General features: G+C 62.1%; 48 protein-coding genes (2 of these 48 only partly in view). 26 read left to right on the plus strand and 22 right to left on the minus strand.

From position 1 onward, the window contains the following. The 10 genes from NP503_RS23720 to NP503_RS23765 form a co-directional block, all read left to right on the plus strand. Positions 1-823: the 3' portion of a MurR/RpiR family transcriptional regulator gene (locus NP503_RS23720; protein ID WP_256754998.1), read on the plus strand. Its footprint begins 122 nt before the window's first position; 823 of the gene's 945 nt are visible here — the last part of the coding sequence; the start codon falls outside the window, past its left edge; its stop codon occupies positions 821-823. Positions 824-1,077: 254 nt separating this feature from the next. Next, positions 1,078-2,382, plus strand: coding sequence for an ABC transporter substrate-binding protein (locus tag NP503_RS23725; protein ID WP_127267309.1), 1,305 nt, complete (start codon positions 1,078-1,080; stop codon positions 2,380-2,382). Between the two features lie 3 nt (positions 2,383-2,385). Next, entirely contained in the window at positions 2,386-4,389 is a 2,004-nt protein-coding gene (locus NP503_RS23730; protein ID WP_236383059.1) for an ABC transporter permease subunit, read from the plus strand. A gap of 14 nt (positions 4,390-4,403) precedes the next feature. Beyond that, positions 4,404-5,453: an ABC transporter ATP-binding protein gene (locus NP503_RS23735; protein WP_127267308.1), complete on the plus strand. Its 1,050-nt coding sequence runs from the start codon at positions 4,404-4,406 to the stop codon at positions 5,451-5,453. Further along, positions 5,443-6,600, plus strand: a complete 1,158-nt coding sequence (locus NP503_RS23740; protein WP_127267307.1) for an amidohydrolase/deacetylase family metallohydrolase — start codon at positions 5,443-5,445, stop codon at positions 6,598-6,600. Before NP503_RS23735 ends, NP503_RS23740 begins: the two co-directional genes overlap by 11 nt. Before the next feature lie 12 nt (positions 6,601-6,612). Then, positions 6,613-8,085, plus strand: a complete 1,473-nt coding sequence (locus NP503_RS23745) for an aldehyde dehydrogenase (protein ID WP_127270350.1) — start codon at positions 6,613-6,615, stop codon at positions 8,083-8,085. A gap of 65 nt (positions 8,086-8,150) precedes the next feature. Then, complete coding sequence (locus tag NP503_RS23750; RefSeq protein ID WP_127270351.1) at positions 8,151-8,639, plus strand: hypothetical protein; 489 nt, start codon at positions 8,151-8,153, stop codon at positions 8,637-8,639. Next, positions 8,636-10,264: a GMC family oxidoreductase gene (locus NP503_RS23755; RefSeq protein WP_127270352.1), complete on the plus strand. Its 1,629-nt coding sequence runs from the start codon at positions 8,636-8,638 to the stop codon at positions 10,262-10,264. Before NP503_RS23750 ends, NP503_RS23755 begins: the two co-directional genes overlap by 4 nt. A gap of 134 nt (positions 10,265-10,398) precedes the next feature. Next, positions 10,399-11,478, plus strand: coding sequence for a DSD1 family PLP-dependent enzyme (locus NP503_RS23760; RefSeq protein ID WP_236383057.1), 1,080 nt, complete (start codon positions 10,399-10,401; stop codon positions 11,476-11,478). Further along, a complete protein-coding gene (locus NP503_RS23765) occupies positions 11,475-12,611 on the plus strand; it encodes a pyridoxal-phosphate dependent enzyme (RefSeq protein ID WP_127270354.1) in 1,137 nt (378 codons plus the stop codon). The genes NP503_RS23760 and NP503_RS23765 overlap by 4 nt, the downstream gene beginning before the upstream one ends. 1,199 nt (positions 12,612-13,810) lie before the next feature. Here NP503_RS23765 and NP503_RS23770 read toward each other — a convergent pair. Next, positions 13,811-15,793, minus strand: coding sequence for a BTAD domain-containing putative transcriptional regulator (locus NP503_RS23770; protein WP_127270355.1), 1,983 nt, complete (start codon positions 15,791-15,793; stop codon positions 13,811-13,813). A 151-nt stretch (positions 15,794-15,944) separates the two neighbouring features. On the opposite strand from NP503_RS23770, the gene NP503_RS23775 reads away from it, so the two are divergent. The 3 genes from NP503_RS23775 to NP503_RS23785 all read left to right on the plus strand — a co-directional run bounded on the left by NP503_RS23775 (position 15,945) and on the right by NP503_RS23785 (position 18,603). Continuing rightward, on the plus strand, positions 15,945-16,943 hold the full coding sequence (locus NP503_RS23775) for a DMT family transporter (RefSeq protein ID WP_127267725.1): 999 nt from the start codon (positions 15,945-15,947) through the stop codon (positions 16,941-16,943). Further along, positions 16,927-17,757 carry a hypothetical protein gene (locus NP503_RS23780; protein ID WP_236383056.1) on the plus strand — a complete coding sequence of 277 codons (831 nt, stop codon included), beginning with the start codon at positions 16,927-16,929 and terminating at the stop codon, positions 17,755-17,757. Before NP503_RS23775 ends, NP503_RS23780 begins: the two co-directional genes overlap by 17 nt. A 171-nt stretch (positions 17,758-17,928) precedes the next feature. Further along, the gene (locus NP503_RS23785; RefSeq protein ID WP_372958891.1) at positions 17,929-18,603 is read left to right on the plus strand and encodes a DUF1194 domain-containing protein; all 675 of its coding nucleotides are present in this window, start codon (positions 17,929-17,931) and stop codon (positions 18,601-18,603) included. Between the two features lie 107 nt (positions 18,604-18,710). On the opposite strand, the gene NP503_RS23790 is transcribed toward NP503_RS23785, so the two are convergent. The 8 genes from NP503_RS23790 to NP503_RS23825 form a co-directional block, all read right to left on the minus strand. Continuing rightward, positions 18,711-19,013, minus strand: coding sequence for a DUF982 domain-containing protein (locus NP503_RS23790; protein ID WP_127267728.1), 303 nt, complete (start codon positions 19,011-19,013; stop codon positions 18,711-18,713). 139 nt (positions 19,014-19,152) lie between these two features. After that, complete coding sequence (locus NP503_RS23795; protein WP_127267732.1) at positions 19,153-20,139, minus strand: ABC transporter ATP-binding protein; 987 nt, start codon at positions 20,137-20,139, stop codon at positions 19,153-19,155. Between the two features lie 8 nt (positions 20,140-20,147). Then, positions 20,148-21,107: an ABC transporter ATP-binding protein gene (locus tag NP503_RS23800; RefSeq protein WP_127267729.1), complete on the minus strand. Its 960-nt coding sequence runs from the start codon at positions 21,105-21,107 to the stop codon at positions 20,148-20,150. Continuing rightward, complete coding sequence (locus tag NP503_RS23805; RefSeq protein WP_127267730.1) at positions 21,104-22,075, minus strand: ABC transporter permease; 972 nt, start codon at positions 22,073-22,075, stop codon at positions 21,104-21,106. Before NP503_RS23805 ends, NP503_RS23800 begins: the two co-directional genes overlap by 4 nt. Continuing rightward, complete coding sequence (locus NP503_RS23810) at positions 22,075-23,091, minus strand: ABC transporter permease (RefSeq protein WP_127267731.1); 1,017 nt, start codon at positions 23,089-23,091, stop codon at positions 22,075-22,077. Before NP503_RS23810 ends, NP503_RS23805 begins: the two co-directional genes overlap by 1 nt. A gap of 39 nt (positions 23,092-23,130) precedes the next feature. After that, positions 23,131-24,792 carry an ABC transporter substrate-binding protein gene (locus NP503_RS23815; RefSeq protein WP_127270356.1) on the minus strand — a complete coding sequence of 554 codons (1,662 nt, stop codon included), beginning with the start codon at positions 24,790-24,792 and terminating at the stop codon, positions 23,131-23,133. A 19-nt stretch (positions 24,793-24,811) separates the two neighbouring features. Continuing rightward, entirely contained in the window at positions 24,812-25,717 is a 906-nt protein-coding gene (locus NP503_RS23820; RefSeq protein ID WP_127268711.1) for a proline iminopeptidase-family hydrolase, read from the minus strand. A 55-nt stretch (positions 25,718-25,772) separates the two neighbouring features. After that, a complete protein-coding gene (locus NP503_RS23825; RefSeq protein WP_256754999.1) occupies positions 25,773-27,287 on the minus strand; it encodes a leucyl aminopeptidase in 1,515 nt (504 codons plus the stop codon). Positions 27,288-27,523: 236 nt separating this feature from the next. On the opposite strand from NP503_RS23825, the gene NP503_RS23830 reads away from it, so the two are divergent. Then, positions 27,524-28,426, plus strand: a complete 903-nt coding sequence (locus tag NP503_RS23830) for a LysR family transcriptional regulator (protein ID WP_127268713.1) — start codon at positions 27,524-27,526, stop codon at positions 28,424-28,426. A gap of 242 nt (positions 28,427-28,668) precedes the next feature. Continuing rightward, positions 28,669-30,126 (plus strand): NCS1 family nucleobase:cation symporter-1, encoded by a 1,458-nt coding sequence (locus NP503_RS23835; RefSeq protein WP_127268714.1) that lies wholly within the window; start codon positions 28,669-28,671, stop codon positions 30,124-30,126. Between the two features lie 35 nt (positions 30,127-30,161). Here the strand turns inward: NP503_RS23835 and NP503_RS23840 are convergent, their stop codons facing one another. The 5 genes from NP503_RS23840 to tpiA all read right to left on the minus strand — a co-directional run bounded on the left by NP503_RS23840 (position 30,162) and on the right by tpiA (position 35,239). Continuing rightward, entirely contained in the window at positions 30,162-30,698 is a 537-nt protein-coding gene (locus NP503_RS23840; protein ID WP_127268715.1) for a DUF1697 domain-containing protein, read from the minus strand. Between the two features lie 18 nt (positions 30,699-30,716). Next, positions 30,717-32,345: a CTP synthase gene (locus NP503_RS23845; RefSeq protein WP_164748819.1), complete on the minus strand. Its 1,629-nt coding sequence runs from the start codon at positions 32,343-32,345 to the stop codon at positions 30,717-30,719. Positions 32,346-32,491: 146 nt separating this feature from the next. Next, entirely contained in the window at positions 32,492-33,619 is a 1,128-nt protein-coding gene (locus NP503_RS23850) for a L,D-transpeptidase (protein WP_127268767.1), read from the minus strand. Between the two features lie 211 nt (positions 33,620-33,830). Beyond that, a complete protein-coding gene (secG, locus tag NP503_RS23855; protein ID WP_127268768.1) occupies positions 33,831-34,301 on the minus strand; it encodes a preprotein translocase subunit SecG in 471 nt (156 codons plus the stop codon). Positions 34,302-34,471: 170 nt separating this feature from the next. Continuing rightward, positions 34,472-35,239: a triose-phosphate isomerase gene (gene tpiA / locus NP503_RS23860; protein WP_127268769.1), complete on the minus strand. Its 768-nt coding sequence runs from the start codon at positions 35,237-35,239 to the stop codon at positions 34,472-34,474. A 145-nt stretch (positions 35,240-35,384) separates the two neighbouring features. On the opposite strand from tpiA, the gene NP503_RS23865 reads away from it, so the two are divergent. Genes NP503_RS23865 through glp form a run of 5 tightly spaced genes read left to right on the plus strand, consistent with a single transcriptional unit; the run spans position 35,385 to position 40,797 of the window. Further along, on the plus strand, positions 35,385-37,277 hold the full coding sequence (locus tag NP503_RS23865) for a SurA N-terminal domain-containing protein (RefSeq protein ID WP_127268770.1): 1,893 nt from the start codon (positions 35,385-35,387) through the stop codon (positions 37,275-37,277). After that, complete coding sequence (gene trpD, locus NP503_RS23870; protein WP_127272191.1) at positions 37,274-38,284, plus strand: anthranilate phosphoribosyltransferase; 1,011 nt, start codon at positions 37,274-37,276, stop codon at positions 38,282-38,284. Before NP503_RS23865 ends, trpD begins: the two co-directional genes overlap by 4 nt. A gap of 10 nt (positions 38,285-38,294) precedes the next feature. Beyond that, positions 38,295-39,107 carry an indole-3-glycerol phosphate synthase TrpC gene (gene trpC / locus NP503_RS23875; RefSeq protein WP_127271355.1) on the plus strand — a complete coding sequence of 271 codons (813 nt, stop codon included), beginning with the start codon at positions 38,295-38,297 and terminating at the stop codon, positions 39,105-39,107. Between the two features lie 2 nt (positions 39,108-39,109). Then, the gene (gene moaC, locus NP503_RS23880; RefSeq protein WP_127271357.1) at positions 39,110-39,592 is read left to right on the plus strand and encodes a cyclic pyranopterin monophosphate synthase MoaC; all 483 of its coding nucleotides are present in this window, start codon (positions 39,110-39,112) and stop codon (positions 39,590-39,592) included. Beyond that, positions 39,592-40,797, plus strand: coding sequence for a gephyrin-like molybdotransferase Glp (gene glp / locus NP503_RS23885; protein ID WP_127272192.1), 1,206 nt, complete (start codon positions 39,592-39,594; stop codon positions 40,795-40,797). Before moaC ends, glp begins: the two co-directional genes overlap by 1 nt. Positions 40,798-40,845: 48 nt before the next feature. Here the strand turns inward: glp and NP503_RS23890 are convergent, their stop codons facing one another. Beyond that, positions 40,846-41,676 (minus strand): alpha/beta hydrolase, encoded by an 831-nt coding sequence (locus tag NP503_RS23890; protein ID WP_127272193.1) that lies wholly within the window; start codon positions 41,674-41,676, stop codon positions 40,846-40,848. 310 nt (positions 41,677-41,986) lie between these two features. Here NP503_RS23890 and NP503_RS23895 point away from each other — a divergent pair, with 310 nt between their 5' ends. The 4 genes from NP503_RS23895 to lexA all read left to right on the plus strand — a co-directional run bounded on the left by NP503_RS23895 (position 41,987) and on the right by lexA (position 46,913). After that, positions 41,987-43,612, plus strand: a complete 1,626-nt coding sequence (locus NP503_RS23895) for an AMP-binding protein (RefSeq protein WP_127270202.1) — start codon at positions 41,987-41,989, stop codon at positions 43,610-43,612. Continuing rightward, positions 43,609-44,445 (plus strand): tryptophan 2,3-dioxygenase, encoded by an 837-nt coding sequence (gene kynA, locus NP503_RS23900; RefSeq protein ID WP_127270200.1) that lies wholly within the window; start codon positions 43,609-43,611, stop codon positions 44,443-44,445. Before NP503_RS23895 ends, kynA begins: the two co-directional genes overlap by 4 nt. 71 nt (positions 44,446-44,516) lie before the next feature. Continuing rightward, complete coding sequence (gene kynU / locus NP503_RS23905) at positions 44,517-45,764, plus strand: kynureninase (RefSeq protein WP_127272194.1); 1,248 nt, start codon at positions 44,517-44,519, stop codon at positions 45,762-45,764. Between the two features lie 408 nt (positions 45,765-46,172). After that, entirely contained in the window at positions 46,173-46,913 is a 741-nt protein-coding gene (gene lexA, locus NP503_RS23910) for a transcriptional repressor LexA (RefSeq protein WP_127272195.1), read from the plus strand. On the opposite strand, the gene NP503_RS23915 is transcribed toward lexA, so the two are convergent. Beyond that, entirely contained in the window at positions 46,907-49,369 is a 2,463-nt protein-coding gene (locus NP503_RS23915) for a ComEC/Rec2 family competence protein (protein ID WP_127272196.1), read from the minus strand. The two genes, lexA and NP503_RS23915, sit on opposite strands and share 7 nt — an antisense overlap. Before the next feature lie 102 nt (positions 49,370-49,471). Here NP503_RS23915 and gltX point away from each other — a divergent pair, with 102 nt between their 5' ends. Both gltX and gltA read left to right on the plus strand, forming a co-directional pair. Continuing rightward, the gene (gene gltX, locus NP503_RS23920) at positions 49,472-50,896 is read left to right on the plus strand and encodes a glutamate--tRNA ligase (RefSeq protein WP_127270289.1); all 1,425 of its coding nucleotides are present in this window, start codon (positions 49,472-49,474) and stop codon (positions 50,894-50,896) included. Between the two features lie 185 nt (positions 50,897-51,081). After that, positions 51,082-52,410 (plus strand): citrate synthase, encoded by a 1,329-nt coding sequence (gene gltA / locus NP503_RS23925; protein WP_127270290.1) that lies wholly within the window; start codon positions 51,082-51,084, stop codon positions 52,408-52,410. A gap of 47 nt (positions 52,411-52,457) precedes the next feature. Here the strand turns inward: gltA and lpxB are convergent, their stop codons facing one another. The 6 genes from lpxB to bamA all read right to left on the minus strand — a co-directional run. Then, the gene (gene lpxB, locus NP503_RS23930) at positions 52,458-53,636 is read right to left on the minus strand and encodes a lipid-A-disaccharide synthase (protein WP_127272197.1); all 1,179 of its coding nucleotides are present in this window, start codon (positions 53,634-53,636) and stop codon (positions 52,458-52,460) included. Beyond that, positions 53,629-54,546, minus strand: a complete 918-nt coding sequence (locus NP503_RS23935; protein WP_127268625.1) for an LpxI family protein — start codon at positions 54,544-54,546, stop codon at positions 53,629-53,631. Before NP503_RS23935 ends, lpxB begins: the two co-directional genes overlap by 8 nt. Beyond that, the gene (lpxA, locus tag NP503_RS23940) at positions 54,518-55,351 is read right to left on the minus strand and encodes an acyl-ACP--UDP-N-acetylglucosamine O-acyltransferase (RefSeq protein WP_127268626.1); all 834 of its coding nucleotides are present in this window, start codon (positions 55,349-55,351) and stop codon (positions 54,518-54,520) included. Before lpxA ends, NP503_RS23935 begins: the two co-directional genes overlap by 29 nt. Positions 55,352-55,364: 13 nt before the next feature. Next, a complete protein-coding gene (gene fabZ, locus NP503_RS23945; protein ID WP_127268627.1) occupies positions 55,365-55,832 on the minus strand; it encodes a 3-hydroxyacyl-ACP dehydratase FabZ in 468 nt (155 codons plus the stop codon). Beyond that, on the minus strand, positions 55,825-56,883 hold the full coding sequence (gene lpxD, locus NP503_RS23950; protein WP_027036658.1) for a UDP-3-O-(3-hydroxymyristoyl)glucosamine N-acyltransferase: 1,059 nt from the start codon (positions 56,881-56,883) through the stop codon (positions 55,825-55,827). The genes fabZ and lpxD overlap by 8 nt, the downstream gene beginning before the upstream one ends. A gap of 75 nt (positions 56,884-56,958) precedes the next feature. Then, positions 56,959-57,671: the end of an outer membrane protein assembly factor BamA gene (bamA, locus tag NP503_RS23955; protein ID WP_127268628.1), read on the minus strand. 1,657 nt of this gene lie beyond the right edge of the window; the window shows 713 of its 2,370 coding nt (coding positions 1,658-2,370); its start codon lies off the right edge, out of view — the gene reads right to left on this strand; it ends in the stop codon at positions 56,959-56,961.

A 57,671-nucleotide genomic window follows, 5' to 3' on the forward strand; every position in this document is an offset into this window, starting at 1 on the left:
CTCCAAAACAAACCGCCGGATTGCGCACGCGATTTTGAGCGAGCCGCATAGCTTTGCCGAAAAGCCTATCGAGGAACTCACCACTTGGCTCAATGTATCGGCGCCAACCATCACACGGTTTTCGCGCATGCTGGGATGTGACGGTCTAAAGGATCTCAAGCTCAAGATCATGGGGTCGGTGCGCGTCGGCATCCGTTATCTCGAACCCCAGACGCCGCCCGGATCCATCGCCGAAGTTGCGGAGCGCGTCAGCAAACGGGCGCAGAAAACCATTGCGGACATGCATCACAACGTCGACCTCGAACGCGCCCAGGCGGTCGTCGACAAGATCAGCGTCTGCCACACGCTCTACGCATTCGGAAGTGGCGGTGTCTCCTCATGGCTTATCGAGGAGATCCAGAACCGCTTTTTCCGGTTGGGTATACGCGTAATCCCCTGTAACGATCACCAGATGCAGTTCATGCTTGCAACAGCTGTTGAACGCACGGACGTCGTGATCTGCTGTTCGCTCACGGGCGCCAATGTCGAGCTCGAGAAGGCTGTAACCGTCGCTCGCGAGTACGGAGCGACAACCATCGCCCTGACACCGAGCGGACCCCCCCTGGCTTTCGCTGTGGACGAACTCCTGCCGATCGACTGCCTCCCGGACGAAGACATTCTGACGCCGGCGTCAATCCGCTACGCCTACATGATCGCAATCGACATCATATCCTACGGCGTCGCCATCGCACGCAAGGACGCGGGCCGGGAAAAGCTTCGCCGCCTCAAGCAGCAACTGGCGATCGCACGCGATGCGGCCCAGACACAACCCTTGTGCGACTGAGCCGGAAGATGTCAACTTTTTTGCTTTTTTGATCAAAAAATAGATCAAAAACTGACAAAATGCTCCGGACCAACGAAAAATGACACGGAAATGAAAATTTTGTTGGACAGCTAAAAATTTTTGCGCATAGTTACCCCACAGCAAGAGCTTAACCGGCCTTACAGTTTGTCTTCTAGGCCGGAGATACTGAAAGTCATCTGCCGGCACAGCCGGTCGGCCGAAATCAAAAAAAGCTATCATAATGGGGAACTAGCATGATTTCTTCGCTGGAACGACACCTGCTGTCCAGAAGACAGATACTACAAGGCGCTGCGGGACTATCCGCTGCCGCGATGATTGGGTCTCGCGCCTTCGCGGCACCCTCCACGCCGATCAGCTTCGTCGGCTGGCAATACCAGCCGCAGATCGTCGAAGAGAACGTCAAGACGTTCATGAAACTCTATGATGAGAACGTGAATTACGAGCTCGTATCGGGCGATTACCACCCTGTGGCGGAAACGAAGCTCACCGGCGGTCAGCATATCGACATGCTGTATTCCGAAGAGAACTACATCGCCCGCTGGCACGCGGCCAACTGGATCCGTGACATCGAGAGCCTTCCGGGCGTTGCCGATATCAAGGCCGGCATGTTCCCGGTCAGTGTCGAGTCGCTTTCGCTGCCCAACGGCGGGGCCCTGTGCGGGCTCCCCTACTACGCCGGCTACAACACCTTCCTCTACAACGAGGAGCATCTCAAAAAGGCCGGGGTTCAGGTACCGGAAACCTGGGATGCCGTTCTTGATGTCTGCCGCAAACTCAAGAAGGACGGCATATCCGACGCGCCCTTTCACGCAATGTGGCAGCAACAATGGCCAAACATGTCCTGGTATATGTTCGCGGCTTGGTATTCCGAGGGCGCCAAGGTCTTCGATGCCGACGGAAACTTCGTCGATGAGCCGGCCTTGCGCAAGATCCTCGAAATCAACCAGACCTTCTACAAGGAGAAGCTGGTCGTCGAAGACATCATGACCTTGCCCGGCGAAGGTGTGCCCAGCTATGCCTCCGGCCGTCACACGTTCATGGTCGTCCATGACTACAACCACAAGGTCGCCAACGATCCCGCCGTTTCCAAGATCGCGGGAAAGGTGCGCAACGCGATCATGCCGGGCGCGACCCGCTCGACCATGGCCTGGACGGCGGCCTATCTGATGGGCGCCCAGCCCGTCGATGAGGAGCGCGTGTGGAACCTGCTCCAGTTCTTCGGCGGCAAAGCCAAGGATGGCCAGTATCATGTGATCAAGCGCTGGGCTCTCGAGTTCGGTCTCGGCTCGGGCTACAAGGCGGTCATGCAGGATCCGGAGATCGTCGCCAGTTTCTCGAAATGGCGCGACCTTGACATTTCGGCCAAGCAGCTCGGCATGGCGACGTCACGCGCGATCGGCAAGGCGATCTGGTTCCCGGAATGGGATATGTTCATGATGCAGCAGGTCCAGGAATATATCCGCTCAGGCAGCTCGACCGACGAGTTGGTGACAGCGCTTGCGGCCAAGGCTTCCGAGCTCAAGGCCCAATATCAGTAAGACATGACGCAACAGCCGGTCATCGGGGCCGGCTGTTGCGTCCGCACCAACCTCCAACACATCGCCAGACGCGGCATTGTCGGCGATCTGGCCCAGATGATGCGCGAGGACGCCATGACGATGACATTGCCGTCGCAAGGAGCCGAGCCGCTGGCGCGCGAACGCCGGCGCAGGATGAGCCTTCCGGCTTTTGCCTATCTCTCCGTCGCCCCGACGCTGATCCTGATGATCCTGATCGTCGGCCTGCCGCTCCTCTACAGTCTGTACTTGTCCTTCAACATCACCAATCCGATCACCAAGCGATGGATTTTCGTGGGCTTCGCCAATTATGCGAAGATCTTCCAGAATCAAGGCTTCTGGTATGCGCTCGGCCGCACGCTTTACTTCTCCACGATTGCGGTCATCGGGACGACCGTACTGGGAACACTGATCGCGCTCGTCTTGAATCAGCGTTTTGCCGGCCGCGGCTTCCTGCGCAGTATCGTCCTCGTTCCCTGGGCCATGGCGCCCGTGTCTATCGGGGTGCTGTGGTCCTTCATCTATGCCGGCAATTTCGGTCTGTTGAACGGCTTTCTCAACGACATAGGCCTCGGTTCATGGGGGCGGGCATGGTTTGGAGAGGGCTTCCGCGCCCTCAACCTCGTGGCGCTGACCCAGGTCTGGAACCAGACGCCGTTGACGACGCTGATGCTCCTTTCCAGCCTGCAATCCATGCCGGGCAACCTGCATCGCGCTGCCATTCTCGACGGCGCGGGACCGGTCAAGCGCTTTTTCGCGATCACTTTGCCTTGGCTCAAGTCGACGCTGCTGTTCTCCACCATCATCTCCACGATCAATGCGTTCCTGGCCTTCGACATCATCTGGATCATGACGCGCGGCGGTCCGGGCGCGGCGACCACCACACTGTCCTGGCTCGGCTACATGCAATCCTTTCAGTTCCTGAAGTTCGGCGAAGGGGCCGCTCTTCTTTACGTGCTGACGTTTCTCAGCCTTGCATTCGCCATCGCCTATTTTGCCTTCCTCAGCCCCAGGAAAGCCAGGACGACAGTGTCGGCTTTGGCGGCCCCAGGGCTGCTAACAGCCAGTTGCCCGCGGCCCGCCATGGTCGTTCTGCCGGAATGGAAGCCGAAAAGGCTGATGGGCCCGATCGCTGCACGCAACGCTGGCAAGATCCTGTTCGCGCTCGCCGTCGTTGCCATTTTCGTCTGGTCGTTCCTGCCTGTTGCGGCGCTGGTCCTGATAAGCCTATCGCCAGCCACCGACCTGATCCGCACGCCCCCCTCCATCGTGCCCTCGACGCTCACTTTCGACAACTATCGGGCGGTGCTCATGGCGCAAGGCACGACCAGCGTGCAGGCCGCGCGCGTGCCGTTGTCCCTGCTCAACAGTTTCGGCATCGGCATCGTCGTCTCCGTCGTCAATGTCGCGCTCGGCACCTTGGCTGGCTACGGTTTTGCCCGCTATGCTGGACATCGTTTCTTTGCCGTCAGCCTCTGGGCGCTTCTTCTGACGCGTATGGTTCCCGCACTGACGCTGGTTCTGCCGTTCTTCGTCATCTTCCGGACGCTCGGGCTCATCGACACCCATCTCGGTCTGGTGATCGCATATTCGACGATCCTGATGCCGCTTGCCGCCTGGATGATGAAGACCAGTTTCGAGACCGTTCCAATCAGCCTTGAGCGCGCGGCACAGATCGACGGCTGCAGTCGCTGGACGATGTTCCGCAAGGTTCTGGTGCCCGTGGTGCGGCCGGCTATCGTCGCGGCGCTGATCTTCTGCTTCCTCGTGTCCTGGAACGAGTTTCTCTTTGCCATGATCCTGACCTCGACCCCCAAGACGCAGACAATCCCCGTCGTCATCGCAGGCTTTCTCAACCAGGCCCGTTTCTATGAATACGGACCGCTCTTTGCGGCCAGCGTGCTTGCCATCCTGCCGCCTGTGGCCGTTGCCTTCTTCTTCCAACGTTACCTCGTCCAGGGTGCGCTTTCCGGCGCGGTCAAGGGCTGAAAGGAGCTTCAAGCATGGCGTCGATCAAGATTGCCGGCCTTACCAAGCGGTTCGGGGCGATAGCTGTTTTGAAGGGTCTCGATCTTACGATCAACGATGGCGAGTTCATTTCCTTCCTCGGACCGTCGGGGTGCGGGAAATCGACTTTGCTGTTTTGCATCGCCGGCCTGGAGGATATCGACGAGGGATCCATCCGCTTCGACGACAAGGAGATTTCGGAGCTCGGTCCGCGTGAACGCAACATCGCGCTGGTCTTCCAGGATTACGCGCTCTACCCGCACATGACGGTGCGCGAAAACATCGCCTTTCCATTGCGCCAGCAGAAGCTGGACGAAGCGACCGTAGGCAAGCAGGTAGCCTGGGCAGCCGATGTTCTGGGCATCGAGGCCCTTCTCGATCGCCCGCCGGCGGCGCTTTCCGGCGGCCAGCGCCAGCGCGTTGCCGTTGGCCGCGCGATCGTCAGGAACCCTTCTGTCCTTCTCATGGATGAGCCGCTGTCAAATCTCGACGCCTCGCTGCGGGTGCGCATGCGCACCGAGATCCGACGCCTCCAGAAAGCGCTCGGCATTACCGTCATCTTCGTCACCCACGATCAGGAAGAGGCCATGGTGCTGTCGGACCGGATCGCAGTGATGAAGGACGGCGTCGTGCAGCAGTTCGGACCGCCGATGGAGGTCTATTCGGCTCCCGCCAACCAGTTCGTCGCCGGGTTTATCGGCAGCCCGCAAATGAACTTCCTGCCCGCCAATCTCTGTGGCGGGAGTTCTGACCGGATTCTTGGCGTGCGTCCCCACGACCTGAAGCCGGCGGCGCGCGGTAATGGTGGTCTCACCCTTTCGGGCGAACTCGTGCTGATCGAGCCCGCCGGGCCTTTCCAGTTCCTCGATGTCGACGTTGCCGGCCACATCGTCCGGGCAACCTGCAGCGATGCGTCGGGCCTGTCCGCGGGCGAACGCATCACTCTCTGCGCGAGCCCGGACGCTGTCCGCTATTTCGCCACCGAGGACGGCACCCGTATCAATCAGCGCTTCTTGGAAACCGAAAGCCGAATTCATGCCTTATGATCTCGTTTTGAAAAATGGTCGCGTCATCGATCCTTCCCAGGGTATCGACCAGGTCACCGATGTCGCCTTCGCCGCAGGAAAGGTCGCCGCCGTCGGTAACGGTCTTTCTGGAACCGAAGAACGAAACGTAGCGGGCCTTATCGTAACGCCCGGCCTGATCGATCTGCACACGCATGTTTACTGGGGCGGGACGTCGCTTGGGGTGGATCCGGACGCGTTTGCCCGCAAGAGCGCGGTTTCGACCTGCGTCGACACGGGAAGTGCCGGACCGGGAAATTTCCCCGGATTTCGCAAGCATGTGATCGAGCGAAGCACGGCTCGCATTCTCGTCTACCTGCATATCTCCTTCGCCGGCATCTATGGTTTTGCAAAGAACATCATGATCGGCGAAAGCCATGACATGCGGCTTCTTGCCGGCCGCGAGGCCGTCGAGGTCATCAACGCCAACCGCGACATAATCATCGGGGTGAAGGTGCGCATCGGTCGCCACGCCTCTGGCCCCGCCGGTATCCAGCCTCTCGATGTCGCCCTGCAGGTCGCCGACGAGACGGGCCTGCCATTGATGGCCCATATCGATGAGCCACCCCCTTCCTACGAGGCCGTCGTCTCGCGCCTGCGAGCTGGCGATGTACTGACCCATTGTTTTCGACCCTTCCCTAATGCGCCCATCGACGGCGCAGGCAAGATCAAGCCGGAAATCCTCGAGGCGAGGGAACGAGGCGTCCTTTTCGATATCGGCCACGGGATGGGCTCCTTCTCCTGGAAAACGGCGCGCGCGATGATGGCGCAAGGCTTCCAGCCGGACACCATCTCCTCCGATGTTCATGCGCTCTGCATCGAGGGTCCGGCCTACGACCAGGTTACGACGCTTTCGAAATTCCTTGCGCTCGGCATGTCGATCAACGACATCATCGCAGCCTCGACCGTCAATGCGGCCAAGGCATTGCAGCGCCCAGAGCTTGGAACATTCAAGATTGGCTCGGCCGGGGATGCGAGCATCCTCGAATTGCGTAATGGCGCGTTTTCCCTTGAAGACACGCGCGGCGAGATTGTCGTTGCGCCTGAACGTATCTTTGCCGCCGGTCTGGTCATCGCGGGCCAGGATATCGGTACCGATGATCAAACGCTCGCTGCGGCGGCCGAATGAAGGAGATTTGAAATGGATGGTGGCTATGCCATGAAAGACGCGCCCGCCAATTTCATAGGCGGCGAATGGCAGACGGAGCCGGACACCATGCCGGCGGTCAATCCCGCAACCGGGGAGACCATTGCCCAGTTGCCGCGATCAGGCCGCGAGACGGTACAACGGGCTGTCGCGGCTGCAAAAGCAGCCGCGCCGACATGGGCCGGCATGCCGGTTTTCAAGCGCGCCGCGATCTGCGTTGCCATCGCCTCGGCAATCGACGCGGCTCAAGAAAAGATCGCACGCCTCCTGTCGACCGAGCAGGGCAAAGTTCTTGCCGAGGCCATGGGTGAGGTCGGCAAGGCCGCCGACGGCTTCCGGCTCGCATCCGAACTCGTCAAGCAGCTGGGTGGCCAGACCTTGCCCGCCGAGGATCCGACGAAGCTCGTCATGACGATCCGCCAGCCGCGCGGGGTCTACGGAGTCATTACCCCTTGGAACTTCCCGGTCAACATCCCCGTCGAATATCTGGCACCGGGCATTGCGACCGGCAACACCATCGTCTGGGTGCCCGCCCCGTCGACCTCGCTGGTCGCCTGTGCCTTGATGGAGGTAATCGACGGCGCCGGTCTTCCCGCCGGCGTCATCAATCTGGTCATCGGTGAAGGCGCTACCGCCGGCGACGCCGTCGTGGTTCATCCCGACGTCGCGGCAATCGGCTTTACGGGCAGCGCGGCGACCGGCAAGAAAATCGCCGAGCGCGGCGCCGGCAAGCCGCTGCTCCTGGAACTGGGCGGCAACGGCCCGGTGATCGTTTTCGAGGACGCTGATCTTGACGCGGCGGCCGCCGCCGCGGCCGGCGGCGCATTCTTCAACGCCGGTCAGGTCTGCGCCGCGACGGGCCGCGTTCTCGCTCATCAGTCGGTTGCCGAAAGCCTCTGCGAAAAGCTCGTCGCCCATGCGCAAAAACATGTGCTTGGTGATCCCTTCCACCAGGGAACGACCATGGGGCCGCTGAACAACGCGAAGGTCGCAGCCAAGGTCAAGGAGCACATCGATGACGCAATCGCGCAGGGTGCCAAGGTGCTCTGTGGCGGCAAGCCGCGCCCCGATCTCGGCAGCGGGCTGTTTTTCGAGCCGACGATCATTACCGGCGTCACGCGCGAGATGAAACTCAATCGCGAGGAAACCTTCGGCCCCGTCGTGCCCGTTCTCACTTTCAAGAACGAGGCTGAAGCGCTCGATCTGGCGCTCGACAGCGAATATGGCCTGTCGGTCGGCGTCTTCACGGCGAATGTGGCGCGGGGTGTTTCGGTCGCCAGGGCGATCCCCGCCGGGATCGTCAATATCAATGCCGGCAGCACATGGTGGGAAATTCACCTGCCCTTCGGCGGCGGAAGCGGCACCAAGAGCGGCATCGGCCGACTGGGCGGCGTGCACACGATGGAAGCCATGACCGAACTCAAGATGATCACCGTCACGATCGATCGAAAGGCAGGTGCGGCATGAGCCCTCAATCGCATGCTCTTGCCGGCGAACGGAATTCGCCGCTTTCTCCACCTGAGAGAACGCGGATGATCCGCGCTCTTGTCGATGAACTGATCCCTGGCAACGAGAGTTGGCCCTCCGCGTCCGAGGCCGGCGTGCACGGCATCGTGTCGATGCGCCTCTTTGCGGATTGGAGCGACGTGCAGACTACGGCACTGGCCGATCTGCTGGGCTGGGAAAGGGGTGGCCTTTCAAGCAGCAATGGCGACACCCGCATCGCGGCCGTCAAGGTCTTCGAGCAAGCCGACGCGGAGCTTTTCGACAAGATCTACACGGCGGTGACACTCGCTTATTACGAAACGCCCTTCGTCATCGAGGCCATTCGGAACACGGGGCGTCCGTACTCCCACCGGCCCCATCTGACCGGCTACGACATGGCGCCTTTCGATTTCAACCGGGACCAGCCAGCCCATCGGCGCGGCCATTACCTGGAGACCGAAAAGGTCAGGCCCGTCGACACGTCGCCGCTCGGGCTGGACACGGTAATGACAGATCGCTGGGGATTGGAAAGATGACAACAGATCGCATCTGTGACGTATTGATAGTGGGCGCCGGCGCGACAGGATCCTTGGCAGCACTGACACTTGCAGAAGCCGGTCTCGATGTCGTCTGCCTGGAACAGGGATCCTGGGTGGAGGCGAAAGACCATCCGCATCTCCATTCCGACTGGTCGTGGCAGCGCCGGACCAACTGGAGCCCGGACGTCAACAAGCGCAGCCATCCGGACGATTTCCCCGTCAATTCGGACTCCTCGCAAATCCTGATGTGGAATGCCGTCGGCGGGTCAACCAATGTCTATGGCGCAATCTGGCCACGCTATCGTCCTTCCGATTTCCGCAAGGGCACGGAGCATGGTCTTCAGCCGGACTGGCCGATCACGTATGAGGATCTCGCCTCCTTTTACGAGCAGGCCGACAAGCTCGTCGGCGTGTCGGGCCTTGCCGGCGACCTGGCCATGCCGCCACGAGACCGCTGTCCGACCCCGCCGATGCCTGTGTCCAAGGTGGCGAAGCGCCTTGCTTCCGGTTTCGATGCGCTTGACTGGCACTGGTGGCCGGTCGAGGCTGCGGCGATCTCCGAGGATTATGACGGTCGGCCGGCCTGCAACAACTGCGGCACATGCAACGGCTGCCCACGTGGATCGATGAGCAAATATTCGCTGTCCATCTGGCCCAAGGCTCTGGATGCCGGCTGCGAACTGCGCATCAACGCCCGCGTGCTCAAGATCGAGAAGGACCCGGACGGCCGCGCGAGCGGCGCTCTTTATGTCGACCGCAAGACCGGGAAGCAACATTTCCAGGGCGCAAAACTGGTTATCGTGGCCGCGAACGGCATCGGAACGCCACGGCTCCTTCTTGCATCCGACAATCTTGCCAACGCCAATGATCAGGTCGGACGTTATCTTCTGCACCACACGCTGGTTGCCTGCGAAATGTGGGTCGACGAGCCTGTCGACGGTCATATCGGTTACGTCGCATCCCTGCTGTCGCGGCAGTTTGCCGAGACGGACGTGTCGCGCGGTTTCGTCAACGGTTTCAACTTCAATTGCATCACCTCCACGCCGTCGGCCGGAGAGCTTGCGGCAGGCTGGTTCACGCCGGCCCACGCGCCATGGGGCCGCGACCATCACCCTTGGTTCGAGCGCCACTTCGGCCATTCCATCGGCGTTTTCGCCATTGGCGACGATCTGCCCAATCCGGAAAACCGCGTGACGCTGGATCCTGTGCTGAAGGATTCCGATGGCGTGCCTGCGGCAAAGACCCGCTACGCGCCCGGCGAGAACGACAAGCGTATGATGAACTACATGCTGGATCGCCTCGAAGAGCTCGCAAAGGCCTGCGGTGCTTTCGAATATCGGCTGCATGATTATCGCGACAAGGAGGGCGTTTATCGCACACCAGCCTGGCACATGATCGGCACCTGCCGGATGGGCAGCGACCCATCGACATCCGTCGTCAACCAATGGAACCAGACCTGGGAGGTGCCAAACCTCTTCATTGTCGATGGAAGCGTGCTCACCACCGGCGGCGTCGTCAATCCGACGGCCACCATCTCGGCGCTCGCCTTGCGTGCCGCGGCCTATATTCGCGACAATTTCGAAACCCTCTCGCAGCAGACGCGATCGTCGATAGCCGCCTGACGCGGATGATGCGGGTTGTCCGTCGATCGTCTCGCATATCAGGCAAGGACGATCCCTCGCCTGCGTGGTCCTGATTGGCATCATCGCGATCGGAGAAAGACAAAATGGTCCAGCGCCCGCCTGCCGAGCCCGGAATGAGCGAAGCGGATATCGATACCCCTGCCCTCATCATCGATCTCGATGCAATGGAAGGAAATCTCGACCGTATGGCCGCATTCTGCCGTAAAGCAGGTGTGCGGTTGCGCGCTCACGCGAAAACCCACAAGTCCCCGGTCATTGCTCACTGGCAGATTGCCAGAGGGACGATCGGCCAATGCGTGCAAAAGACAGCGGAGGCCGAGGTTCTCGCCTGGGGAGGTATAGGCGACATTCTCGTTTCGAACGAGGTCGTTTCCTCCCGCAAGCTGGCGCGACTGGCCGCGCTGTCCAGAATGTCGAAAATCTCGCTCTGTGCCGATAGCGCGGCCGTGGTCGACCAGATCGAGGCAGTGGCCGAATCCTTTGCCACGCGGTTGACAGTGCTGGTCGAGATCGACGTCAGTGGCGGTCGCTGCGGCGTGGAACCTGGCGCCCCCGCAGCGGCACTGGCGGTCCGCATAGCGAGAAGCCGCCACCTGGTGTTCGGTGGCCTGCAATCCTATCACGGGCGCGCCCAGCACCTGCGCGCCGAACAGGAGCGACGCGACGCTATCGGCCAGGCCGCGACGCGAACGGCGGATACGATCGCCGCAATCAGGAAGCAGAAGCTGGACTGCGCGATCGTCGGCGGCGCAGGCACGGGAACCTTCACCCACGAAGCAGCCAGCGGCGTCTACAACGAGCTCCAGGCCGGCTCCTATGTGTTCATGGATGCCGACTATGCACGAAATCGTCCCGCTCCCGATTTCGAACAATCGCTGTTCGTGCTGAGCACCGTCATGAGTGCGGCCCGTCACGGCATCGCGGTTCTGGACTGCGGCCACAAGGGGATTGCTATCGACAGCGGACTTCCTCTCATTCACGCCAGGCAGGATATCGACTATGCCGGCGCATCCGACGAGCACGGTTCGCTCATCCTGCGTTCGGATCCCGGAAGCCTTGCCATCGGAGAAACGCTGCGTCTCGTTCCCGGCCATTGCGATCCAACGGTCGACCGCTATGACTGGTATGTCGGCATGCGCGGCAAACGGGTCGAATGCGTCTTCCCTGTCGCAGCGCGCGGAATGATGCAATGACGCTCGCGGTTCTTCCGGGGGCCGAAACCCCGTCCCGGCAACTGAGGCTGCGCTGCATCGCTTGCAATGCCACCCGGCCGCCGACCCTGGTCTACCGTTGTCCCGATTGCGGCGGCATACTGGAGGTCACGCGTCAAAAACCGGAAGGGCGCGGCTGGCTCAGAGCTGACTTCGTCGCAGATGATATTACTCTTGGAGAAGGCGGCACGCCGCTTCGAGAACTCAGATCCGATCTCCTCCACGTCGGCTTCAGAGGCCGGTTGCTCGTCAAGGACGAAACCCGCAATCCATCCGGCTCCTTCAAGGACCGCCTTGTGGCAGCGGCATTGAGCCAGGCGATCGCGCTTGGAGCGAAGGGGATCGTCAGTGCGTCGAGCGGCAACGCCGGTGCCGCTGCCGCTTGCTATGCCGCGAATGTCGGAATTCCCGCCATCATCGTCTGCCCGGATACGACGCCGCGTGGCAAGCTGGCGCAGATTCTCGCCTATGGCGCCATGCTTGAGCAAGTGCCCGGCCATTACGGAAACGCGTTTGAACATGCCAGACTACGTTGCGCCGAGACCGGCTATGCAAACCTGACGACGACCTATCTGAATCCTTATGGCGTAGATGCCTTGCGGCTGATCGGGCAGGAACTCCATGAGCAGATGGAAGGCGTCGGACCCGATTGGATCGCCATCCCGACAAGTTCCGGACCGTTGGTTAAAGGCGTCTTTCAGGGCTTCATGGATAGGGCTGGCAAAGTGCCTCGCCTGATCGCGGCGCAGTCTGACGGCTGTGCTCCGATAGCAAGGGCCTTCGAGGACGGAAAAATCGAGGTTGATAGCTGGGAGAGCCCCAAGACGATCGCTTCGGGCATTTCGGACCCGTTGCTGGGCTATCCCGAGGAAGGCAGCCTGACGCTTTCGCTTGTCCGCGCGAGCAAGGGCGTTGCTTACGCCGTCGGAGATGCGGATATTCGCGCGGCGATGATCGACTTGGCGCACAAAGCCGGTCTTTTCTGTGAACCGACGGGCGCGACCTCTCTCGCTGCTGCCCGGGATCTGTTCATAAAAGGCTCAATCGGATCGAGCGATACCGTGATCTGCATTGTGACCGGACACGGTTTCAAGGATTTCGCTGCCTGGACCTGATGGATGGGAGCGGCGTCCTAGCCCTTTGGCCGCTCCAGCGGCTGCGGCGCGAAGGTCACCACCCTGTCCGGATGCGAGGGTGACCGGGCGAACCTTTTGGCCACATAGGCCGGGCGGAAGTGCATGAGCACGGCCCTGTTCCAGCGTGTTAACGACGTCAAGAATGCTCTCCGCAAACCACGGCTTGGCCAACATCTAATGATCCCACCTCGCGTTCTATGGCGCGGTAGATTCTACAGCCAACCTTGCTGAGCAGCCCCTCGTCGCACACACGGGCCAGATAGCTGCTGGGAATTCCGATCTCAGTGAGCTCGCGCGTTCGCACTTCACCCTTATCACGGGCAAATGATGGCTCAGGCCCGCCGGCCAATTCGATGCGCTCCGCGCTCGCGGTCACGCATGCGCGTCTTGACGGAAGGTTCTGGCGTAGTTTTGAATCGGCAACTCGTAGTTGCATTTCTTTCGGCCTGGGGAGCCGTAGCGAACCAAAACGAGCCGTAGCGAACCAAAACTGCGAACGTCAAGTCCCGCCCAATGCACACCAGGCTCGATGAGGTGTTGCCGCCCTATACAAATTGCGATGGGTGAGCGCACCGATCACGCTTGTCGCACACTTGAATCATGCATTCCGACTGCTTTCATATGTGCCCACAATTCGGTGGCGGCGCGAGGCCGAAAGTACGGAAAGCTTACAGGTCCCCAGGCAAACGGGATGCTGCAGTAGACAATGAGGTTCACGGATACCCCGGCGAACATCGCATGGTAGCGGTCGAAATGGTCGGCAGGAGAGCGGCAAAAACGGTTGTCGGCGGCGGCATCGCGGGAACGAAAAGAAGAGAAGGTGAACTTTCGTGTGCGATTTTTGCACACGGGCTCCAGTAACTATCTGATATTACTTATCTATCTGCCCCATCCAGGGGCTATGGCTATCCTAAACCTTTGATAATGTTGCATCTTCATAGCTTCAATAAAGTTTGGGCACGCGTCGCGTGAACGCTATCGCCTGCCATGACAGCCCCCGCCGCAAATCGGCCGAATGCCCTGGCCGGCGCGACGGCGTGCGGCGCCGAATACCTCAATCGCAGGGTAGCTTATAGGTCGACCTGGCCGGAAATGCCAACGCGTTATCTGCTTTCGATGCCTGGGCGGAGGACGGAAGCCTCCAGCTTCGTATGCCGGTGTCTACGCCAATGATGTGGCTAGGAGCCGGGGAGGCCAGCCCTCGACAGCATCTCAAGGAACCGGGAATGGTGATGATCCTTCACATAGCGCGGCACAAAGCCAGGGCAGACATTGCTCAGATTGAGATGCGGAAGTTGTGACAGGCAATGGTGGATGGCCCGGGACGCTTCTTCGTTGTTCCCGGTGGCCGACGCGGTCGCGGCCCAATAAAGGGCGCCGCGAACGAAGCCCGGCTTTGTCCTGACCACTTTGCGGGCGGCTTCGAGCGCCCGCTGGTTGTCTCCGCCAGCGAAGAGCGCCACAACCAGGCCGTGGTGGCGCCAGAAGTCGATGACATCGTGCGTTCCGAGCCGGATTGCTTCGTTGGCCTCACGCACCGCTTCGTCGACCTGTCCGCGCAATGCAAAGAGCATCGAAATATCGCCGTGGCCAGTCGGGTAGCTCGGGTTGAGGCTGATCGCGTGGCGGCATTCGGCGATCGCCTCGTCGATACGACCGCAACTTTCGAGAGCGAACGACAAGATACATCGAGCAATTTCATCGTCCGGTACCGCCCGCACCGCCGCTTCCGCAAGCTCGACCGCACGCTCGATCACCCCTCGCTCCCGAGGCAGTGCACCAAACGCCACGCCCATGGATATTACGATCGAGAGCGTCCGCTTTGCACGGGCGTTGTCGGGACCTATCGAGAAGGCCTTCTCGGCAAGCTCTATCCCGACCAAAAGTGAGTCCCGAGTCATCTCAAAATATTTCATGAGAGCTTCGTTGACCAGCCTGCGCACTTCAGGGGTACCCGGCGGGCTTTTGTCTCGAACCTTCCAGTTGGTCAGTTGAAGTTCGAGGATCACGGCAAGAACAACAGACTGTGCGATCCTGTCCTGGAATTCGAGCGCGTTCTCGGAGTGGCCGTCGAACTTCTGGGCCCAGACGTGGTGGCCGCCGGCGGCATCGACGAGCTGGACATTCACCCTCAACCCATTGCCGGATCTCTGGACACTGCCGCTGAGCATATATCGCGCCCGGAGTATCCCTGGCGTCTTGGCTTCTTCGCCCGGGCCGCTCTTCTCGGGCGGAAGCGCGGCGAGCACGACATAGTCGGCCACTTCGGAAAGGGCCGTCGTGATGTCCTGGACAAGTCCCTTGGCGAAAAAGTCATCGCCTTGCTTTCCAGTCAGATTGACGAAGTCGGCAACGCTGATGGACGGACGCCCAAGGCGCTGGCTGGCCGGAACACCACTTGTCGACTGCACATTTGAAGCGTCATCGGCGGCAAGCAACAGAGATTGCCAAAGCGCCCGCGTTTCAGGGCCGGCTTCGACGCCGAACTCCTTCTTCAGCATGCTTCTGCAGGCTTCGTATGTCCTGATTGCCCTGTCGCGTTGCCCGCATGCGAGCAGCAATTCCATCTTGAGCCGATAGGATTCTTCCCGTGTCGGTTCCATGGTCACAATACGATCGGCCAGGATCAGCCCGGCATCGGCGTCGACGAGACGGGCCAGTTTTTCGAAGGACTCAAGCGCGCGGCCGAGCAGCCTGTCGCGTTCCGATGTGATCCAGTCATCGAACGCATTGCTTCCCAGATAAAGCCCGTCGAGGAAGGGCCCGGTGTAGTTCGCCAAGGCCTTCGCGAGGTCCTGAGCGGAACGGGCCGAGAGACCCGTTTCGAACTTCTCCACGTCGACTTGAAAGGCCTCTGGCCTCAGGGCGATCAGCTCACCGCTGGAATGGATGAGATCCACCCCTTCTCGCGCCAGATCCTGGCGCAGGACACTGAGGGCTTGCCGAAGGCTGTTGCGCGAATGTTCGCCGTCGCTGTCGCCCCATAGGAGGTCAGCCAGCCTCTCCCGCGTCGCCGCCATGCCCGGACACCGGGCCAGATAGGCGATGATTGCCGGCCCTCGTTTCCCGGTCAGCCGAAGCGGACCGGTCGTTTCATTTTCAATCCGGAAACCGCCGAAGAGTGAGATTCTATTTGCAGCGCCCCTATCCTCACTTTGCATTTGCTATCCCAGCCTGACGAAATCCTAACTCAAAACTAACGCTTCGCAACAGTCGGCCTTCGCGCTCAAGCGCTGCCGTAACGGCAGGCTGTTTAGGCTTTGCTAAATTAAAGTGACCAAGTCAACGAAAGGCTTGGTTCGAGGGGGACGCGTGTCCAGGACAAGAGCCAATTTGCTGCTGCTATTCGCAGCCGCTTTGTGGGGCTTCGGCAATGTCTCGCAAAAGATGGTGCTTGTGCATCTCGACGCGCTGAGTGCGGTGGGTCTGCGCTGCCTGATCGGCGGCCTGCTTGTGTTGCCCTTTGTCTTGATGGAGAGGCGGCTTCCGCTCGGGCCGGACTATTTTTCCAGCTTGGCCAAGGTGTGCGCGCTGTTTGCCATCTCCATCACGCTCCAGCAGCTTTGCTATCTCGGCGCCTCCGTCACCAATGCGAGCTTCCTGGTCAGCACGGCAACGGTAATGACACCGCTGGCCGCCTGGTTTCTCGTAGGCGAACGTCCGACAGCGAGTCTCACGGTCGCCGCCGGGCTGACCGTTGTTGGAGCCCTGCTGTTGTCGGATGGGATTGCCGGGTTCAGCAGTGGCGATCTCACCGCTGTCCTCTCGGCTGCCTGCTATGCGCTCTGGGCAGTCGAGCTGGGCCGGCACATGCAGGTGCATGCGCGGCCGTTCACCGCAGCCGCGACACAGTTCTTCGGCGCCGCAGCCTTCGCCCTGCCGCTCGGCGCAATGCAAGGCAATCTGTCGTTGGCCGCCGCATTCGCAGCCGGCCCGGAACTGGCGATCCTCGGCGTGTTCTCCACTGCGATTGCTTTCGGCATACAGACGGTTGCCCTCCGCTTTACGCCGGCCAGCCACGCCGCCGTGATCGTCAGCGCAGAAAGCGTTTTCGGGGCGCTGGGCGCGGCGATCTTTCTCGGCGAGCGGAGCTCGTCCGCGAGCGCATTGGGTGCCGCCATCATTCTGGGTGCGATCCTGTCCGTGGCACTGTCGAACCGAGCGCCGCAGGCACGCACGTCCTTGCGAACCGCTTCGGTTCAATCCTTCGACGGGGCCCCTGCCTTTGCAGCTGCCGCCGCAAATTGGGCAGGCGATCGTCACCCCAACAATTCAGGTCCAGTGGAGGAATGTGATGACCCTTGCCGGTGATGCGAAACCTATTCCGGCCCCGGCTGCCGCCCGACACGGGGCCAGTGGCGTCGATCAGCCAGGCGGCGGTGGCCTTGCCGATGGCGGCAGGACTTGTCGTGGGGGCGCAGTGATGGACGCGCGGACGATCCTTCTTCCTATCGCACATTTGGTATCGGCGCTTCGCGCCCGCATGAAGGGACCGGGCGGCTATTACAACAGCGGTAACGCGCTCGGCCTCATTGTCGGTCTCGCCATCCAGATTGCCACCGCGCCGGTCGGCTTGCATGAGGGAAGCAGCGTCACCATGGCGGTGATCGAATATTTCGCTGGCAGCCATGGCACTGTTGCGCTGACCTTGACCACCCTGGTCTTCTTCTGGGGCGGCGAGGCCTATCACCGGGCCTGGGCAAGGCCGGATGCTCCCGATCCTGCCCTCAACCGTCTGGGCGACTTCCTGTCGGGCCTGGGGGCGATCGGGCTCGGCATTGCCCTGTTGCTGCTCGGCGATCCATTGCTTGCGGCGACCTCCGGCCTGCTGCATGCGCTCGGCAAATTCGGCAGCACCTTCCACAGGCCCGGCACGCCAATTCCGATGTGGCCGGCCGCTTGGCCCGATCCGTTCCGCAGTGCGGTGCTCGCCAGCCGGTTGCCTGCAATGCTGGCGACGACAGTGGCCCTCGGCCGTGCTTTGCCTGAGGTCTGGTCGGGCGGCTCCTTCGCGGCCCTCGCCATGCCACTGACCTTGCTCGGCTGTTATCTCTTGTGGACCAAGGCCGATCTGCTGCTGTTCGGCGTGGGTACCAAGGCGATCCGCCAGATTTCCACATGTTGAGCCCGCTTTTTGAAACGACCGGATGTCGAGATGGAGAATGACATGTTTGGCAGTGTATATCATCAGGACGCCGGCCCCCTATCCTTTCGCGAACGGGTGCGGGCGACAGGTTGGGGCATTCTGACGTCGGCCGGTTCAATCTCGAGAGTGACAGGGATACTTGCAGTTTCGATGTTTTGGGCGATCTCTGCCCATGCCGCGAACGTTGACGTCGCTATCGTGTTCGCGGTCGATTTCTCGTCGTCGATCGATCCGAAGATCGCCGATATGCAACGCGAGGGACATGCCGCGGCACTCACCTCGCCAGAGATCATCGCCGCCATCAGCCGGAATTATGTCGGCTGCATCGGCGTTGCCTATTTTGAATGGTCGAGCCCCGGACACGCACGCGTCGTGCTGCCGTGGACAAGCATCTGCGGACTGGAAGATGCCAAAGCGGCGGCTGCGGTGATCAGCAGGAAAGGCGATACCGGCTTCATCCGCAGAGGGCGAGGCGGAACATCCGTTTCCTCGGCTATCGACATCGGCAGTCTCCTGCTCGACCAGTTTCCGGGAAAGGCGGCCAAGAAAGTCATCGATATCTCCTCCAATGGCGAGAACAACGACGGGCTTCCCGTCCAGCCGAGCAGGTCGAACGCCATAGCCAAGGGATATACGATCAATGCCATCGCCATCCCGACGGAGGATGAGAATCCCGACGAACCTCTGGCATCCTATTTTGCCAGATCGGTCATTGGCGGTTCCCAGGCCTTCGTCATGACGCCGAAGGGGCCAGACGACTACACGATGGCGCTTCGCCGCAAGCTCGTGACTGAAGTAAGCATGAACGACGAGCGTCCGCTGTGAAAGTGTGCCACGCAAGACGAACTTTCGACCCGCCAGACCGAGCGCATTGCACAACAAGACCCGCCCCGCTGCAGCGCGAGACCTTGTAGGTCCGTCAGGACAACAGCCTATCGCCGCAACGCGTGCACCCTTGCCTCGCCTTCGCCGGGCACCGGCAACGCCATGTCGTCATCGAGAAGGCGCGTGATGCGGGCAAAGCCGGTGAACGCTTTCCTTGCTTCCTCGGCCGACATCTGGCCCGACAAGGCGGCCGAGCAACAATTCAGCGCGCACTGATAAACCGGACCGCGCCGTCCCGTCGGCCACTTCCGCAAGAACATCATGGCTTCGGCAACACTATCGATTTCTTCCGCAGGGTGTCCCTGCCCGCGCGAAATCCGCACGGGCGAAAAGAAATGCAATTGATCCATCGTTTCCTCCCGGTCGACCGCAATGCGCTCGATCGAACCCCACCAAACGCGCCAACAGCCGGTTGGTTCCAGATAAAGAATGGAGTCTTTTAGAAATCTGTCAGGCGAAGGCGATCACCCGTGCGGTGGTGAGTGTCGCCTACATTGTCGGGAAGTGGCAGGCGACTTTGCGACCGGGTCGGTATTCCCGTAACTGTGGCCGCTCCGAACGGCAGCGCTCCGCCGCGATTGGGCATCGGGGATGGAAACGGCAGCCCGTTGGAGGGTTCAGAGGGCTCGGTACGTCGCCGGTGAGGATGATGCGCTTGCGCGTCCCACCCGGCGTCGTCTCCACGACGGGAACCGCCGAAATCAGCGCCTGGCTATAGGGATGGGCCGGTGCTGCAAACACGTCTTCCGCCGGCCCTTCTTCGACGATCGAGCCGAGATACATGACCGCTATGCGGGTCGACACCTGGCGCACCACCGACAGGTCGTGGGCGATGAAGATGTACGTGAGATTGAGCTTCTCCTGCAGATCGGCAAGCAGGTTGACGATTTGTGCCTGCACCGACACGTCGAGCGCGGAGACGGGTTCGTCCAGGACCACGAGGTCCGGGTTCAGGGCAATAGCCCGCGCGATGCCGACGCGCTGGCGTTGTCCGCCGGAAAATTCGTGCGGAAACCGCATGACGTGATCCGGCAGCAAGCCGACAAGGTCGAACAGTTCCGCCACGCGTTTGGTGATCTCGCTCGACGAGAGCCTGCCATGGATGCGCAGCGGCTCGGCCACCAGGTCGCCGACGCGCCGGCGCGGATTGAGCGACGCCGACGGGTCCTGGAAAACCATTTGCAGGCGGCGCCGCAGCGGCCTGAGTTCGGACAGCGACTTGGAGGTTATGTCGTTGCCTTCGAACAGAAGCTCGCCGTCCGATATGTCGTAGAGCCTCACCAGGCAACGCGCCAGCGTGGACTTGCCGCATCCGGATTCGCCGACCAGCCCGACCGTCTCGCCGCGCCACACGGTCAGGGAAACATTGTCGACCGCATGAACGGTTCGCTTGCCTTCGGCGGAGAAACGGCTGCCGATGGAAAAGCGCTTGCCCAGCGAACGCGTCTCGAGGATTGGGCGGTTCTTGTCGATCATCGGTCCGCTCATGCCTGTGCCACCCTGAAGCATGCCGCGGCATGGGTGCCGCTCCCGAGGTCGGGCTTGCCGGCCTGGCAGGGCTCGTAGTGAACCGGGCACCGCGGACCGAACGCACAGCCCTGCGGCAATCGCAGCATTGACGGCGGCGAACCGGGAATGGCCGGCAAGCGCCGTGGTTTTTCGCCGGTCAGCGGCGGGATCGAACCCAGCAGCGCGCGCGTATAGGGGTGTCGTGGATCGGAAAACAGTTCCATGCGACTGCCGCGCTCCACCACGCGGCCGGCATACATGACCATGACCCGGTCGGCGAGTTCGGAGACCACGCCCATGTCATGTGTGATGAAGACGACCGCCGACTTGTGCGTCGCGCGCAGCTTGCGCACCAGATCGAGAATGCCGGCCTGTACGGTGACGTCGAGCGCCGTGGTCGGTTCGTCAGCCACCAGAAGCGCCGGATTGCAGGACAAAGCCATTGCGATCACCGCCCGTTGACGCATGCCTCCGGACAGTTGGTGCGGGTAGCGCGACATCGCCTCGTGCGGGTTGGGAAAATTCACCTCGGCCAGCAGTTCCTCCACGCGCTCCATCGCCTTGGACTTGCTGATGTTGCGATGCGCGCGAATCTGTTCGGCGATCTGCCAGCCGATCGTGTAGACAGGCGTCAGCGCCGTCATCGGATCCTGGAAGATCATCGCGATCTCGTTGCCGCGCAGCCGCCTGAGCTCGCGCGCGGGCAGTCCCACGAGTTCGCGGCCTTTGTAGCGGATCGACCCTTCGATGGTGGCGTTGGGATCGGTGATGAGACCCATGACGGCCAGCAGCGACACGGTCTTGCCGGAACCGGACTCACCGACGACGCCGAGGATTTCGCTCTCCTTAAGGTCGAAGGAAACGCCATCGATGGCCCGCACCAGGCCATCATTTGTGCGGAAGGAAACTCTGAGGTCGCGCACCGACAGTATCATGATGTCCTCAGGCGCGGATCGAGAAGGATGTAGACGAAATCGACGACCGCATTGGCGATAACCACGAACATGGACGCATACATCACCGTCGCCATGATCATCGGCAGATCGAGATTCTGCAGAGCGTCATAAGTGAGCTTGCCGATGCCGTGCAGCCCGAACACCACCTCCGTCAGCAGGGCTGAGCCTCCGACCAGCGCACCGAAGTCCAGGCCGAACAGAGTGACGAATGCGATGAGCGACGTGCGCAAGGCATGGCGCAGCAGGATGCGGGTCTCCGACAGCCCCTTGGCCCGGGCCGTGCGGATATAGTCTTCCTGCAGGGATTCGATGATTGCCGCGCGCAGCACGCGCCCGTAAATACCGATATAGAGAATGGACAGTGTGATCCACGGAATGACCAGGGTCAGGAACCAGCCCTTCGGATCGTCGGAGAAATTCTTGTAGCCGAGCGGCGGCACCCAGGAGAACGCCCAGCTGTCGTGGTAGCGGCTCTGGGTGATCAGGTTCATCACCTCGCCCAGCCAGTAGACCGGCATGGAAATGCCGAGCAGCCCTAGCGCCATCAGCAGCTTGTCCAGCCAGCTGCCGCGCGTGGCGGCGGCGGCGATGCCGATGACGATGGAGACGACCACCCACAGGATCGCCGCTCCGAACACCAGCGAGAGCGTGACCGGGATCGAATCCATGACCGCCGGCACCACCTTCCAGCCACGATTGACGAAGGAGGTCAGATCGCCGGTGACGAAGATCTTCTCCATCATCGTCACATATTGCACGTAGAGCGGCCGGTCGAAGCCGAAGCTGTGGCGTACCGCCTCCAGCACTTCGGGCGATGCATTGCGGCCGGCGATGCGCGCAGCCGGGTCGGCGCCCGGCGTTGCGAAGAAAATCAAGAAAACGATGACCGAGATGCCGAACATCACGAACAGCATCTGGCCGAACCGGCGCAGGATTGCGTAGATCATCAGTCGCGCCCCAGCCGAACCTTGGAGCGCGGATCGAGCGCGTCGCGCAGGCCGTCGCCGAAGACATTGAGCGCCATGACGGAAACCGCGATCGCCAGGCCCGGCACCAGCGCCACCAATGGCCTGGTGTAAAGCAGCGCCTGTCCGTCCTGGATGATGGTGCCCCAGCTCGCGGCCGGCGGCTGCACGCCGATCGAAAGGAAGGAAAGGGCTGATTCGGTAAGCATGTTCAGCGCCATCATCAGCGGCACGAAGACGATTAGCGTGGTGGTGACGTTGGGCAGGATGTCGCGCCACAGGATGCGCCACCCCGGCACGCCCAGATTGATCGCGGCCAGCACGAACTCGCTCTTGCGCAGCGCCAGAACCTGCCCGCGTATTGGGCGGGCCACGTAGGGCACGTAGACGATGCCGATGATGATGACAGGCAGCCACAAACTGCCGGACTCGATCTGGATCGGTCCGATCGTGATGCCATGCGCGATGGTGACGATGGAGAGCGAAATCGCCAGCAGATAGATGGGGAACGCCCACAGTATGTCGAGGAAGCGCGACAGCACCGTGTCGGTGACGCCGCCGAAATAGCCGGCGATCAATCCCGCCGCCGTGCCCAGGATCAGGGTGAAGATGGTGGCTGCTCCGGAGATCAGCAACGAGCTCAGCCCGCCATAGAGCATCCTGGCCATGACATCGCGCCCCTGGCTGTCGGCGCCGAGGAAATAATTGCCCAGCCGCCAGGTCGGGCCGAGCGGTGTGTAACCAAGCCCTAGCCCTTCCGTCGACTGTTCCATCACCGGAACGTCGGCACCGTCGATCTGGACGACGGCGTCGAGCGTCGAGGCGAAGGGGTCCACGCCTGCCCATTTTGCATAAAGAGGCGCACTGAGGCAGGCAAGGACGATGAGGAGGAACACGGCCAGCGACGCCATGGCAGCCCTGTCCCTTGCCAGCTTCGCAAACGCGACGGCCCAGGGCCCTCGCGTCTTGCGCGGCGCGGCGACAGCTACGTTCGACACGGACGTGCCCCTCCGCGGTTCGTTACTGCACCCAGGCCATCACTGCACCCAGGATTGGGTGATCATCCAGTTGAACTGACGGTTGAACTTGAAATTGCCAAGACGTTTGCTGACAAAGTCAAGCCGCTTCGGCGTGAAGAGGCCGACGGCAGGTGCCTTGTCGGTGACCTGCCTGTCGATTTCAGCCCACATTTTGTCGGCGGCTTTCTGATCGGTGACGCCGAGGTCCAATGCCTTTTGCATCTTGGCGTCGATTTCCTTGTCGCAGAAGCCGGCGATGTTGATCGACGCGTCCGAACCTTCGCGGAAGGAGGCACAGCTGAACAGGATGTTCAGGAAGTCCGAAGCCGCCGGATAGTCCTTGTACCACTGGGTGACGGACATCTGCACCTTGTTGTTGGTGTTCTGGATGTAGGTGAACTGGATGTTCGACGAGATCGGCTTGACGTCGGCGACATAGCCGATGCTGGTCAGCACGCTCTGCAGATAGACGCCGATGGACCGCGAAATGGCGGTGTCCTCGACGATGATGGTCACCTTCTGACCCTTGGTGCCGGAGTCCTCGACGAACTGCTTTGCCTTGTCGAGGTCAGGGGCCGACCATTTGGCGCCCGGATTCTTGGTGAAGGGGCAATAGTCTTCATGGCCGGGGAAGTCCGGGGGCAGGACCTGACAGACCGGCGAGGCCAGCACCTTTCCGCCGAACAGCTTGACCAGCGTGTTGCGATCGATCGCATAGGCAACGGCCTGGCGGGCTTTTTCATTGTCGAAGGGTGCGAGACGGTTGTTCAGCGGCGCGTACCACCAAGCCGAAAGCGGTGAGATGTGCAGCTGGTCCATGGACTTGCTGCCCAGTTCGCCCAGGCGATCGCTGGGCAGAGCGTCGAACATCCAGTCCGCTTCGCCGTTCTGGATCGCGGTGACGGCTGCCTCTTCGGACAGGCCGAAATCATATTGGACGACATCCGGATAGCCGTCCGGCTGGGCTTCTTCGCTCCACTGCTTGAAATTTGGGTTGCGGGAAACCGTCATGCCCTTGTTCGGGTCGAAGGCGGAGATCATGTACGCGCCGGTGCTGGGAATGGGCTTGGAGCCCATGTCTTCGGCGGGCGTGTCCGCCGGCAGGACCACGGCATGCGGCAAGGCGAGCTTGTAGAGCAGCTCGGCATCCGGCTTGGTGATGTTGATGGTGATGGTGCCGGCCGCTTCGTCGCCGACAACGCCGCCTTCCAGCGTGCAGCTCTTGGTGTCGGCCAGGCATTTGTCGGCACCGACGATGCCGGCATAGAACGTGCCGGAGGTGGGTCCGGAAACCTTGAAGATGCGCTGGAAAGAAGCGACGACGTCCTTCACGCCAAGATCCTGGCCACTGGAGAACTTGATGCCCTTGCGCAGCTTGAAGGTGAAGGTCTTGCCGTCATTGCTGACCTGCGGCAACGCCTCGGCCAGATCGGGAACGATGGTGAAGCCGTCCATACCCTCGGCCTTGCGGAAGGCTACCAGGCCGTCATAGATCGGCTGGTACATCTGCCAGCCCTGGTCCGTGTAATTGATGTGCGGATCGAGCGTTCCGGCCGCGGAGCGGGCCAGCAGGCGGATGGTGCCGCCTCGGTGCTCCTTGAGATATTCGGCCTGTGCCGGGGCCAGCCATGTACCGGCCAGCAATGCCGCGGCTGTTGCCGCCAGAAGCAGTTTCTTCATGTCTTCATTCCCCTTTTCTTCAATTGTCGTTGTGGTCCAGGAAGTCTCCCACCACCCGCATGCACGCATCTTGCTCTTCGACATGCGGCATGTGGCTGGAATGCTCGAATATCTCCCAGCGAGACCCCTTGATGCCGTCCTTGTAGGGCTGCACGGTCGCGGGCGTGGCCTCGTCGTGACGTCCGGAGATGATCAGAGTAGGAACATCGATGGCCGGCAGACGGTCGACGATGCTCCAATTCTTCAGCGTTCCGATGACATGGAATTCGTTTGGCCCATTCATCAGATTATAGACGGTCGGATTGCGCACGACCTGGGCGAAACTTTCCGTGACTTCGGACGGGAAAGGCACGACCCGGCAGACATGCCGCTCGTAGAACACCATCGTCGCCGCCTGGTACGCCGCATCGCCCGTCGTGCCGGCCTGCTCGTGCCGGGTCAGTGTCTCCTGCACATCCGCGGGTAGGTCGGCACGCAACCGGTTGGCCTCTTCGACCCACAGTTTCATGGAAGCCGGCGAGTTGGCGATGGTCAGCGACTTCAGGCCCTGCGGCCGCGTCACGGCATATTCGGCGCCCAGCATGCCGCCCCAGCTCTGGCCGAGGACGTGGAAGCCCGTCCGAATGCCGAGATGGTCGACCAGGTTTTCAAGCTCGTCGATGAACAGCCCAGGTGTCCAGAAATCGGCGCCTTTCTCAGGCAGCAAGGTGGAATTGCCGCAGCCCAACTGGTCGTAGTGGATGACGGCGCGATCCCTTCGCGCAAGAAGCTTGTAGGCATCGACATAGTTGTGAGCGACGCCTGGGCCGCCATGCAGGATCACCACAGGCGCCTTTTCGCCACCGAGTTCGCCACTGACCCGATACCAGGTCTCGTAGGCGTCGAAAGCGGCCCGTCCTTCCATGCCTATGATCTCAGATGACATCCCAGTTCCCAGTGCGGTTGAAGGCATCTTGTATTTGTCCGTGACGGCAGGCGCCCTAACTCATGTTGCGGGTGACCTGCACCCACTCTTCCAGCATCTGCACGCCAAATGCCGTGGCGCCTTGCCTGCCCAGAGGCCGATCGGTGTCGGTCAGTTCCTTGCTGGCGATGTCGAGATGCACCCAGGGGCGGTCTTCCGTGAAGTGACGCAGGAAGGCCGCCGCATAGGGAGCGTCGCCGTCTTCCATGTCCTTGGCATGATGCCTGAGGTCCGCGAACGGCGATTGCAGACCCTCATCATAGGCCCGGTCGAGCGGCAGCCGCCAGAACCGCTCGCCGACCGTTTCTCCGGCCGCGATCATCTGTGAAGCGATGGCATCGTCGGTGCTGAATAGGCCTGCGAATATCGACCCCAGGCCACGCGTCACCGAATAGGTCAGCGTCGCCAGATCGACGATCACCGAAGGGTTGAAGCGCGTGGCTGCATAGTAGAGGCAGTCGGCCAGAAGCAGGCGTCCCTCCGCATCCGTGTCGAACACTTCCACTGTCTGTCCCGAGGCCGTGGTGATGATGTCGCGCGGTTTGAGCGCGGTGCCCGATGGCATGTTCTCGGCGATGCCGAGAACACCGACAACGTGTACCGGGCTGCCTTGCCGGGCGAGCGCGATCAGCAGGCCGACCACAGCCGCCGCTCCGCCCATGTCGGCTTTCATGTCGAACATCTGCGCTCCGCCCTTGATGCAGAGGCCTCCCGAATCGAAGCAGACGCCTTTGCCGACGAAAGCGAGTGGTTGGGCGGGAGCACCCTTGCCGCGGTAGCGCAGGACAGCGACCCGTGGCGGACGCGCCGAGCCCGACCCAACGGCGAGGAGCGCGTTCATGCCGAGCTCCTTCAGTTGCGCGGCATCGAGCATTTCGATGTCGATGCCGGCTTCACGCAGCGGCTCCAGATGATCATGGAAATTGTCGGGGTGGAGATGGTTTGGCGGCAGGTTGACCAAGGTGCGTGCATATTCGACGCCGTCGGCGATTGCATTGATCCGCGTCAGCGCCGCGGTCAGATCCGTGCCGCCGGCTCCGACCAGTTTCACCCGCAAGGTTCGATCCGCCCCCGCGCCTTGCCGCCGGTTGCGCATGTCGAAACGATAGCGGCGCAGCCGCATGCCAAGCGCGACACGCGCCAGGATTTCGGCGCCGGATAGTTCAATGCCAGCGATGGGGTCCAGGACCAGAGTGGCCGCGCATTCCCCCTTGCCTTCCAGATGTGCGGCAAGCAGACCGCCGGCGCGCGCCAACGAGAGGGTGGTTACGGCTTCGGCTTTGCCCAAGGCCAGGACGACCACACGCTTGGTCGATACTGTTTGCGGGGCGATGAGATCGATGCAGGTGCCGGATTCGGCCAAGGCGGCCGGGTCGGAGCAAGCACGTGACACGATCCCGCTCATCTCAGCGTCCAGAGCCGCTGCCCGGGGACCAAAGCTTCGTTGGGCAGTTTGCAAAATCACGACGACGGAGGTTTCCGCGGAAATCTCGTCCGCAGCTTCGAAGACCGGCGCTGGCGATTGAGGCATAGGCTGGCGCTCTCTCCAATTGCGGCGATACCGAGCAAAGCTTCGCTCTCCACCGGTGAGACTGGTCAAGCCGGTCTCAGCCGTCGATGGTATAGTGCCGGTCCCCAAACAGTCGCTTTCTTGAGACGACTTAATTGCTCTTGTCTTCTGGGTATCCCCTAAGGGGGCAGGCGATCAAACGCGAATTCTGCCCATGTCGATTGACAAAAACTCAACTGACAATTCATGATCGGCCAATGGCCCTTCCCTCACTCAATGGCATGCGCGCTTTCGAGGCTGCCGCTCGCCTCGGCAGCGTCAAGGACGCGGCGGAAGAACTGCATCTGACACCCTCGGCTGTCAGTCGCCACATCCGCGCGCTTGAACAAAATCTTGGCCAGGACCTGTTCGAACGCGGTTTTCGCCAGATAACGCCAACCATCAGGGGCTCCTACTATGCGCGCAGCCTCTCGGAGGCGTTCGAAGCCATCTGGCGCGCCACCGATGACGTCAGCCTCTCGGACGGCTCGCGCCACGGCAAGATCCAACGGGTCCGGGTCTTGTGCGTGCCCACCGTTCTGAACCTTTGGCTGGCGGACCGGTTGCCGAACTTTCGCCGGTTGCATCCGTCGGTGGATTTGGAGATCTCCACTTCAGGCAAGCGCGCCAACTTCGATTTGGCCATTGTCGACGAGTTCGTCTACAAGGCCGGCCCGGCTTTGACGCTGCTGATCCCGCTGCTTTTGACCCCGGTCTGTGCGCCTTCGCTTTTGGAGGGGCCTGTGCCGCTGCGATCGCCGGCCGATCTGGTCAATCATCATCTGATCCATGAATGCGAAACCATGAGATGGAAGCGTTGGCTGGAGCAGGAAGGCGTTCTGGAAACGACGCCAAAATCCAGCACAACACTGGATGATTGTACGCTCATCATGCGCGAAGCGATCAATGGCGCCGGAATAGCGCTTGCGGACACGATAATGGCGCAAGATTTTCTGCAGCAAGGCAAACTGGTCGCGCCGTTCCATGTCCGCCACACCTATCCGGCCGGCATTTACCTGCATCAGCGTCGCAGCATCGGCAACAAACCAGGCACCGGCCTGTTTCAGGATTGGCTGCTCGCTGAAGTCGCGGACCACAAGCAGGTGATGGCCATCGCTTAGGGCCCCCTACCGAAGATGTCGGCAGCCACCGCTTCACATTGGAATCCCAGCGTCGAACTTCGAATCATCCGTGCCGGGTTCAGCGATGACCCACCATCGCCTTGCATCGATAATCGCAGTTCTCATTGAATATCTTTAAGGCCAAAGCCGGCAAATAGGTTGCTTGTCGGTTCCCCTGCGGCAGGCTTAACCTGCACGCGGTCAACGCGTGAGGGCGCGTGCTGCAAAAGGGGAACATTGCCATGACGATACAGGGTGCTTCACCTGATCTGTACAACGAGGATCTGGCTCCGGCCAAAGTTCGAAACTGGGGACCATTCTCGATCTTCAACGTCTGGACGTCGGACGTCCACAGCCTTTGGGGCTACTATCTGGCCGCTAGCCTGTTTCTGTTCTGCGGCGGCTTCGTCAACTTCATCATCGCCATCGGTATCGGCTCGCTGATCATCTATGTGCTGATGAATATGGTCGGCTATGCCGGAGTGAAGACGGGCGTGCCCTACCCCGTGCTTGCCCGCGCCTCTTTCGGCATCTGGGGTGCGAACATACCGGCACTGGTGCGCGCCATCGTCGCCTGTTTCTGGTACGGCGCGCAGACGGCCGCCGCCTCGGGCGCGATCGTGGCGCTGCTGATCCGAACGCAATGGTTCGCCGATTTCAACGCCAGCACGCATTTCCTCGGCCATACCGGCCTGGAGGTGATCTGCTTCGTGGTCATCTGGGGGCTGCAACTGCTGATCATCCAGAACGGCATGGAAACGGTGCGCCGCTTCCAGGACTGGGCCGGCCCCGCGGTTTGGGTGATGATGCTGATCCTGGCGATCTATCTCTGCGTGAAATCCGGGAGATTTGCCTTCACCAGCGATATCCCGATGGACGTGTTGCTGGACAAGACGAAGGACGCGGGCGTGCCCGGCACGCCGGGATCGTGGACCTCGCTGTTTGCGGTGGCCGCGATCTGGGTCACCTATTTCTCGGCGCTCTATCTCAACTTCTGCGATTTCGCCCGTTACGCGCCGGACAAGGCATCGCTGCGCAAGGGCAACATCTGGGGCCTGCCGATCAACCTGATCCTGTTCTCGCTGGTCGCCGGCGTCACCACCATTGCCGCCTTTGACGTTTATGGCGAGGTGCTGCTGCATCCCGACCAGATCTCGGCGAAATTCGACAGCTGGTTCCTGGCAGCGCTCGCAGCCCTGACCTTTGCCGTGGCAACCCTCGGCATCAACGTGGTGGCAAACTTCGTCTCGCCGGCCTTCGACTTCTCCAACGTCTTTCCCAGGCAGATCGACTTCAAGAAGGGCGGCTATATCGCGGCCGTGATTGCCCTGCTGCTTTACCCCTTCGCGCCGTGGGAAGGCAGTGCCGCTTCCTTCGTCAACATCATCGGCGCGACAATGGGGCCGATCTTCGGGGTGATGATGGTCGACTACTACCTGATCCGGAAGGGCGAGGTCGACGTCGAGGCGCTCTACCGCGAGGACGGCGAGTTCCGTTTCCAGGGCGGCTGGCACGTCAATGCCTTCATCGCAGCAGGCATCGGCGCCATCTTCTCGTCGATCCTGCCCAACTTCACCAACTGGCTGCCGTCCTGGTGGGGTGTCTATGGCTGGTTCTTCGGCGTGGCGATCGCCGGCATTATCTACTACGTGCTGCGCACCGCCGCTCTGGGCGCAGGCGCCAAGACCGCGAAAGCCTGACGAGCATCATCAGGGGCGGCGCAAAGCCGCCCCAACTACCCGATCATCTCGGCCAATTTGCGCACCGTGTTCCAGTTGCGCGACGTGCCGATGCCCATGCGCTTGTGGTTCATTGCCGCGAGCAGCCGCGAACTTGGCCTCTCTCGCGAAAAGACGACCCAGATGTCGCCGCCGAGCGAAGTCACTTTCTCGTCCTCGGCGGCATAGGCCTGCAGTGCCGTCACGGCCTGCTCGGGTGCAGGCTTACGCATCACGCGCACCGCCACCTGATCCGCGGTCGCATTCGATTCCATCGGAAACGGATTGCCGGCGGCAAGCTTCAGCCAGTCCTCGGCACCGCGCACAATGATATCGACATGGCGGCCGAAGGTTTTTTCGAAGGCTGCCTCCAACCACTGTTCGAGGTCGGCGATATCAGTTGCCGGTGCCTCGAAGACCAGATTGCCCGTCGCCACCAGCGTGCGCGGGTTGTTCAGCCCGAGCTCTTCGGCCATGGCCTTGAGGTCGGCCATGACGACCCGTCGCCCCTCAGCCAGGATGATGCTGTAAAGCAGTGCGACATAGGTCTGCATTGCCGCCCGACCTGATCGCTACACCAGCCGGCTCTGCTCCACGGCCGCCTCGATGAAACTGGCGAACAGCGGATGCGGCTCGAGCGGCCGGCTTTTCAGTTCCGGGTGATACTGCACGCCGATGAACCACGGATGGTCCGGGTATTCGACCGTTTCCGGCAACACGCCGTCGGGCGACATACCGGCAAACACCAGGCCGCAATCCTCGAGCCGCTCCTTGTAGTCGACATTGACCTCGTAGCGGTGGCGATGGCGCTCGAAAATCTGTGTGTCGCCATAGATCTCGGCGATCTTGGAGCCCTTGGCGAGCTCGGCCTGATAGGCGCCGAGCCGCATCGTGCCGCCGAGATCGCCGGTTTCGCGGCGCTTCTCCAGCATGTTGCCTTTCAGCCATTCGGTCATCAGGCCGACCACCGGTTCCTCGGTCGGACCAAACTCGGTCGAAGACGCATGTTCGACGCCGGCCAGCGACCGCGCTGCCTCGATGCAGGCCATCTGCATGCCGAAGCAGATGCCGAAATACGGCACCTTGCGCTCACGCGCGAACTTCGCCGCCAGGATCTTGCCTTCCGCACCGCGCTCGCCAAAGCCGCCTGGGACCAGGATGCCATGCACCTTTTCCAGCCAGGGCGTCGGATCCTCTTTTTCGAAGATCTCCGATTCGATCCAGTCGAGCTTGACCTTGACGTGGTTGGCAAGGCCGCCATGCGAGAGCGCCTCGATCAGAGATTTGTAGGCGTCCTTGAGGCCGGTATATTTGCCGACAACGGCGATGGTGACCTCGCCTTCAGGATTGTGGATGCGGTTGGACACCGCCTGCCACGGCTCCATGCGCGGCTTCGGCGCCGGATCGATGCCGAAGGCGGCCAGCACTTCCGAATCGAGCCCTTCCCTATGGTATGCCATCGGCACATCGTAGATATGCGGCACGTCGAGCGCCTGAATCACGGCACTTTCGCGCACATTGCAAAACAGCGACAGTTTCCTGCGCTCTTCCTTGGGAATGGCGCGGTCGGCACGGACCAGCAGGATATCGGGCGCGATGCCGATGCCGCGCAGCTCCTTGACCGAATGCTGAGTCGGCTTGGTCTTCAGCTCGCCTGCCGTCGGGATGTAGGGCATCAGCGTCAGATGGACGTAGACGGCGTTGTTGCGCGGCAGGTCGTTGCCGAGCTGACGAATAGCTTCCAGGAATGGCATCGCCTCGATGTCGCCGACCGTGCCGCCGATCTCGCACAACACGAAATCATAATCGTCATTGCCGTTGAGAACGAAATTTTTGATCTCATCGGTGACGTGCGGGATGACCTGCACGGTTGCGCCGAGATAGTCGCCGCGCCGCTCGCGCTCGATGATGTTCTTGTAGATGCGGCCGGTGGTGATGTTGTCCTGCTGGTTGGCGGAGCGGCCTGTGAAGCGCTCGTAATGGCCAAGATCGAGATCGGTTTCCGCACCATCGTCGGTGACGAAGACTTCGCCATGCTGGTACGGCGACATCGTGCCTGGATCGACATTCAGGTAGGGATCGAGTTTTTTGATGCGTGCGCGATAGCCTCGCGCCTGCAGGAGAGCCCCAAGGGCCGCTGCGGCAATGCCTTTTCCAAGTGAGGAAACCACGCCGCCTGTGATGAATACATATCGCGCCATGGGAGTCATCGCTTAACGCGGCCGGATTGATTCCGCCAGAGAAAAAACCGCCGCGAAGCTTTTTTCCCAAGAAGGCGCTTGGATCGTGAACAAGGCAAAACAAAAGGGCCGGCTGAGCCGGCCCTTTCGGCAGGATGACGAAAACGTCAGATGATGACGACCTTGGTGCCAACCCTGACGCGGCTGTAAAGGTCCATGACGTGCTCGTTGATCATGCGGAAGCAACCATTCGAAGCGCTGGTTCCGATCGACTGCGGCGCAATGGTGCCGTGGATGCGCAGATGCGTGTCCTTCTTGCCGTCATAGAGATAGATGGCGCGCGCGCCGAGCGGATTCTGGCCACCGCCGGGCATACCGTCCTTATACTGGCCGTAATGCTTCGGCTCGCGCTTCTGCATGTCCAGCGTCGGGATCCAGCGCGGCCATTCCTGCTTGTCACCGACTGCAACCGTACCCTTGAACTGCAGGCCGTCGCGGCCGACCGCGATGGCGTAGCGGCGCGCGGTGGAGGACGATTCGACGAGGTAGAGGCGGCGCGCGCTGGTGTCGATAACGATGGTGCCGGCAGCGTAACCGCTGAATTCCACGTCCTGCGGCACGAATTCCGGCTTCACCTTGAACTGCTTCTTGGCTTCCCTCTTGGCGAGAGCCTGGTCGAGAGCCCGTGTCTCGGGAAGATATGAAATCGACGAAGAGGAAGAGCTACCGCCGAAGAGACCGGCGAACAAACCGCCGCTGCTCGGCTGCTTCTGGCCGATGACCTCGCTACGCAACTCGCCATTGTTGCCGGTCAGGGCGATGTTCATCGCCTCTGCCGGAAGCGGCTCGGCCGACTGGATCGGCGCGATCGGTTCGATTGGTTCGATGATCTTGGCAACCAGCTTCTTGGCTGGCTTGGCATCGGCCACCTGGGTTGCCTGCGCGCCCTTGCCCTTCTTGGCCAGGAACGCCTGCCGTTCAGCGTCGGCCTTGGCCTTGGCCGCCTCGCGCATCGCCAGTTTCCTGGCTTCGAGCGCCTTGGCTTTGGCGGCTTCCTTGTCGGCAACGATCTTGGCCTCGATCTTCTTGATCTGGGCGAGGTCGTCGGGCGTCGGGTTTTTCTTCTTCTTGAGAAGCTTCAATTGCGACGCATCACTCTTGACGGCGACGTTGATTGCAGAAGTTGTTTCAGCCGAAGGCTGTGCGGCCATATTTGCCGGCACGCCGGCGGAGGCTGGGGAACTCATGCCGAGTGCGGCGCAAAGTCCCAGGAAAATGAAGCTGCGAAGCTGCATGGCGAAGATCCGATCGTTCTATGCTTGTTGCCCACGGCGTCGCCCAGCGCCCCCCAAGGGCGCCGGAAATGCCGCGCGCAATCTATAGTCGAATAAGCGCGGCTGCCTCAAGCGCGAGGCCCCGCCTCACCCTGTCGAATCTTCGTGATCTTGCTGCATTTGCCGCGACTGTGTTCAAACGACCACAGATCGCGGTTTCAAGCGTGGAAGACTATTGGTTCGGGACCTGCGGGGTCGCCGGTGCGGCGGGAGCCGTGCCGTTGGTCGCCGGCGGCGTCGAACCGGCGGCAGGCGCCGTGGCCGGGGCAGTCGCTGGAGCCGCAGCGTCGTTGCCGGAAGGCGGCGTCGGCGTGGTGCTGCCGGCGGGCGCCGGGGTGGTCGTGCCGGGCAACTGGTTGAGCACGCCTTTGCCCGCACCGTCCGACGTCGCCGGCACGCGGTCGAGGATGTCGATCGGCTTCTCGCCGTAGCGGGCGACGATCGACAGTGTCAGTGACGTGGCGAAGAAGGCGGCCGCCAGGATCGCCGTCGCACGCGTCAGGGCATTGGCAGCACCACGCGCGGTCATGAAGCCGGATCCGCCACCGATGCCGAGGCCGCCGCCTTCGGAACGCTGCAGCAGCACCACGCCGACAAGGGCGAGCACGACCATGAGATGGATGACGATCAGTACGGTTTCCATAGTTTATCCTGGCAAGGCCTTGCCCGGCCGCGGACACGACCGGTGAATTGGAGGCGGCTCAATACAATGCTTTGACGGCATTTCCAAGCCCGTGGCCGGAATATGGGAAGCAACCCGTCCTTTGCAACGATTTCGTGCACCGGAAGCCCTGTCCGGCGGAGCGAATGTCTTCAGGCAATATTGCGATAAGCCTCGGCGATGCCGAGAAAATCCGCCGCTTTCAGGCTGGCGCCGCCGACCAGCGCGCCGTCGACATTCCTGACGCCGAGCAGTTCGACCGCGTTGGAGGGCTTGACCGAGCCGCCGTAGAGAATGCGCATCTTCGCCGCGACGCCGCCGAGCTTTTCCGACAGCTTTTCGCGGATATGTGCATGTGCTGCCGCCACATCGCCGGCCGTCGGCGTCAGGCCGGTGCCGATCGCCCATACCGGCTCATAGGCAATGATGGTGTTGGATGGGGTGGCGCTTGACGGGACCGAACCATCGACCTGCCGCGACAGCACGTCCAGCGTGGCGCCCGCTTCACGCTGTTCATGCGTTTCGCCGACGCAAATGATGGCAACAAGCCCGGCACGCCATGCGGCGGATGCCTTGGCCTGGACAGTGGCGTCATCCTCGCCGCGTTGCTCGCGGCATTCGGAATGGCCGACGATGACATGGCTCGCACCGGCATCCCTGAGCATTTCCGCCGAGATGCAGCCGGTGTAGGCGCCGCTCTCCTTGGTATGGCAATCCTCACCGCCGGCATGCACCGGCGTGCGTGACAGGATCTCCGCGGCGTGAGCAAGCAGGGTTGCGGGAACGCAAACCAGCGCTTCGGTCTCCGCGTCAAGTCCGCTCATGAAACCGTTGCCGATCATCCGGAGCTCGTTGAGCGAGGCGCTGGTGCCGTTCATTTTCCAGTTGCCGGCGACGAGCGGGCGAATTCCTGGCGTCATGGGTTTGCTTCTCCGGATGATATCGGGGCTCTGGCCCTCACTACCAAAATCAGGCCACAAAGCAATCGACAGTGGGCCGGAAGGGCGCTATTGCGCTTGTTTCAGACTCGGCGCGTGCGAAAATGCGCATAAATCGGAAGTAAAAATGCTTGGTATATTGAGAAACGCGGCAGGCACCTGGGTCGCGAAGGGGCTGTTGGTGCTGCTGGTGCTCAGCTTTTTGGTCTGGGGCGTTTCCGGGCAGCTGATGAGCGGTCTTGCCGGCCACGATTCGGTGATAACCGCCGGCGGCACCAAAGTATCGATCAACGAATACCGTCTCGCCTACGATCGCCAGCTCGCCGTCATGTCGCAACAGTTCGGCCAACGTCTCAGCCACGAACAGGCAAAGGCGCTCGGCGTCGACAACCAGGTGTTGGCTCAGCTCGTCTCTGGTGCCGTTCTCGACGAACAGGCCCGCAAGCTGGGCCTCGGACTTTCCAAGGATCGGCTGGCCGAGTTGACACGCGAGGACCCAGCCTTCAAGGGCCCGGGCGGCCAGTTCGACCGCAGAACGTTCGAATATATGCTGCAGCAGATCGGCATGCGGCCCGAGGACTATTTGAAGAACCGTGCCCAGGTGGCCGTGCGCCAGCAAATTGTCGAGGCGGTCTCGGATGGCCTCAAGGCTCCGGACACTTTCTTCAAGGCGGTTGCGCTCTATCGCGGCGAAGACCGCACCATCGACTATTTGACGCTGCCCAAGGCACTGGTCGAGCCGATCGCGGCGCCGTCCGATAGCGTGCTCTCGGCCTATTTCGAAGCCAACAAGAAGACATATGCGGCACCCGAATACCGCAAATTTTCCTATGTCCGCCTCGAACCCGTTGACATCATGGATACGACCGCCGTCACCGACAGCCAGGTCAGCGACGACTACAACAAGAACAAGGCGCGTTACACCACGCCGGAACTGCGCACCGTCGAGCAGCTCGTGTTCAAGACGCCGGATGCGGCCAAGGCCGCACTCGATTCGCTCAAGGCCGGCGCCACTTTCGACAAGCTTGTCACGGCCGAAGGCAAGACGCCGGCCGATACGTTGCTCGGCACGCTTGCCAAGGACAAGATCGCCGACAAGGCGGTCGCCGACGCGGCCTTTTCGCTCAACGCCAATGAAGTCAGTCAGGTCGTGCAAGGCGCCTTCGGTCCGGTGCTGCTGCGCGTCACCGAGATCAAGCCCGAGGTGGTGAAGCCACTGGCCGAGGTGTCCGATCAGATCCGCAAGGATCTGGCGCTGGGCGAGGCAAGTCGCATCCTACTGGACGTGCGCGACAATTACGATGACACCCGCGCCGCCGGCAGTTCGCTGGCGGAGGCCGCGGCCAAGCTGAAGCTTAAGGTCGTCACCATCGACGCCATCGATCGCAGTGGACTGCGGCCAGATGCAAGCATCGTCAAGGACCTGCCGCAATCGCCGGAGCTGATCAAAGCCGTCTTCGACGCCGAACCCAACACGGAAAACGATGCCTTGACCACAGCCGACAACGGCTTCGTCTTCTATGAGGTGGCGTCCGTCACGCCGGCTCGCGACCGCACGCTGGATGAGGTTCGTCAGAAAGTCGTCGCCGACTGGACGGCGGCGGAAATAAGCAAGCGGCTGGCCGCCAAGGCTGACGAACTGGAAAAGCGGCTCAAGGCCGGCGCAACGCTCGATGTCATCGCCAGCGAACTGAAGCTCGAAAAGCAGACCAAGCGCGGTGTCAAGCGTGAGGCTGACGATGTCGACTTCGGTAAGGAGGGTGCGGCAGCGATGTTCGGTGTCGGCGAAGGCGGCACCGGCTTGGTCCCCTCACCCACCGGAGACGGGCAGATCCTGTACAAGGTCGCCGAAGTGTTCGAGCCCGCCGGAGCCGATGCCAGTTCGGTGCCGGACGACGCGCAGAAATCCTTCACCTCCGGCATGTCGGATGACCTGCTCGACCAGTTGGTGGCGCAGTTGCAGACGCAGTACGACGTTCGCATCGACCAGGCCGCCGTCGCCCAAGCCTCGACAAGATGAGCGCGCTGAAAACCCATATCGCCAAGATCGCGACCGGTAGCGCGCTTTCCTTCGAGGAAGCGCGCGAGGCCTTCGACATCATCATGTCGGGTGACGCGACCCCCGGCCAGATCGGCGGTTTCCTGATGGCGCTGCGTGTGCGCGGCGAGACGGTGAGCGAGATTTCAGGCGCCGTCGCAACCATGCGGGGCAAGATGCTGCACGTCGACGCGCCCACCGACGCCATCGACATCGTCGGCACCGGCGGCGACAATTCTCACAGCGTCAACATTTCGACGGCATCGGCCTTCGTCGTTGCCGGCAGCGGCGTGCCGGTTGCCAAACACGGCAATCGCGGCCTGTCATCGCTGACGGGGGCAGCCGACGTGCTGGTTGCGCTCGGCGTCAAGATCGACATCTCGCCCGAATTCATCGGCCGCTGCATCCACGAGGCAGGCGTTGGCTTCATGTTCGCGCCTGCGCACCATCCGGCGATGAAGCATGTCGGCCCGACTCGCGTCGAGCTCGGCACCCGCACCATCTTCAACCTGCTCGGGCCGCTCTCCAATCCGGCCGGCGTCAAGCGGCAGCTGGTCGGTGTGTTCCTGCCGGAATGGATCCTGCCGGTTGCCGAGACGCTGAAGGCGCTGGGTGCCGAGCATGTCTGGGTTGCCCATGGCGACGGCTATGACGAGATCACCACCACCGGCGAGACGCAGGTTGCCGAACTGATCGGCGGCGAGATCCGCAGCTTCACCCTGACGCCTGAAGCGGTTGGGTTGCCGCGCCACAGCAAGGACGAATTGCGTGGCGGCGATGCGGACTACAACGCCAAGGCCTTGCGCGATATGCTGGGCGGCGCCGCCGGCGCCTATCGCGACACCGTGCTGATGAACGCCGGTGCAGGACTGGTTGTGGCCGGCAAGGCGACGACGCTTGGCGACGGCATCGCGGCGGCGGCGCAAGCCATCGATAGCGGCCGTGCCCTGCGAGTGCTCGACAGGCTGGTCGAGATTTCGAACGGATAACGGATAGAGCGTGTCTGACATTCTTCGCAATATCGAGGCCTACAAGCGCGACGAAATCGCGGCAGCAAAGGCACGCGTGCCGTTGGCCGAAATCAAGGCCCGGGCAAAAGACGCCGACGCACCGCGCGGCTTTCTTGCCGCACTGGAAGCGAAGCGCAAATCCGGCGCCTTCGCGCTAATCGCCGAGATCAAGAAGGCGAGCCCTTCCAAGGGTCTGATCCGTGCCGATTTCGATCCACCGGCGCTGGCGCAGGCCTATGCCAAGGGTGGTGCTGCCTGTCTTTCGGTGCTGACCGATGCACCGTCCTTCCAGGGTGCGCCCGAATTTCTCACCCGGGCGCGAGCCGCCGTCGCGCTGCCGGCGCTGCGCAAGGATTTCCTGTTCGATCCGTATCAGGTCTACGAAGCCCGCGCCTGGGGCGCGGATGCCATCCTGATCATCATGGCCAGTGTCGACGACGTCCTGGCCAGCGAGCTCGAGGCGACGGCCTTCGAACTCGGCATGGATGCACTGGTCGAAGTGCACGACGAGACCGAGACGCAGCGCGCGCTAAAACTGTCGTCGCGGCTGATCGGCATCAACAACCGCAATCTGCGCACATTCGAGACCAGCCTCGACACTTCCATGCGGCTGGCGACGATGGTTCCGGCCGACCGCTTGCTGGTCAGCGAGAGCGGTATTTTCTCGCATGACGACTGCCTCAGGCTGCAAAAGAGCGACATCGGCACTTTTCTTGTCGGCGAGAGCCTGATGCGGCAACAGGACGTCACCGCGGCGACGCGCCTGCTTCTGACAGGCAAGGCTTTGGCCGAGGCCATCTGACGATGGTATCGGGCCTTACCCATCTCGGCGCGCAGGGCGAGGCCAACATGGTCGACGTCGGCGACAAGGACGAAACAACGCGCACGGCGATCGCCGAAGGCTTTGTCGCGATGCAGCCCGAGACGCTGAAGATGATCCTCGCCGGCAACGCCAAGAAGGGCGATGTGCTCGGCACTGCGCGCATCGCCGGTATCATGGCGGCGAAGAAGACGCATGAACTGATCCCGCTCTGCCACCCGCTGCTTTTGACCAAGGTTTCCGTCGACATCGAGCCCGACCATGCTTTGCCGGGCCTGAAGGTCACCGCACTGGCGCGCGTCACCGGCAAGACGGGTGTCGAGATGGAAGCGCTGACGGCTGCCTCGGTCGCCTGCCTGACCATCTACGACATGGCCAAAGCAGTAGACCGCGCCATGGTCATCACCGGCATCCGCCTGGTCGAAAAGACCGGTGGCAAGTCGGGTGACTACAAGGCGAGCGCCTGATGGCGCTGGTTCCTATCGCGGAGGCGCTTGAACGCCTGCTTGATGGCGCGGCGCCTCTAGCCGGCGAAAGCGTTCCCCTGTTCGAGGCTGTGGATCGTGTTCTGGCGGAACCGGTCGTAGCACTTCGCACCCAGCCGCCTTTCAATGCTTCCGCCATGGACGGCTATGCAGCGCGCGCCGCCGACGTCACGTCGGTCCCATCCAGGCTGTCGGTGATCGGCATGGCGCCGGCTGGGCGTGGCTTCGACGGCACGGTCGGCCAGACGCAGGCCGTGCGCATCTTCACCGGCGCGCCGCTGCCCGAAGGCGCCGACACCATCGTCATCCAGGAGAATGTCCGCGATCTCGGCGGCGGCGAAATCGAAGTGACCGAGCCAACGGCGCAATGGCGCAATATCCGCCGCATCGGGCTCGATTTTTCAACAGGCGACATGCTGCTGGAAAAAGGCCGCTTGCTCGACCCGGCGGCACTGTCGCTGGCAGCATCGGCCAACCATCCTCGGGTCAGCGTGGTGAAACGGCCGCTGGTCGCCATTATCGCCACCGGCGACGAATTGCTGCCGCCGGGCAGCGATCTCGGCCCGGACCAGATCATTTCATCGAATGCCTATGGCGTCGCCGCCACCGCACACTCGGTCGGCGCCCGCGCGCTCGATCTCGGCATTGCCGCCGATCGCAAGGAGGCTATCGCCGAACTGGTGCAAAAAGCGGTCGCGGCCGGTGCGGATGTCATTGTGACGCTTGGTGGCGCCTCGGTCGGCGATCACGACCTGATCCACGACGTGCTGACCGGCGAAGGCATGACGCTCGGCTTCTGGAAGATCGCCATGCGTCCTGGCAAGCCGCTGATGTTCGGCCGCCTCGGCGATATCAGGTGCATCGGCCTGCCCGGCAATCCGGTGGCAAGCCTGGTCTGCTCGCAGTTGTTCCTGAAGCCGCTGCTGGCGCGGCTCGGCGGCCGCAATCATCGCCAGGACATACGTCCGGCACGGTTGGGTGCCGCCATGCCGGCCAATGATCTGCGCCAGGACTATGTGCGAGCGGTGGTCAGGGAAGATGACGGCGCGCTGGTGGCGACGCCGTTCGGTATCCAGGATTCCTCGATGCTGAGAATGCTGGCCGACGCCAACGGGCTGATCGTGCGGGCGCCGTTTGCCCCCGCAGCAGCTGCTGGCGAGGCTTGCAGCGTACTGATGCTGCGCTGAAGCAGCGCAGAACAAACCATTAATAACAAACAGAAAATTACGTCGGCGCTATTCCGATATCAAGGCGCGGGTCAGCGGATGCGCCGGATCGGCAAGGCCGTCGACAATGCTGAAATGATGCCGGTCAGGCTCGACCACGGTGCCGGTGGTGGCGCCGAGGCCGGTCCAGATGTTGGCAAGCAGCGCATTCTGGCGCAGGAATTCGGCGCGCTCGCCGCCACCGGCCCAACAGGTGATGCGGGCACCATCCATGGGCCGCAGCAGCGCCGGGCTTTCAGCCAGCGCCTCATCTTCGTCGATGGCCAGAGTCGCGTTCATCTCGGTGCGCATGATCGGACGCAGATCGTGGACACCCGAAATCGAAACGACATGGCGCACGCGCCGCGCCACATCGTCCGTCAGAGACGTGGTTGTCGTCACCATCCGGCTGGCAAGATGGCCGCCGGCCGAATGTCCGGTCAGCATCAGCGGCCCGTCGACCATTGCCGCCGCCTTGCCGATCGCCACGCCGATCTCCTGGACGATGCCGGCGATGCGTAAGTCCGGGCACAGCGTGTAGGACGGCATCGCCACGGCAAAGCCGCTGCTGACCGCACCATTGGCGAGATGCGACCAGAAACTCTTGTCGAACGCCTTCCAGTAACCGCCATGGATGAACACCACCAACCCTTTGGGCGTGGCGCTGGGGAGGAAGAGATCGAGCCGATTGCGTCGCCCATCGCCATAGGTGATGTCGAGCCGTGCCCGGCCCTGCGCCGAGAGTGCGTCACGAAACGCTTGCGCAGGCTCCACCCACGCGGCCGGCCATCGGTCGCTGCCGGCGATATTCGCACCGTTGGCATAGGCATCATCCCAATCGACGATGTGACGTTCGAACATCTGCGCCCTTCCCCAAAAACGGCATCGCTGTTCCGCTAGCAATGGCCACCGCCACGCCATGCGTCAATGCTCTAGGGCAAAAACATTTTAGGCTTGAAACAAATTTCGACTGGTGCGATCCTGCCCGCACGAACAGCCGACAATGGGAGGTCTGCTGTGCTGCCCGAAGCCTGCAAATGGTCACCCCGTTCGGGTGGCGTCGAGCAAGGCGCGACTTGCGGCACGAAGCCTCCTCAAAAAAAGCAGGACCTTCAGATCACTGGTCAGGCGCCTCGCGCACTGGCCGTCCAGCAGACAGGAGAGCGGCGACATGCTTGGGCCTTCAGCGCATATCGACACGTTCACGCGCGATCACCTGCCGCCGCCGGAGCAATGGCCTGAAATCCTGCTCGACGGCTTCGACTATCCCGAACGCCTCAACGCCGGTGTCGAACTGACCGACAGGCTGGTCGAGAAAGGCCTGGGCGACCACACCGCGCTGATCGGCAATGGCCGCCGCCGCACCTACAAGGAACTGTCCGACTGGACGAACAGGCTGGCCCACGCGCTGGTCGAGAATTATGGGGTCGAGCCCGGCAACCGGGTGCTGATCCGTTCGGCCAACAACCCCGCCATGGTCGCCTGCTGGCTGGCCGCCACCAAGGTTGGCGCCGTGGTCGTCAACACCATGCCGATGCTGCGCGCCGGCGAACTCGCCAAGATCGTCGACAAAGCGGAAATCACCGTCGCGCTCTGCGACACCAGGCTGATGGACGAGATGACCGCCTGCGCCAAGGACAGCGCATTCCTCAAGCAGGTCATCGGTTTCGACGGCACCGCCAACCATGATGCTGAACTCGATCGTGCCGCTCTCGACAAGCCGGTGACGTTCACCGCAGTCGACACCGGCCGCGACGATGTTGCCCTGCTCGGCTTCACCTCGGGCACAACAGGCGTTCCGAAGGCGACGATGCATTTCCACCGCGACCTGCTGATCATCGCCGACGCCTACGCCCGCGAAATCCTGGAGGTGACGCCGGACGACATCTTCGTCGGCTCGCCGCCGCTGGCCTTCACCTTCGGCCTTGGCGGACTCGCCATCTTCCCGCTGCGCTTCGGTGCGGCGGCGACGCTGCTGGAGCAGGCGACGCCACCCAACATGATCCACATCATCGAGACCTACAAAGCGACGATCTCTTTCACCGCGCCGACTGCCTACCGCGCCATGCTGAAGGCCATGGATGAAGGAGCGGACCTGTCATCGCTGCGCGTCGCCGTTTCGGCCGGCGAAACCTTGCCTGCTCCCGTTTTCGAAGTGTGGACACAAAAGACCGGAAAGCCGATCCTCGACGGCATCGGAGCCACCGAGATGCTGCACATCTTCATCTCCAACCGTTTTGACGACATGAAGCCCGCGTCGACCGGAAAGCCGGTGGGCGGCTACGAGGCGCGCGTCGTCGATGACGAGATGCGCGAGGTGCCACGCGGCGCGACCGGCAGGCTTGCGGTGCGCGGACCGACCGGCTGCCGCTACATGGCCGATGACAGGCAGAAGGAATACGTGCGCGACGGCTGGAACCTCACCGGCGATACCTTCACGCAGGACGAGGACGGCTTCTTCCATTTCGCCGCACGCTCCGACGACATGATCGTCAGCGCCGGCTACAACATCGCCGGTCCCGAGGTCGAGGCGGCGCTGCTGGCGCACCCGGACGTCGCCGAATGCGCTGTCATTGGCGCCGAGGACGCCGAGCGCGGCCAGATCGTCGAGGCGCATGTCGTGCTAGCGCAGGGCGTCGCGCCCGACGCCCTCACCACCAAGCGCCTGCAGGACCATGTCAAGGCAATGATCGCGCCCTATAAATATCCGCGATCGGTAAAATTCATCGCCGCTCTGCCCAAGACCCAGACCGGCAAGATCCAGCGCTTCCGGCTGCGCACGGAGAAAATCGATTGAGCGAGCCATACGATCCGGCGTCCGAAGGCGCCCAGATGTCGTTCAAGGAGCGCATGTCCTACAGCGACTACCTGCACCTGGAGAAAGTGCTGGAGGCCCAGACGCCGCTGTCATCGGCGCATGACGAGATGCTGTTCATCATCCAGCATCAGACCTCCGAACTCTGGATGAAGCTCGCTCTACACGAGATTGGAGCCGCGATCCGTTCCATCCGCGCCGACCGGCTCGAGCCGAGCTTCAAGATGCTGTCGCGCGTTGCGCGGATCTTCGAGCAGCTGAACAATGCCTGGGATGTGCTGCGGACGATGACGCCGAGCGAATACACCGAGTTCCGCGACGCGCTCGGCCAGTCCTCGGGTTTCCAGTCCTGGCAGTATCGCGCCATCGAGTTCATGGCCGGCAACCGCAACCTGGCCATGCTCGGGCCGCACAAGCACCGGCCCGACCTGAGCGGAAAGCTGGAAGCGATCCTGACCGAACCATCGCTCTACGACGAAGCGCTGCTGCTGCTTGCGCGCAACGGATTCGACATCGGTGCCGATGCCAAGCGCACGGACTGGCGTGAGACGCGAACCGAGAATGAAGAGGTGCTGGTCGCCTGGCAAACCATTTACCGCGATCCGCAGCGCTACTGGATGTTCTACGAACTGGCAGAGAAGCTGGTCGACTTCGAGGATTATTTCCGCCGCTGGCGCTTCAACCACGTCACCACGGTTGAGCGCATCATCGGTCTGAAACGCGGCACCGGCGGCACGTCGGGTGCTTCGTATCTGAAGAAGATGCTCGAGGTGGTGCTGTTCCCGGAACTGTGGACGGTCCGCACCCGGCTCTGACATCGTCGAAATGAAAACAGCGACGCGCGGCGGCGGAACACCCTTCGCGAACAACCGGGGACTGACTGACCATGAGTGGATTTCCTGATCTCGCCGCAGTCGAAGCGATGGATGCCACAGATCCGCTGCGGGCCATGCGCGACCGTTTCATTCTGCCGGAGGGGGTGATCTATCTCGACGGCAATTCACTGGGGGCAGCGTCTCATGCCGTTTTCGGCGAGCTGCAGCAGGCGGCAACCCAGGAATGGGCCCAGGACCTCATCCGAGCCTGGAATACGGCCGGATGGTTCGAGATGCCGATCGAACTCGGCGATCAACTCGGACGCCTGATTGGAGCCGCGGCCGGCCAGACCGTCGTCTGCGACACGACGTCGACCAACATCTACAAGGTGCTGCATGCGGCGCTGGAGATTCGGCCGGGCCGGTCGGTCATCGTCGCCGAGGGTGACAGTTTCCCCACCGACCTGTACATCGCCGAAGGCGTGGCCTCGACACGGGACGGCGTCCTGCTGCGCCTCGCGGGCGTCGACGCGCCCACTATCGAAGAGCTGATCAACGAAAACGTCGCGGTGGTGCTGGTCAACCACGTCAACTACAAATCGGGTGAACTGCGCGACATGGCGGCGCTGACGCGCAAGGCTCATGCGGCCGGAGCGCTGATCGTCTGGGATCTATGCCACACCGCCGGCGCCCTGCCCGTCGAGCTCGATCACGCAAATGCCGATTTCGCCATCGGCTGCACTTACAAGTACCTCAACGGCGGTCCGGGCGCACCGGCCTTCATCTATGCCGCGCAGCGCCATCACGGCGATATCAGCCAGCCGCTCAGCGGCTGGTGGGGCCATGCGCGGCCCTTTGCCTTCGAACGGGGGTATGTTGCCGGCACCGGTATCCGCCGCTTTCTGTGCGGCACCCAGCCGGTCCTGTCGATGCGGGCGCTCAAAGGCGCGCTTGCCATCTGGAACGACGTCGACATGGCGGCATTGCGAAAAAAGAGCGTCGCGCTGACGGAACTGTTCATCCAGCTCGTCGAAGCAAAGTGCGGCGCCTATGGCCTCACGCTGGAGACCACCCGCGACGCGACCAGGCGCGGCAGCCAGGTGTCGTTCCTTCACGATCACGGCTATCAAATCATGCGGGCGCTGATCGAGCGCGGCGTCATCGGTGATTTTCGCGCGCCATCGACCATCCGTTTCGGCTTCACGCCCCTCTATATCGGCTACAAGGATGTGTGGCTGGCGGTTCAAGTGCTAGAAGACATTCTGCGCACGGGCGCATGGAAGGACCAGCGTTTCGCCGTCAAGGAAGCCGTTACCTGACGCAACGATCCCCGCGATTTGCCGTCGCCGCCCTCACTGCCCGGCAGATGACGGAGGGCTGATTCCAGCCACAAATGCCAACAGACGTTGGCGTTTTGGCTCCGTTTCGTTCACGGCAAACGAACGTCCCGAAGATTGATAGCGTCCCTTGTGGAGGTCGATCGGCAGATGATGCCAAGCCTTGGGTCGAGGATGAGCCACAGGTCATTAACCATAATGGTTTCAATGTGAGCAGGCGCATTGCCGTGGTTGGCGCCTGTCGATCGCGACCCGCTGGCAAGCCCAAATAATTTCAGCAGCCTTAACAAATTCATTAAACTTTAAACGGTTGCAGAACACAACTGGAACAGATAGTGTTTGTTCTGGGTTTGTTTTTCGATTCTGGTTTCAGGTAATCTGGGGGCCGCCATGCTGACACGCAAGCAACATGAACTGCTGATGTTCATCCATGAACGCCTGAAGGAGAGCGGCATTCCGCCATCCTTCGACGAGATGAAGGAGGCGCTCGACCTTGCCTCCAAATCCGGGATTCATCGGCTGATCACCGCACTTGAGGAGCGCGGCTTTATTCGCCGGTTGCCCAACCGGGCACGCGCGCTGGAAGTGCTGCGATTGCCGGACTCGATCGCGCCCGGCCTCAACGCGGCAAAGAAGTTTTCGCCAAGCGTCATCCAGGGCAGTCTCGGTCAGGGTGGTGCCCTTGGCCGGCAGATCAAGCCGGCGCCTTCGCGGATGCCCTCGCCCGGCAATGATGACGATGCGGTCTCCGCCGTGTCGATACCGGTCATGGGCCGTATCGCCGCCGGTGTGCCGATCGATGCCATCCAGCATCAGACGCATTCGATCTCGGTGCCGCCGGACATGATCATGGGCGGCGCCCACTATGCGCTGGAGGTTAAGGGCGACTCGATGATCGAGGCCGGTATCTTCGACGGCGACACCGTCATCATCCGTAATGCCGACACGGCGAACCCCGGCGAGATCATCGTGGCGCTGGTCGATGAAGAGGAAGCGACGCTGAAGCGGTTCCGCCGCAAGGGCGCTTCCATCGCTCTCGAAGCCGCCAATCCGGCCTATGAAACCCGTATTTTCGGCCCAGACAGGGTCAAGGTGCAAGGCAAGCTCGTCGGCCTCATCCGCCGCTACTGAGGCGGCTGCGGGTTGGCCGCTGGCTTCTCGGGTTTCTTGAAGGGTGCCAGCCCCCTCGCCTCACGAGAGTATTTGCGTTGCGTGTGCCAGGGCCGATATGGGCTGTTCACCGCGAAGCTGATTGTCGCCGGCGTGGTCGCCGATTGGCGATCGAAGAAGACCGCGGCACTGCCTTTGCGAGCCAGTTGCCGCTTGGTGATGACGAGAACCAGCGGATTGTGACAGGCGTCATAGGCGGTGGCGTCATTGATGACGATCAGCTCGGCGAAGCCACAGGCTTTCCAGGTGTCCTTGCGGTCCTCGACATAGGCAATGATCGCACCGGACATATGCCTGGCCACGCAAACGCCTGAGGAGCAATAGAACGGCGATCCCGGCGGTAGCTCAACGGCGTCCGCGACGTCGAATTGCCCATCGCTCTTGTCGAACACCTCTGGCACGACGATGGTTTCTGATGTCAGGGCGCGTTTCCAGTTGTCGACGGTGAATTCGTTCGGCCGTTCCCGGCTGACGGCAAGCTCGCCGCCACCGATCGGCAACGCCACCAGCCGGGCGTCTTCCGAGATCAGCACATCCGGCGTGCGCGTATCCGAGACGGTCAGCAAGCCTGCCAGCGCGAATGGCAGAGCAGCGAGCCGCAGCCAAGTTGTCGCCATCGTCGCGATGACCAGGGCAATTGTCACCAGCAGGACAGATTGCTGCGAAATCAGCCCAACCCCATCGACAGGCGAACGTTCGGAGATCCAACCCGATATGGCGATCATCACCGTCAGGCCCTTGCCCATCAGGTAGAGGGCCGGCCAATCCAATCCGAAAGGCATCAGCAGCGCGCTTGCGACAGCCAGGAACATGACGACGGTGACGATCGGCATAACCGCCAGATTGGCGAACAGGCTGAGCGGCGACACACGCTGAAAATGCCAGATGGCAAACAGCGTCGTGGCGCTGCCGGCGATGATGGAGGTCATGGCAAGGCCGGTTGCCGCGAGCACGAACTTTCGCGTCAGGAAACCGGGCATGGATCGCTTTGGGGGCGGCGGTCTTGCTTTTCCCGCGCGGTGATCGGCCCAGCCGGCATAGGCGCCGACCAGAGCCGCGGTCGCGGCGAACGACATCTGAAAACTCGGGCCGACCACCTCATGCGGCGACACCACGATGACGGCGATCGCCGAGATCGCCAGATTGCGCATGGTGAGTGCTGCTCGATCGAACAGCACGGCAATCAGCATCACCGCCAGCATGATGAAGCTGCGCTCGGCGGCAACGACGACTCCAGAGATGATGAGATAGGCCGCGATCGAGAACAGTGCGGCGAAGGCGGCATACTTCTTGACCGGGCGACGCGCGGAAAAGTCGGGAAACAAGGCGAAGGCGCCGCGCAGCAAGCCCATGATGGTGCCTGCGACCAGCGCCATGTGCAGTCCCGAAATCGAGATGATGTGGTAGATGCCGGTACGTCGCATCGCCTCATTGATGTCATCGGGAATGCCGGCGCGCACGCCGACGATCAGCGCCGCGGCGATCTCGCCTTCGGCGCCGCCGACGCTCGCCCTGATATGGTCGGCGATGGCCTCGCGGGCATTTTCCACGCTAGAGGAAATTCGGGCCGGCAGCGGCATGTCGCCACCGTCGCTGACGACAAGCTTGGGGTTGCCGAGAAAGAACCCGCTGCCGCCGATGCCGGCAAAATAGCTGTCGAAGGAGAAATCATAGCTGTCCGGCCGCACCGGCCCAGTCGGCGGCAAAAGCTTGGCATATCCAGTGATGAGGGAGCCTGCGGTCACGTCAGCCGGGATCTTGCGTGCCGAAAGCCGCACCCGTTCCGGCGCATAGCGCAGTTTCGGTCTTGCGGTCGACGTCACGTCGATGGTCAGCCGGATACGGCCAGTTTCCATCCGGTCGAGCGAGACGACGCGGCCGGTCACCTGCGTCGAGATTTCCGAGCCCAACATTTGTGTGCCCGCACGCCACGTCTCGACCTTGGCAGCAAGCAGTCCTAGGGCGCACAAAAGCGCCGCCATGAAACACAGATGGGTCTTTGGCCATGAGCGCGAGACCAGCGCACAGATCCCCGTCAAGATGACAACCGCGACAGGTCTCGCAAAGTCGGGTTCAGCCGTCAGCGAAAAATAGCCGATCGCTCCGATCGCCAGGCAGACCGGCACCAGCAGGAAGGCCACGCCCCGGTCGAGTTCCAGGCTCGCCGCCGTGTTCACGCTGTGGCGCAGGCGAGGCAGTGATGTCAGGCTGATTTGCCGGCGCACGCGAACGATCCTGCCGGTTTCGGCAACAGGAACAGAGGCGGCGACATCCGCTTGCAAGGGCGCCTTGCCGGGATCCGGCACAAGGGGCGATGGCGGCGGCAATGGGGCTGGCCGAGGCGCAAACAGGGACCGTTCGCTGACGCCGATGGCAGCGTCCTCGCCCTGATCCGAGCCCCAGCCTCGTCCAGCCATCGGGTCTGCCCCTTGCGCCCTCGACACCCTATGCTACATGAACGCCGGGCGCGCGAAAGCCCGCGCAACCGCACCCCGCTTCAGATGGTTTCCGAGAGTTCCATGTCCGACAAGGTCGTCACCCGTTTTGCCCCTTCGCCCACCGGCTATCTGCACATAGGCGGCGCGCGCACGGCGCTGTTCAACTGGCTGTATGCGAAGCACACTGGCGGCACGATGCTGCTGCGCATCGAGGACACCGACCGCGAACGCTCCAATGAAGCCGCGACGGCTGCCATCCTCGACGGGCTTTCCTGGCTTGGCCTGAGCTGGGACGGCGAGCCGGTGTCGCAGTTCGAGCGTGCTCCGCGCCACCGCGAGGTGGCTGAGGAGCTCGTGCGCATGGGCAAGGCCTATTATTGCTATGCCACGCCGGCCGAACTGGAGGCCATGCGCGAGGCCGCCAGAGCCAAGGGGCTGCCGCCCCGCTATGACGGCCGCTGGCGCGACCGCGACCCCTCTGAGGCGCCCGCAGGCGTCAAGGGCGCCATTCGTATCAAGGCGCCGACCGACGGCGAGACCATCGTCCATGACCGTGTCCAGGGCGAGGTGCGCTTTCCCAACAAGGATCTCGATGACTTCATCATCCTGCGTTCTGACGGCAATCCCACTTACATGCATGCCGTCGTCGTCGATGATCATGATATGGGAGTCACCCATATCATTCGCGGCGACGATCATCTGACCAACGCCGCTCGCCAGACCGTGATCTACAACGCCATGGGCTGGAACGTGCCGTCCATGTCGCATATCCCGCTGATCCACGGCGCCGATGGCGCCAAGCTGTCGAAGCGGCACGGCGCGCTTGGCGTCGAGGCCTATCGCGCCATGGGCTACCTGCCGGAGGCGCTGCTCAATTACCTGGCGCGCCTTGGCTGGAGCCATGGCGACGACGAGATCATGTCGATCAAGGATATGATCTCGTGGTTCGACATCGGCGATGTCAACAAGGGCGCGGCGCGCTTCGACTTCGCCAAGCTGGAGGCGATCAACGGCGCGCATATGCGCCGCATGAGCGATGCCCGACTGTTCGACATCTTCATCGCTACCCTGCCCTATCTCGAAGGTGGCCCGGCGATCGCCGCGCGCCTGAACGACAGCACCAAGGCGCAGTTGCTGGCAGCGCTTCCGGGCTTGAAGGACCGCGCCAAGACGCTGGTCGAGCTCGTCGATGGCGCGGCCTTCCTGTTCGCCACGCGCCCCCTGCCGATCGACGACAAGGCGGCCCTTCTGCTTACCGACGATGCCCGCAAGATCCTGCGCAGTGCTCACGAAGCTTTGAACGGGCTTGCGAGTGACTGGACAGCCGCCTCGGCGGAGGCGGCGATACGCGAGGTGGCAGCGGCCGGCAGTCACAAGCTCGGCGCGGTGGCCCAGCCTTTGCGCGCTGCGTTGACCGGCAAAAGCACCTCGCCGGGCGTGTTCGATGTGCTCGCCGTGCTCGGCCGCGAGGAAAGCCTGGCGCGCATCTCAGATCAAATCGATTAGGAGCAAACTGGCCCAAGAAGATTGGCATTGAAAGGCGGGTTTCGCAGTGCAACATTAGGCCTTGGCCCAATCTGGCACGCACCTCCTGAAATGCGGTGGCGAATACGCGCATTGCGGTGATTTTCGACGTGTCGCTCTGCAGAATTTTGCCTTTGCCGGCATGAGGAAACAAGAAGGAGTTTGCAATGACCGAAGCTGCGAAAAAAATGGATTTGGGCGGCAAGACCCAGGAGGCCACGGCAACGCTTGCATTCGCCGGCAAGACCCATGAATTCAAGGTGCGAAGTGGTTCGGTCGGGCCTGATGTCATCGACATCGCCTCGCTCTACTCAACCACCGGCGCCTTCACTTACGATCCGGGCTTCACCTCGACGGCAAGCTGCGAGTCGGAAATCACCTTCATCGACGGCGATGCCGGCATCCTGCTGCACCGCGGCTATCCGATCGACCAACTGGCCGAACACGGCGACTTCCTCGAGGTCTGCTATCTCCTGCTTTACGGCGAACTGCCGACCAAGGCGCAGAAGGACGACTTCGACTATCGTGTGACGCGCCACACCATGGTGCATGAGCAGATGTCGCGCTTTTTCACCGGCTTCCGCCGCGACGCGCACCCGATGGCGGTGATGTGCGGCGTGGTCGGCGCGCTGTCGGCCTTCTACCACGACTCCACCGACATCTCCGACCCCTACCAGCGCATGGTTGCCTCCATGCGGCTGATCGCCAAGATGCCAACGATCGCGGCGATGGCCTACAAATACCACATCGGCCAGCCCTTCATTTACCCGAAGAACGAACTGAACTTCGCCGCCAACTTCCTGCACATGTGCTTTGCCGTGCCGTGCGAGGAATACAAGATCAACCCGGTGCTGGCGCGCGCCATGGAGCGCATCTTCATTCTGCACGCCGACCACGAGCAGAACGCCTCGACCTCGACCGTTCGTCTCGCCGGCTCGTCGGGCGCCAACCCGTTCGCGTGCATCGCCGCCGGCATCGCTTGCCTGTGGGGCCCAGCGCATGGCGGCGCCAATGAAGCGGCGCTCAACATGCTTGGCGAGATCGGCCATGTCGATCACATCCCCGAATTCATCGCTCGCGCCAAGGACAAGAACGACCCGTTCCGCTTGATGGGCTTTGGCCACCGCGTCTACAAGAACTACGATCCGCGCGCCAAGATCATGCAGAAGACGGCGCATGAGGTTCTGGGCGAGCTCGGCATCAAGGACGATCCGCTGCTCGACATCGCCATGGAACTGGAAAAGATCGCGCTGACCGATCCCTATTTCATCGAGAAGAAGCTCTACCCGAATGTCGACTTCTATTCCGGCATTACGCTGAAGGCGCTGGGTTTCCCCACCACCATGTTCACCGTGCTGTTCGCGGTCGCCCGCACCGTCGGCTGGATCGCACAGTGGAAAGAGATGATCGAGGATCCGCGCCAGAAGATCGGCCGCCCGCGCCAGCTCTATACCGGCGCACCCGAGCGTGACTACGTGCCGATCGCCAAGCGGTGAATTGGGAGTAGGGATTGGGCAGTAGGCAGTAGGGACGGTGAACTTCCCTACTGACTATTCCCTCTCTTGACATACCGCATCACCACCTGCGCGGCGATCTCGCCGGACGGTCTATCCGTCGCCATGCGCCGCGTGATCTCTGCAAATCCATTCTTCTGCCAGGCGCGCATGCCGCTGTCGGCGAACAGGGCTTCCAATTGCCGGGCCAGATTGTTCGGCTTGATGTAGCCGTCGTAGAATTCCGGAATAAGCGCTCGATCCGATATCAGATTGGGCAGCAGCGCCGACCAGACGGAAACGAGGTACGGCGCCAAGACCCGCGCGACCGGGTCGAGCCTGTAGCAGGAAATCATCGGCACGCCGGCCAGCGCCAGTTCCAGCGATACCGTCCCGGACGCGATCAGCGCCGCATCGGCTTTGCCGAAAGCCTGCCATTTGCGCTGGGAATCGACGATGATCTCAGGCTTTTCATCCCAGCGGTTGACGGAGGATTTGACGAGCTCGGCGACATGCGGAACGGTCGGCAGCAGCAGCCGCAGGCGGTGGCCACGCGCACGCAGAATCGACACCGTCTCGCCGAACGGGTCGAGCAGCCGCCGTACCTCGCCACGCCGCGAACCGGGCAGGACGAGCAGGGTCTTGACGCGATCAGGAGAAAGGTCGCGCGGTAGTTCCTGCGCCTTGGCTGCGGCCAGCAAACCCGCATCGTGGGTCAGGCGATGCCCGACATAGGTGCCCGGTGGCCCGCCGAGCCGCTCGAGCTCCTTGACCTCGAACGGCAGGATGCAGAGGATGTGGTCGACATAGGGCTTCATCGCCACCGCCCTGCCCGGCCGCCACGCCCACACGCTCGGGCAGACATAGTGGATGATCGGAATCGACGGGTTGGCCGCACGCACCTTTTTGGCGACGCGCAACGAAAAGTCCGGACTGTCGATGGTGACCATGCAGTCCGGCTTTTCGTCGGCAACGGTCTTGGACAGTTGGCTGATCCGCCGCATCAGGCGCGGCAGGTCGCGTAGAACGGCGCTGAACCCCATCAGGGCGATCTCGCCGGCATCGAATGGCGAGACCAGTCCCAGCGCCTGCAAATGACGGCCGCCGAGGCCGACGAGTTGCACCTCGCGCCCCACAGCCTGGCTGAGCGAGCGCACTATGTCGGCACCGAGCAGGTCGCCAGACTCCTCTCCGGCAACGATTGCGATCTTCAATGCCCTGTCAGCCATTGCGCGGCTCCGTGGCGGCACGCAGGCCAAGGACGAACAGGCCAAGTGCATTGGCGCGCGCGATGGTTTCAGGACCTTCGAGGATCAGCGAGCGTCCCGCCTCGACGGCAATGCCGGCGAGTCCGGCCGCGTGCGCTGCCTCGACCGTCTGCGGACCGATGGATGGAAGATCGGCGCGCAGTTCCTGACCGGGCTTGGCGCACTTGACGAGGACGCCGCGGGTCTTGCCCGCAATACGGCCGTGGCCGCGCAGCAGCTTCGCACGATCAAGCAGGCCGGCTGTTCCTTCGATGCCTTCCAGCGCGATTGCCCGGCCGCCAACCGCGATCGCCGCCTGGCCGACATCCAGCGCCCCGATGGCCTTTGCTGCCGCAAGGCCTGCCTCAATATCGCGCCAGTCCAATTTTCGCGGTTCGGCCTTGGTCAGCACGCCTTCGGCGGCGACAAGATTCGGCACTACTTCGTGGGCGCCAACGACCTTTACTCCGCGCGCTTCGAGGCCTCGTGCCAAGACCTTCAGAAGACCATCGTCGCCACGCGCGAGCGCCATGACGACCAAAGGAATCACCGCGAGCAGGCTGAGACTGGGGCGCAGCGCAAGCAATCGCGGCCGGCGCTTGATCTCGCCTGCAAGCACCAGATGGGTGATCCGGTGCCGCCGCAGCAAAGGGACGAGCGAGCCTATACCTTCCAGAGCGAGGCTTTCGTGATCGTATCGGGAGAGTTCCGCGATGCGGTCGACCTCGCCTTCCATCAGGATGACGAAGGGCGGATAACCTTGTTCAGCCGAACCGGCCGCGACTTCGACCGGCAGACTGCCGCCGCCGGCAATGATGCCGACCCTGGAGCCCGGCGGAAGATCAAGACGCGCAGCCGCTGTCTCAGTCTTCGTCATCGACATCGTCGCCATCGCCGCCCTTGAGCGACGGCACAGCATAATGCCGCTTGCCGCGACTGCTGATGAAATCGATGATCTTCATGGCGGTCGGCGACGACGCGAACTCCGCCTTGGCGAACTCGATGTTCTCGCCAACGGTGCGGGAACGATCGAAGATCATCCTGTAAGCCTTGCGCAGTACAAGGATTTCGGACCTTGGCAGGCCGGAGCGCTTGAGGCCGATGATGTTGAGGCCGCGTAGGCTGGCGCGGTTGCCGACCGCTATGGCAAAGGGGATGACATCGCCGACGATCGCGGAGCAGCCGCCGAGAAAGGCGTTGTCGCCGATGCGGACAAACTGATGCACTGCGGTCAGGCCGCCGATATAGACATTGTTGCCGACCTCGCAGTGGCCGCCCAGCGTTGCACCATTGGCGAACGTCGCATTGTTGCCGACGACGCAATCATGGGCGATATGGGCGTAGGCAAGGAAATTGCCATTGTCGCCGACCGTCGTCTCGCCGCGGCTGGAATCGGTGCCGAGATGCATGGTCACGCCTTCGCGGATCGTGCAGTTCCTGCCGATGACCAAGGTGGTGCGACCGCCCTTGTGCTTGGTGTTCTGCGGCGGTGCGCCCAATGTCGCCATCGGATAGACCTTGGTCGAGGCACCGATCGACGTCGCGCCCATCACCGAGACATGACTGACCAGTTCGACGTCGTCGCCGATCACCACATCGGCACCGACATGGCAGAACGGCCCGATGCGTGCACCTTGGCCGATTTGGGCGCCTTCCTCGACAATGGAGGACGCATGAATGGATGTCTTGATTTTCATAAGCACTCGATCGTCAGTCGCTGGTGACCATCATGGCTGAAATCTCGGCCTCGGCCGCCTTGGCGCCGTCGACCATGGCTTCACAAGCGAATTTGAGCAGGTTGCCGCGTTTCTTGATTTTCTTGACATGGATCTTCAACTGGTCGCCGGGAACCACCGGTTTGCGGAATTTGGCGTTGTCGATGGTCAGGAAATAGACCAGCGACGGCTTTTCGGTACCCAGGCTGCGGATACAGATGGCGCCGGCCGTCTGCGCCATCGCCTCGACGATGAGCACACCCGGCATGACCGGCTGCTCAGGGAAATGGCCCTGAAAATGCGGCTCGTTTATGGTCACGTTCTTGATGCCGACGGCGGATTCGTCGCCATCGATGTCGACGATACGATCGATCATCAGGAACGGATAGCGGTGCGGCAGGAGCTTCATCAGCCCCATAATGTCGACTGCCTCCAGCGTCGTCGACGCGATCATGTCAGCCATTGCCTCCCTCGCCCTGTTTGCGGGTCCTGGCGAGCTTGCGCAGCATGGCTATCTCCCGCATGGCTTCCGCCATCGGCTGTGCCGGATAGCCGCCCCAGATCTCGCCTGCAGGGACATTGCTCATAAATCCACTTCTTGCGGCAAGCTTGGCCCCTGTCCCTATGGTCAGGTGATCCGCAAGCCCGACGCCGCCGCCCATGGTGACATTGTCACCCACGACCACAGAACCCGAAATACCCGAAAGCCCGGCTATTATGCAATTGCGGCCGATGCGGACGTTATGGGCGATCTGCACGAGATTGTCGATCTTGGTGCCCTGGCCGATGATCGTATCGGACATGGCGCCGCGATCGACGGTGGTGTTGGAGCCGATCTCGACATCATCCTGAATAACGACACGGCCGATCTGCGGCACGCGTTCTGGACCCTTGGCCCCGCCGACGAACCCAAAACCATCCTGGCCTATCCTCGCGCCGCCATGAATGATGACGCGATTGCCGATCAAGGCATACTGGATGCTGGCTCCTGGACCGACATAGCCGTCGCGGCCGATCTGGCAGGATTGTCCAATAACCGCATTTGGGGCGATGACGGTGCCGCTGCCGATCGAAGCACCTGGCCCGATCACCGCGCCGGCCTCGATGACGGCACCGGCTTCGACATGCGCGGTCGCATCGACATGAGCGTGCGGCGAGACGCCGGTTTCACTGGTCATTGGCCCTGGTGTCGCCGCCCTCGGAAACAGCAGACGCCCGATCAGCGCGAAGGCCTGTTGCGGACGCGGATGAATGAGAACGGCAACGCTTGCCGGCGCCTTGCCGGCAAATTCCGCCGGGCACAGGACCGCGGCTGCCCGCAGCGACGGCATCAGCGCGGAATTACGCTTGCCATCGACAAAGACGAGCGCATTCTCGCCGCCCTCGCTGGCAGGCGCGAGTGCTTCGATCGAAATATCGGAGTGGCCGGAATCGACGAGCACCGAGCCGGTCAGATTCGCGACTTCGCCCGCCGTATACCGGCGTGATGGCGCGAAGAACACCGGATCGGTCATTCCAGAAGCTATATCCAGCTAGGTCGGAACATTTCTCCCGGACCCTGAGGACCCGGGAGCATCGTTGGCCGCCGATCAGAAGCGGGTCGATATGCCGAAGTTGAATTCCTGCACGTCGTCGCGCGCTTCCTTCTTGACCGGGATCGCATAGTCGATACGGATCGGACCGAATGGCGATGCCCACATCAGGCCGAGGCCGACCGAGGCACGCAACTTCATGCCGACCGAGTCCTGAGTGACGCCAGCGGTGTCGACCTTGCTTCCATAGAGCGTTGCCGCGTCCGCGAAGACCGCGCCACGCAAGCCAAAGCTCTCCGGAATGACCGGGAGCGGGAACTGGGCCTCTGCCGACGCATTGAAATAGGTCGTGCCGCCGAGATGGTCGCCAGTAGCAGTATCGACAGGACCGATGCCGCCATAGGCGAAGCCACGGATCATGCGATCGGTGCTCTGGAACTGATCGAAAATCCGCAGACCATCGCTGCCGTATCCTTCAACATGGCCAGCGCCACCTGAAATGAGCCCGACCAGGTCGTACTGCTCCGACAGCGTCTGGTAGATGCTGCCGCGGCCCGTGACTTTCACGAACTTGGCATCACCACCGAGGCCTGCGACTTCCACGGTCGTGGTGGCATAGATACCCTCGTGCGGGCTCTTCATATCGTCGATGGTGTTGTAGACCAGCCCGAGGCTGACCGACGACTTGATCCAAGGGCTTTGTTCGATGCCGTCCAGGATAGCCGTGGAAACACTGCAACCGGGATCAGGAACCCCGTCGCCATTTGCAT

This window comes from Mesorhizobium sp. SEMIA396 (genome assembly GCF_024518615.1).
In the GTDB taxonomy this organism is placed as follows: Bacteria; Pseudomonadota; Alphaproteobacteria; order Rhizobiales; family Rhizobiaceae; genus Mesorhizobium.

Coding starts and splice junctions, on each gene's coding strand:
- lpxB (WP_127272197.1), bottom strand. CDS start 53,636: ATGGCTGACAGGGCATTGAAGATCGCAATCGTTGCCGGAGAGGAGTCT.
- NP503_RS23805 (WP_127267730.1), bottom strand. CDS start 22,075: ATGATCTACGCAATCCTGCGCCGGTTCGGCCAGATGCTGTTCGTGATG.
- NP503_RS23790 (WP_127267728.1), bottom strand. CDS start 19,013: ATGGATCAATTGCATTTCTTTTCGCCCGTGCGGATTTCGCGCGGGCAG.
- NP503_RS23785 (WP_372958891.1), top strand. CDS start 17,929: ATGTTTTGGGCGATCTCTGCCCATGCCGCGAACGTTGACGTCGCTATC.
- glp (WP_127272192.1), top strand. CDS start 39,592: ATGGCGCTGGTTCCTATCGCGGAGGCGCTTGAACGCCTGCTTGATGGC.
- moaC (WP_127271357.1), top strand. CDS start 39,110: ATGGTATCGGGCCTTACCCATCTCGGCGCGCAGGGCGAGGCCAACATG.
- NP503_RS23735 (WP_127267308.1), top strand. CDS start 4,404: ATGGCGTCGATCAAGATTGCCGGCCTTACCAAGCGGTTCGGGGCGATA.
- fabZ (WP_127268627.1), bottom strand. CDS start 55,832: ATGGCTGACATGATCGCGTCGACGACGCTGGAGGCAGTCGACATTATG.
- NP503_RS23895 (WP_127270202.1), top strand. CDS start 41,987: ATGCTTGGGCCTTCAGCGCATATCGACACGTTCACGCGCGATCACCTG.
- NP503_RS23935 (WP_127268625.1), bottom strand. CDS start 54,546: ATGGCGACGATGTCGATGACGAAGACTGAGACAGCGGCTGCGCGTCTT.
- NP503_RS23915 (WP_127272196.1), bottom strand. CDS start 49,369: ATGGCTGGACGAGGCTGGGGCTCGGATCAGGGCGAGGACGCTGCCATC.
- NP503_RS23865 (WP_127268770.1), top strand. CDS start 35,385: ATGCTTGGTATATTGAGAAACGCGGCAGGCACCTGGGTCGCGAAGGGG.
- NP503_RS23755 (WP_127270352.1), top strand. CDS start 8,636: ATGACAACAGATCGCATCTGTGACGTATTGATAGTGGGCGCCGGCGCG.
- lpxA (WP_127268626.1), bottom strand. CDS start 55,351: ATGAAAATCAAGACATCCATTCATGCGTCCTCCATTGTCGAGGAAGGC.
- NP503_RS23770 (WP_127270355.1), bottom strand. CDS start 15,793: ATGCAAAGTGAGGATAGGGGCGCTGCAAATAGAATCTCACTCTTCGGC.
- NP503_RS23730 (WP_236383059.1), top strand. CDS start 2,386: ATGACGCAACAGCCGGTCATCGGGGCCGGCTGTTGCGTCCGCACCAAC.
- NP503_RS23835 (WP_127268714.1), top strand. CDS start 28,669: ATGACGATACAGGGTGCTTCACCTGATCTGTACAACGAGGATCTGGCT.
- NP503_RS23760 (WP_236383057.1), top strand. CDS start 10,399: ATGAGCGAAGCGGATATCGATACCCCTGCCCTCATCATCGATCTCGAT.
- NP503_RS23745 (WP_127270350.1), top strand. CDS start 6,613: ATGGATGGTGGCTATGCCATGAAAGACGCGCCCGCCAATTTCATAGGC.
- NP503_RS23725 (WP_127267309.1), top strand. CDS start 1,078: ATGATTTCTTCGCTGGAACGACACCTGCTGTCCAGAAGACAGATACTA.
- kynU (WP_127272194.1), top strand. CDS start 44,517: ATGAGTGGATTTCCTGATCTCGCCGCAGTCGAAGCGATGGATGCCACA.
- NP503_RS23815 (WP_127270356.1), bottom strand. CDS start 24,792: ATGAAGAAACTGCTTCTGGCGGCAACAGCCGCGGCATTGCTGGCCGGT.
- NP503_RS23825 (WP_256754999.1), bottom strand. CDS start 27,287: ATGCCTCAATCGCCAGCGCCGGTCTTCGAAGCTGCGGACGAGATTTCC.
- gltA (WP_127270290.1), top strand. CDS start 51,082: ATGACCGAAGCTGCGAAAAAAATGGATTTGGGCGGCAAGACCCAGGAG.
- lexA (WP_127272195.1), top strand. CDS start 46,173: ATGCTGACACGCAAGCAACATGAACTGCTGATGTTCATCCATGAACGC.
- NP503_RS23830 (WP_127268713.1), top strand. CDS start 27,524: ATGGCCCTTCCCTCACTCAATGGCATGCGCGCTTTCGAGGCTGCCGCT.
- secG (WP_127268768.1), bottom strand. CDS start 34,301: ATGGAAACCGTACTGATCGTCATCCATCTCATGGTCGTGCTCGCCCTT.
- trpD (WP_127272191.1), top strand. CDS start 37,274: ATGAGCGCGCTGAAAACCCATATCGCCAAGATCGCGACCGGTAGCGCG.
- NP503_RS23750 (WP_127270351.1), top strand. CDS start 8,151: ATGATCCGCGCTCTTGTCGATGAACTGATCCCTGGCAACGAGAGTTGG.
- NP503_RS23780 (WP_236383056.1), top strand. CDS start 16,927: ATGACCCTTGCCGGTGATGCGAAACCTATTCCGGCCCCGGCTGCCGCC.
- NP503_RS23765 (WP_127270354.1), top strand. CDS start 11,475: ATGACGCTCGCGGTTCTTCCGGGGGCCGAAACCCCGTCCCGGCAACTG.
- NP503_RS23740 (WP_127267307.1), top strand. CDS start 5,443: ATGCCTTATGATCTCGTTTTGAAAAATGGTCGCGTCATCGATCCTTCC.
- NP503_RS23820 (WP_127268711.1), bottom strand. CDS start 25,717: ATGTCATCTGAGATCATAGGCATGGAAGGACGGGCCGCTTTCGACGCC.
- tpiA (WP_127268769.1), bottom strand. CDS start 35,239: ATGACGCCAGGAATTCGCCCGCTCGTCGCCGGCAACTGGAAAATGAAC.
- NP503_RS23850 (WP_127268767.1), bottom strand. CDS start 33,619: ATGCAGCTTCGCAGCTTCATTTTCCTGGGACTTTGCGCCGCACTCGGC.
- NP503_RS23845 (WP_164748819.1), bottom strand. CDS start 32,345: ATGGCGCGATATGTATTCATCACAGGCGGCGTGGTTTCCTCACTTGGA.
- NP503_RS23840 (WP_127268715.1), bottom strand. CDS start 30,698: ATGCAGACCTATGTCGCACTGCTTTACAGCATCATCCTGGCTGAGGGG.
- lpxD (WP_027036658.1), bottom strand. CDS start 56,883: ATGACCGATCCGGTGTTCTTCGCGCCATCACGCCGGTATACGGCGGGC.
- NP503_RS23795 (WP_127267732.1), bottom strand. CDS start 20,139: ATGATCGACAAGAACCGCCCAATCCTCGAGACGCGTTCGCTGGGCAAG.
- NP503_RS23800 (WP_127267729.1), bottom strand. CDS start 21,107: ATGATACTGTCGGTGCGCGACCTCAGAGTTTCCTTCCGCACAAATGAT.
- NP503_RS23890 (WP_127272193.1), bottom strand. CDS start 41,676: ATGTTCGAACGTCACATCGTCGATTGGGATGATGCCTATGCCAACGGT.
- gltX (WP_127270289.1), top strand. CDS start 49,472: ATGTCCGACAAGGTCGTCACCCGTTTTGCCCCTTCGCCCACCGGCTAT.